The 55818-nt window shown below is 73.9% G+C and carries 55 protein-coding genes (2 of these 55 only partly in view); 27 read left to right on the forward strand and 28 right to left on the reverse strand.

From position 1 onward, the window contains the following. The 5 genes from IE244_RS19610 to IE244_RS19625 all read right to left on the reverse strand — a co-directional run. Positions 1–93: the 5' end (the start) of an electron transfer flavoprotein subunit alpha/FixB family protein gene (locus IE244_RS19610; RefSeq protein ID WP_191874846.1), read on the reverse strand. 870 nt of this gene lie to the left of the window's left edge; 93 of the gene's 963 nt are visible here — the first part of the coding sequence; it begins with the start codon at positions 91–93; its stop codon lies off the left edge, out of view. Between the two features lie 53 nt (positions 94–146). After that, a complete protein-coding gene (locus IE244_RS19615; RefSeq protein WP_031160517.1) occupies positions 147–932 on the reverse strand; it encodes an electron transfer flavoprotein subunit beta/FixA family protein in 786 nt (261 codons plus the stop codon). A gap of 217 nt (positions 933–1149) precedes the next feature. Beyond that, positions 1150–1659 (reverse strand): flavin reductase family protein, encoded by a 510-nt coding sequence (locus IE244_RS19620; protein ID WP_191874847.1) that lies wholly within the window; start codon positions 1657–1659, stop codon positions 1150–1152. 44 nt (positions 1660–1703) lie between these two features. Further along, positions 1704–1784, reverse strand: a complete 81-nt coding sequence (locus tag IE244_RS43180; protein ID WP_373305757.1) for a putative leader peptide — start codon at positions 1782–1784, stop codon at positions 1704–1706. 83 nt (positions 1785–1867) lie between these two features. Then, positions 1868–2281 (reverse strand): TlpA family protein disulfide reductase, encoded by a 414-nt coding sequence (locus tag IE244_RS19625; protein WP_191875006.1) that lies wholly within the window; start codon positions 2279–2281, stop codon positions 1868–1870. A gap of 75 nt (positions 2282–2356) precedes the next feature. Between IE244_RS19625 and IE244_RS19630 the strand changes: the two genes are divergently transcribed. From IE244_RS19630 to IE244_RS19640, 3 genes are all read left to right on the forward strand, one after another. Continuing rightward, positions 2357–2773 (forward strand): DUF4395 domain-containing protein, encoded by a 417-nt coding sequence (locus IE244_RS19630; protein ID WP_191874848.1) that lies wholly within the window; start codon positions 2357–2359, stop codon positions 2771–2773. 190 nt (positions 2774–2963) lie between these two features. Beyond that, entirely contained in the window at positions 2964–3692 is a 729-nt protein-coding gene (locus IE244_RS19635; RefSeq protein ID WP_191874849.1) for a lysophospholipid acyltransferase family protein, read from the forward strand. A 241-nt stretch (positions 3693–3933) separates the two neighbouring features. Then, positions 3934–4986 (forward strand): hypothetical protein, encoded by a 1053-nt coding sequence (locus tag IE244_RS19640; RefSeq protein WP_191874850.1) that lies wholly within the window; start codon positions 3934–3936, stop codon positions 4984–4986. A gap of 71 nt (positions 4987–5057) precedes the next feature. Here IE244_RS19640 and IE244_RS19645 read toward each other — a convergent pair whose 3' ends face one another. The 8 genes from IE244_RS19645 to IE244_RS19680 all read right to left on the reverse strand — a co-directional run bounded on the left by IE244_RS19645 (position 5058) and on the right by IE244_RS19680 (position 13322). Then, positions 5058–6164: a hypothetical protein gene (locus IE244_RS19645; RefSeq protein WP_191874851.1), complete on the reverse strand. Its 1107-nt coding sequence runs from the start codon at positions 6162–6164 to the stop codon at positions 5058–5060. A gap of 357 nt (positions 6165–6521) precedes the next feature. After that, positions 6522–7742 carry a beta-ketoacyl-[acyl-carrier-protein] synthase family protein gene (locus tag IE244_RS19650; protein ID WP_191874852.1) on the reverse strand — a complete coding sequence of 407 codons (1221 nt, stop codon included), beginning with the start codon at positions 7740–7742 and terminating at the stop codon, positions 6522–6524. Then, on the reverse strand, positions 7739–7993 hold the full coding sequence (locus IE244_RS19655) for an acyl carrier protein (protein ID WP_191874853.1): 255 nt from the start codon (positions 7991–7993) through the stop codon (positions 7739–7741). The genes IE244_RS19650 and IE244_RS19655 overlap by 4 nt, the downstream gene beginning before the upstream one ends. 46 nt (positions 7994–8039) lie before the next feature. Beyond that, the gene (locus tag IE244_RS19660) at positions 8040–9050 is read right to left on the reverse strand and encodes a 3-oxoacyl-ACP synthase III family protein (protein WP_191874854.1); all 1011 of its coding nucleotides are present in this window, start codon (positions 9048–9050) and stop codon (positions 8040–8042) included. 333 nt (positions 9051–9383) lie between these two features. Continuing rightward, positions 9384–9977: a transglutaminase-like domain-containing protein gene (locus IE244_RS19665; protein WP_191874855.1), complete on the reverse strand. Its 594-nt coding sequence runs from the start codon at positions 9975–9977 to the stop codon at positions 9384–9386. Positions 9978–10063: 86 nt separating this feature from the next. Beyond that, complete coding sequence (locus IE244_RS19670; RefSeq protein ID WP_191874856.1) at positions 10064–11134, reverse strand: threonine aldolase family protein; 1071 nt, start codon at positions 11132–11134, stop codon at positions 10064–10066. Beyond that, positions 11131–11886, reverse strand: a complete 756-nt coding sequence (locus tag IE244_RS19675; protein ID WP_191874857.1) for an SDR family NAD(P)-dependent oxidoreductase — start codon at positions 11884–11886, stop codon at positions 11131–11133. The genes IE244_RS19670 and IE244_RS19675 overlap by 4 nt, the downstream gene beginning before the upstream one ends. A 38-nt stretch (positions 11887–11924) precedes the next feature. Further along, positions 11925–13322: a DUF6421 family protein gene (locus tag IE244_RS19680; RefSeq protein ID WP_191874858.1), complete on the reverse strand. Its 1398-nt coding sequence runs from the start codon at positions 13320–13322 to the stop codon at positions 11925–11927. Between the two features lie 392 nt (positions 13323–13714). Here IE244_RS19680 and IE244_RS19685 point away from each other — a divergent pair, with 392 nt between their 5' ends. Beyond that, positions 13715–14398 carry a glycerophosphodiester phosphodiesterase gene (locus IE244_RS19685; RefSeq protein ID WP_191874859.1) on the forward strand — a complete coding sequence of 228 codons (684 nt, stop codon included), beginning with the start codon at positions 13715–13717 and terminating at the stop codon, positions 14396–14398. 35 nt (positions 14399–14433) lie between these two features. Here the strand turns inward: IE244_RS19685 and IE244_RS19690 are convergent, their stop codons facing one another. Then, complete coding sequence (locus IE244_RS19690) at positions 14434–14973, reverse strand: GNAT family N-acetyltransferase (RefSeq protein ID WP_191874860.1); 540 nt, start codon at positions 14971–14973, stop codon at positions 14434–14436. A gap of 69 nt (positions 14974–15042) precedes the next feature. On the opposite strand from IE244_RS19690, the gene IE244_RS19695 reads away from it, so the two are divergent. After that, entirely contained in the window at positions 15043–15435 is a 393-nt protein-coding gene (locus IE244_RS19695) for a VOC family protein (RefSeq protein WP_031160478.1), read from the forward strand. A 273-nt stretch (positions 15436–15708) separates the two neighbouring features. Here IE244_RS19695 and IE244_RS43185 read toward each other — a convergent pair whose 3' ends face one another. Next, a complete protein-coding gene (locus IE244_RS43185; protein WP_373305755.1) occupies positions 15709–16308 on the reverse strand; it encodes a class I SAM-dependent methyltransferase in 600 nt (199 codons plus the stop codon). A 336-nt stretch (positions 16309–16644) separates the two neighbouring features. On the opposite strand from IE244_RS43185, the gene IE244_RS19705 reads away from it, so the two are divergent. Together IE244_RS19705 and IE244_RS19710 are read left to right on the forward strand one after the other, a co-directional pair. Beyond that, positions 16645–17409 (forward strand): VOC family protein, encoded by a 765-nt coding sequence (locus IE244_RS19705; protein WP_191874861.1) that lies wholly within the window; start codon positions 16645–16647, stop codon positions 17407–17409. 71 nt (positions 17410–17480) lie between these two features. Next, entirely contained in the window at positions 17481–18533 is a 1053-nt protein-coding gene (locus IE244_RS19710; RefSeq protein WP_191874862.1) for an aldo/keto reductase, read from the forward strand. A 10-nt stretch (positions 18534–18543) separates the two neighbouring features. On the opposite strand, the gene IE244_RS19715 is transcribed toward IE244_RS19710, so the two are convergent. Together IE244_RS19715 and IE244_RS19720 are read right to left on the reverse strand one after the other, a co-directional pair. Next, on the reverse strand, positions 18544–19152 hold the full coding sequence (locus IE244_RS19715) for a MarR family winged helix-turn-helix transcriptional regulator (protein ID WP_229854221.1): 609 nt from the start codon (positions 19150–19152) through the stop codon (positions 18544–18546). Beyond that, positions 19149–20870 carry an FUSC family protein gene (locus IE244_RS19720; protein ID WP_191874863.1) on the reverse strand — a complete coding sequence of 574 codons (1722 nt, stop codon included), beginning with the start codon at positions 20868–20870 and terminating at the stop codon, positions 19149–19151. The genes IE244_RS19715 and IE244_RS19720 overlap by 4 nt, the downstream gene beginning before the upstream one ends. A gap of 221 nt (positions 20871–21091) precedes the next feature. Between IE244_RS19720 and IE244_RS19725 the strand changes: the two genes are divergently transcribed. The 5 genes from IE244_RS19725 to IE244_RS19745 all read left to right on the forward strand — a co-directional run bounded on the left by IE244_RS19725 (position 21092) and on the right by IE244_RS19745 (position 25016). After that, complete coding sequence (locus IE244_RS19725) at positions 21092–21649, forward strand: DUF5134 domain-containing protein (RefSeq protein WP_191874864.1); 558 nt, start codon at positions 21092–21094, stop codon at positions 21647–21649. Between the two features lie 126 nt (positions 21650–21775). Next, the gene (locus IE244_RS19730; protein ID WP_191874865.1) at positions 21776–22711 is read left to right on the forward strand and encodes a M56 family metallopeptidase; all 936 of its coding nucleotides are present in this window, start codon (positions 21776–21778) and stop codon (positions 22709–22711) included. A gap of 70 nt (positions 22712–22781) precedes the next feature. Then, the gene (locus tag IE244_RS19735; RefSeq protein WP_191874866.1) at positions 22782–23486 is read left to right on the forward strand and encodes a phosphatase PAP2 family protein; all 705 of its coding nucleotides are present in this window, start codon (positions 22782–22784) and stop codon (positions 23484–23486) included. 10 nt (positions 23487–23496) lie between these two features. Then, complete coding sequence (locus IE244_RS19740) at positions 23497–24186, forward strand: HAD family hydrolase (RefSeq protein ID WP_191874867.1); 690 nt, start codon at positions 23497–23499, stop codon at positions 24184–24186. A 161-nt stretch (positions 24187–24347) separates the two neighbouring features. Beyond that, the gene (locus IE244_RS19745) at positions 24348–25016 is read left to right on the forward strand and encodes a TetR/AcrR family transcriptional regulator (RefSeq protein WP_191874868.1); all 669 of its coding nucleotides are present in this window, start codon (positions 24348–24350) and stop codon (positions 25014–25016) included. Between the two features lie 17 nt (positions 25017–25033). Here the strand turns inward: IE244_RS19745 and IE244_RS19750 are convergent, their stop codons facing one another. Beyond that, on the reverse strand, positions 25034–25843 hold the full coding sequence (locus IE244_RS19750; RefSeq protein ID WP_308436274.1) for a DUF6214 family protein: 810 nt from the start codon (positions 25841–25843) through the stop codon (positions 25034–25036). 113 nt (positions 25844–25956) lie between these two features. Here IE244_RS19750 and IE244_RS19755 point away from each other — a divergent pair, with 113 nt between their 5' ends. Then, on the forward strand, positions 25957–27291 hold the full coding sequence (locus IE244_RS19755; protein ID WP_191874870.1) for an FAD-dependent oxidoreductase: 1335 nt from the start codon (positions 25957–25959) through the stop codon (positions 27289–27291). 124 nt (positions 27292–27415) lie between these two features. Continuing rightward, on the forward strand, positions 27416–28807 hold the full coding sequence (locus IE244_RS19760; protein WP_191874871.1) for a nucleobase:cation symporter-2 family protein: 1392 nt from the start codon (positions 27416–27418) through the stop codon (positions 28805–28807). On the opposite strand, the gene IE244_RS19765 is transcribed toward IE244_RS19760, so the two are convergent. Beyond that, positions 28724–29080, reverse strand: coding sequence for an ArsR/SmtB family transcription factor (locus IE244_RS19765; protein ID WP_229854222.1), 357 nt, complete (start codon positions 29078–29080; stop codon positions 28724–28726). The two genes, IE244_RS19760 and IE244_RS19765, sit on opposite strands and share 84 nt — an antisense overlap. A 130-nt stretch (positions 29081–29210) precedes the next feature. Here IE244_RS19765 and IE244_RS19770 point away from each other — a divergent pair, with 130 nt between their 5' ends. After that, the gene (locus IE244_RS19770; protein WP_191874874.1) at positions 29211–30290 is read left to right on the forward strand and encodes an NADH:flavin oxidoreductase/NADH oxidase; all 1080 of its coding nucleotides are present in this window, start codon (positions 29211–29213) and stop codon (positions 30288–30290) included. 8 nt (positions 30291–30298) lie between these two features. Here the strand turns inward: IE244_RS19770 and IE244_RS19775 are convergent, their stop codons facing one another. The 4 genes from IE244_RS19775 to IE244_RS19790 all read right to left on the reverse strand — a co-directional run bounded on the left by IE244_RS19775 (position 30299) and on the right by IE244_RS19790 (position 36747). Beyond that, entirely contained in the window at positions 30299–34651 is a 4353-nt protein-coding gene (locus tag IE244_RS19775; protein WP_191874875.1) for a cation-translocating P-type ATPase, read from the reverse strand. An 8-nt stretch (positions 34652–34659) separates the two neighbouring features. Next, positions 34660–35268 carry a hypothetical protein gene (locus IE244_RS19780; protein ID WP_191874877.1) on the reverse strand — a complete coding sequence of 203 codons (609 nt, stop codon included), beginning with the start codon at positions 35266–35268 and terminating at the stop codon, positions 34660–34662. 304 nt (positions 35269–35572) lie between these two features. Further along, on the reverse strand, positions 35573–35992 hold the full coding sequence (locus IE244_RS19785) for a DUF6221 family protein (RefSeq protein WP_191874879.1): 420 nt from the start codon (positions 35990–35992) through the stop codon (positions 35573–35575). Next, complete coding sequence (locus IE244_RS19790) at positions 35989–36747, reverse strand: PaaX family transcriptional regulator C-terminal domain-containing protein (protein ID WP_191874880.1); 759 nt, start codon at positions 36745–36747, stop codon at positions 35989–35991. Before IE244_RS19790 ends, IE244_RS19785 begins: the two co-directional genes overlap by 4 nt. A 72-nt stretch (positions 36748–36819) precedes the next feature. Between IE244_RS19790 and IE244_RS19795 the strand changes: the two genes are divergently transcribed. Further along, positions 36820–38499, forward strand: a complete 1680-nt coding sequence (locus tag IE244_RS19795; protein ID WP_191874881.1) for a DNA alkylation response protein — start codon at positions 36820–36822, stop codon at positions 38497–38499. 177 nt (positions 38500–38676) lie between these two features. Further along, positions 38677–40659, forward strand: coding sequence for a HEAT repeat domain-containing protein (locus tag IE244_RS19800; protein ID WP_191874882.1), 1983 nt, complete (start codon positions 38677–38679; stop codon positions 40657–40659). A 101-nt stretch (positions 40660–40760) separates the two neighbouring features. On the opposite strand, the gene IE244_RS19805 is transcribed toward IE244_RS19800, so the two are convergent. Next, entirely contained in the window at positions 40761–41423 is a 663-nt protein-coding gene (locus tag IE244_RS19805) for a DUF4352 domain-containing protein (RefSeq protein WP_191874883.1), read from the reverse strand. 448 nt (positions 41424–41871) lie between these two features. Then, positions 41872–42462: an Rv1733c family protein gene (locus tag IE244_RS19810; RefSeq protein ID WP_191874884.1), complete on the reverse strand. Its 591-nt coding sequence runs from the start codon at positions 42460–42462 to the stop codon at positions 41872–41874. A gap of 288 nt (positions 42463–42750) precedes the next feature. On the opposite strand from IE244_RS19810, the gene IE244_RS19815 reads away from it, so the two are divergent. The 4 genes from IE244_RS19815 (at position 42751) to IE244_RS19830 (ending at position 46724) form a co-directional block, all read left to right on the forward strand. Continuing rightward, the gene (locus IE244_RS19815; RefSeq protein WP_229854223.1) at positions 42751–43839 is read left to right on the forward strand and encodes a WD40/YVTN/BNR-like repeat-containing protein; all 1089 of its coding nucleotides are present in this window, start codon (positions 42751–42753) and stop codon (positions 43837–43839) included. 86 nt (positions 43840–43925) lie between these two features. After that, entirely contained in the window at positions 43926–44603 is a 678-nt protein-coding gene (locus IE244_RS19820) for a uracil-DNA glycosylase (protein WP_191874886.1), read from the forward strand. Then, positions 44600–45586, forward strand: coding sequence for an N-acetylglucosamine kinase (locus tag IE244_RS19825; RefSeq protein ID WP_191874887.1), 987 nt, complete (start codon positions 44600–44602; stop codon positions 45584–45586). Before IE244_RS19820 ends, IE244_RS19825 begins: the two co-directional genes overlap by 4 nt. 211 nt (positions 45587–45797) lie before the next feature. Further along, on the forward strand, positions 45798–46724 hold the full coding sequence (locus IE244_RS19830) for a sirohydrochlorin chelatase (RefSeq protein WP_191874888.1): 927 nt from the start codon (positions 45798–45800) through the stop codon (positions 46722–46724). Between the two features lie 180 nt (positions 46725–46904). On the opposite strand, the gene IE244_RS19835 is transcribed toward IE244_RS19830, so the two are convergent. Together IE244_RS19835 and IE244_RS19840 are read right to left on the reverse strand one after the other, a co-directional pair. Beyond that, the gene (locus tag IE244_RS19835; protein ID WP_191874889.1) at positions 46905–47942 is read right to left on the reverse strand and encodes a lactonase family protein; all 1038 of its coding nucleotides are present in this window, start codon (positions 47940–47942) and stop codon (positions 46905–46907) included. Positions 47943–48221: 279 nt separating this feature from the next. After that, complete coding sequence (locus IE244_RS19840) at positions 48222–49712, reverse strand: FUSC family protein (protein ID WP_191874890.1); 1491 nt, start codon at positions 49710–49712, stop codon at positions 48222–48224. 231 nt (positions 49713–49943) lie between these two features. On the opposite strand from IE244_RS19840, the gene IE244_RS19845 reads away from it, so the two are divergent. From IE244_RS19845 to IE244_RS19855, 3 genes are all read left to right on the forward strand, one after another. After that, entirely contained in the window at positions 49944–50420 is a 477-nt protein-coding gene (locus IE244_RS19845; protein ID WP_191874891.1) for an Lrp/AsnC family transcriptional regulator, read from the forward strand. Positions 50421–50565: 145 nt separating this feature from the next. Continuing rightward, entirely contained in the window at positions 50566–50715 is a 150-nt protein-coding gene (locus IE244_RS19850) for a hypothetical protein (protein ID WP_191874892.1), read from the forward strand. 92 nt (positions 50716–50807) lie between these two features. Beyond that, positions 50808–52271, forward strand: coding sequence for an MFS transporter (locus tag IE244_RS19855; protein ID WP_191874893.1), 1464 nt, complete (start codon positions 50808–50810; stop codon positions 52269–52271). Positions 52272–52678: 407 nt separating this feature from the next. On the opposite strand, the gene IE244_RS19860 is transcribed toward IE244_RS19855, so the two are convergent. Further along, the gene (locus IE244_RS19860) at positions 52679–53449 is read right to left on the reverse strand and encodes a LysR family substrate-binding domain-containing protein (protein WP_191874894.1); all 771 of its coding nucleotides are present in this window, start codon (positions 53447–53449) and stop codon (positions 52679–52681) included. 84 nt (positions 53450–53533) lie between these two features. Here IE244_RS19860 and IE244_RS19865 point away from each other — a divergent pair, with 84 nt between their 5' ends. The 3 genes from IE244_RS19865 to IE244_RS19875 form a co-directional block, all read left to right on the forward strand. Then, positions 53534–53935 (forward strand): DUF5997 family protein, encoded by a 402-nt coding sequence (locus IE244_RS19865; protein WP_191874895.1) that lies wholly within the window; start codon positions 53534–53536, stop codon positions 53933–53935. A 164-nt stretch (positions 53936–54099) separates the two neighbouring features. Continuing rightward, positions 54100–54954 carry a DUF4132 domain-containing protein gene (locus IE244_RS19870; protein ID WP_191874896.1) on the forward strand — a complete coding sequence of 285 codons (855 nt, stop codon included), beginning with the start codon at positions 54100–54102 and terminating at the stop codon, positions 54952–54954. Then, positions 54951–55818 carry the start of a hypothetical protein gene (locus IE244_RS19875; RefSeq protein ID WP_191874897.1) on the forward strand. The gene runs 4142 nt beyond the window's last position, so only the first 868 of its 5010 coding nucleotides appear in the window; the start codon lies at positions 54951–54953; its stop codon lies off the right edge, out of view. The genes IE244_RS19870 and IE244_RS19875 overlap by 4 nt, the downstream gene beginning before the upstream one ends.

Genomic DNA, 55818 nt, shown 5'->3' on the forward strand with positions numbered 1-55818 from the left:
CTCGCCGATACGGCGGGCCAGGGTCAGCAGCTCAAGGGTCGGCTTGCGGACGGCACCGTCCACGTGGTCGACGTAGACGAGGACTTCAGCCATGGGATTGCTCTCCTGCGAAAAGAAGTTGAGGGGCGGTCAGCGACTGCGGGGCCTTAGATGAACTTCTGGCCCGCGAGGAACTCAGCGAGCTGCTTGCCGCCCTCGCCCTCGTCCTTGACGATGGTGCCGGCCGTGCGGGCCGGGCGCTCGTTCGCGGCCTCGACCTTGGTGAACGCGCCGTCCAGGCCGACCTCCTCGGCCTCGATGTCGAGGTCGGACAGGTCCCAGGACTCCACCGGCTTCTTCTTGGCCGCCATGATGCCCTTGAAGGAGGGGTAGCGCGCCTCGCCCGACTGGTCGGTCACGGAGACGATCGCCGGGAGCTGCGCCTCAAGCTGCTCGGAGGCGGCGTCGCCGTCGCGGCGGCCCTTGACCGTGCCGTCCTCGACCGAGACCTCGGAGAGCAGGGTGACCTGCGGGACACCCAGGCGCTCGGCGACCAGCGCCGGGACGACGCCCATGGTGCCGTCGGTGGACGCCATGCCGGAGATGACCAGGTCGTAACCGGCCTTCTCGATCGCCTTGGCCAGCACCAGGGAGGTGCCGATGGCGTCGGTGCCGTGCAGGTCGTCGTCCTCGACGTGGATGGCCTTGTCGGCACCCATCGACAGGGCCTTGCGGAGCGCGTCCTTGGCGTCCTCGGGGCCGACGGTCAGGACGGTGACCTCGGCGTCGTCCGCGTCCTCGGCGATCTGCAGCGCCTGCTCGACCGCGTACTCGTCCAGCTCGGAGAGCAGACCGTCCACGTCGTCGCGGTCGACGGTCAGGTCATCGGCGAAGTGCCGGTCGCCAGTGGCGTCGGGCACGTACTTCACAGTGACAACGATCCTCAAGCTCACGCCGGCTCTCCTACTGCATCGTCATTTCCGGGCTGCCTCTTGCAGGCAGCATAGGCGCCTCAAGCGGCCGATCCCGATCGGGGCGTCCGAGCGCTCCGACCGAAATATTACTCGTCAGTACACCCATTTCGCGCCCGCTAAGCAAGCGCTTTGAACTGTGACCTTCGCAACGCAGCGTAACCGGAACTCGACGGCTTCGCAGGACCAGCGGGCGTGATCAATCCCGCAGGCCGTTGAAGCGGCCCTGGTGGTAGAGGAGGGGCCGGCCGGCGCCGGTGGGGTCGCCCACGACCACCTCGGCCAGCACGATGCGGTGATCCCCGGCGGGCACCCGGCCGACGACCCGGCAGACCAGCCAGGCCAGCACGTCCTCCAGCACCGGTACGCCTTCCGGGCCCTCGCGCCACGCGGTCGGCGCACCGAAGCGGTCGGCACCGCTGCGGGCGAAGGTGGCGGCCAGCTCGCTCTGGTGCTCGCCGAGTATGTGGACGCCTATGTGCTCCGTCCCGGCGATCGCGGGCCAGCTGGAGGCACCCGTGCCGATGCCGAAGGAGACGAGCGGGGGCTCGGCGGAGACGGAGGTGAGGGAGGTGGCGGTGAAACCGACCGGGCCCGCGTCACCACGTGCGGTGATCACCGCCACACCGGCGGCGTGCCGGCGGAAGGTCGAGCGCAACAGGTCGGGGGAAGCGAGCTGAACGGTGCCGAGTTCGGGCGAGGCCGTCATGGAGTTGTCCTTCTGCTGGAGGTCGCGAGCGGGGCCGTCGGTGCTCAACAACGGGGACAGGTGGCGCTCGCGGTGCGGGCGAGGTCGACGTGGACCCGCCCGAAGAGAAGGAGTTCGGTCGGCATAGGGCCAGGCTGACGATCGACAGTGCGCCCAGTCAAGCGCGGCCCGGAATCCGGAAGGGGCCGCGCCACCTCCTGAGGCCCCCTCACACGGCCTCCCCCAGTGCCGCGATGACATCGGCCTTGCGGGGCTGTCCGGTGGCGCGCCGCACCACGCGTCCGCCGGCGTCGAGGACCAGCACGGTCGGCGTCTTCAGGATCTGCAGTTCGCGTACGAGGTCCAGGTGGGCCTCGGCGTCGATCTCGACGTGGGCCACCCCGGGCACCAGGTCCGCGACCTCGCCGAGGATGCGCCGGGTGGCCCGGCAGGGCGCGCAGAAGGCGCTGGAGAACTGCACCAGCGTGGCCCGCTCACCGAGGTCGCCGCCCAGTTCGGCCGCTCCCAGCCGCTTGCCCTCGTCGCGCCCGCGCACCCGTACCCTCCCGCTCCGCCGCCTGTGCAGCACTCCGAAGGCGCTCGCCACGACGAGCACCGCCACGCACACCACCAGTCCGGTCATCATCCGCATCAGCATTCACGAGACTGCAAAGATTCCCGCCTCCCGCGGGACTTTCCGTTGCGGAATCCTTGATTCATGGACATCGACGTGAGGGGGCCGCGCTTCGGCGCGGCCGTGACGACGGCCGTACTGGCCGTGGCCCTGAGCCTGCAGAACACCTGGGTGCTGGGCTGGCAGACGCTCGTGTTCGCGCTCGGCGCCGCCGCGGGCGTGCACCGTTCGCCGTACGGCTGGGCGTTCCGCACGGCGGTACGGCCGCGGCTCGGGCCGCCGACGCAGTTCGAGGCGCCGGAGCCCCCGCGGTTCGCCCAGGCGGTGGGTCTGGTGTTCGCCGGGCTCGGACTGGCCGGCTTCACGGTGGGACCGCAGTGGCTGGGGCTGGCCGCGACCGGGGCGGCGCTCGCCGCCGCGTTCCTGAACGCGGCGTTCGGATACTGCCTGGGGTGCGAGATGTTCCTGCTTCTGAAGAGGGCCACGGTACGAGCGGAGTAAAAGGGGATTAAAGAACCGAGGTGGGGTGTGGGCCGACGTGACGAGGATCTCGCCGCCGCGGGGCACCAGGACTGGCTACCCGTCCGTTCTTCGGGCACGATCTGCGAGACGCCGTAAACCTACGGCTGCGTAACTTTCCCGCCGGGAGCCCCCCCTTTCCCGAGCAGAGCAGAAAGGGCCCACCCCGCCCATGGCAGAGCTGGTCTACCGTCCCGTCATCGGTCTCGCCAAGACGTTGTTCAAGGTCTGGGACCTGAAGATCGACTGCCAGGGGTCGGAGAACATCCCGCGCTCGGGCGGCGCCGTGCTCGTGAGCAATCACATCAGCTATCTGGACTTCATCTTCAACGGCCTGGCGGCCCTGCCGCAGAAGCGGCTGGTGCGCTTCATGGCGAAGGAGGCCGTCTTCCGGCACCGCATCTCCGGTCCGCTGATGCGCGGCATGAAGCACATCCCGGTGGACCGCGAGCAGGGGGAGGCGGCCTACGCGCACGCGCTGGACTCGCTGCGCTCCGGTGAGGTGATCGGGGTCTTCCCGGAGGCCACCATTTCGCAGTCGTTCACGCTGAAGAGCTTCAAGTCCGGTGCGGCCCGCCTCGCGCAGGACGCCGGCGTCCCGCTGATCCCGATGGCCGTGTGGGGCACCCAGCGGCTGTGGACGAAGGGCCAGGCCCGCAACTTCAAGCGCGACCACCTGCCCGTCACCATCCGCGTCGGCGAGGCGGTCGAGGCGCCCCGCGACCAGTACGCGGGCGCCATCACCCGGCGGCTGCGCGAGGCCGTCCAGGAGCTGCTGGAGGCCGCGCAGCGCGCCTACCCGGCCCGTCCCAAGGGCACCGAGGACTCCTGGTGGCTGCCCGCTCACCTGGGCGGCACGGCACCGACGGTGGAGCAGCTGCGGACGGCCGAGGCCCACTGACCTGCGGAACCTCGACCGGGGGGCTTGAGGGGTTCAGCAGTGCGGCCGGCTTCGGGCCGGTGGGGGCTGACTGCGCCCACGCGGCGGAGCCGTACGTCAGGTACAGCCCCGCGCCCCGGGGAGTGGCAGCGCCGTCCGCTCCGCGGCGCCCGCTTCGAGCGGAGGGCACAGCAGCCCGGCACCCGGAGACCCGCGGCGGCGTCCCGGCCGATAGGGTTCGCGATCGTGACGGGAGAGCCGGGTGGCTCTCGTGTACCGACCGCTGTACGGGGGCTCGACGATGCGGCGCTGGTGGAAGGTGACGTTGGCGGCTGCGGCCGTGCTGGCCCTGGCCGGCTGGATCACCGCACCGTACGTGCGGGACTGGTGGCTGGTGCGCAGCGCCTGCGACGGCGCGCTGCCCTCCGGACCGGTGCGCGAACTCGCGGCAGGTGGCGGTCACTTCACGAAGGCGGACACGACGGCTCATCCCCGTCTCGGCGACTACGGCTGCATCCTGCGCTTCGAGGGCCAGGGCAGCGGCACGCTGGTGGTGCGGATGACCGCCTACACCCAACGGGACGATCAGGACGGCGAGTTCCAGGACGCCTTCCCTCAGGAGGGCTTCTCCTTTCTGCGTCCGATGCCGCAGGGTCTGCCCGGGTTCATCGACGATCTCGGCGACCTCCGGTTCCTGCTGCGCTGCCCGGATCTGGGCCGGGACGCGGCGGGCCGGCCGCGCCGGATGCTGGTGACCGCCGTCCCCGGTCAGGCCACCGCCCGCACGAGCCACGCCGTCTACGAGACGGTCGTCCCGCTGGTCAACTCCGCCTCACGGCACCTGGGATGCGGCGCGAAGCCGCTGACGGTGCCGGAGGGCGCTGCGGCGCCGGCGGATCCACGTGAGCCGCGGCGGGCGGTCGCGGTCACCGCGGCGGGCGGCACGGCCTGCGGCTGGGTGACCCGCGCGCGGATCCCCTCGGCCGCCGAGTGGCAGGTGGAGCCGCTGATGAACGACGCGTCACCCGCGGGGCGTTGCGACCTGGCCAGGCGCGGCGAGGCCGCGCAGACCGGCCAGAGCCTGCTGTTCGCCGCCTGGTACGGCGACTGGAGCAACCGCGTGGTCTCCTTCGACGGCGTGCGCCGCGCGCTGACGGCGACCGCCCGCTGCGACGGCGAGGCCGCCAACTTCGCCGTGAAGGCCTCGAAGGGGATCCCCGGTGTCGGCACGGCGGAGCAGCGCAGGCTGCTGAGGGCCTTCGCCGAGGACCAGGTCCGGCGGCGGGGTTGCTCGGGGCTGCGCCTGACCGGCTGACCACCGCGGCGTGCTCGGCACGACCGTGCCGTGGAGCGCCGGGCCGGGTTGCGTCGTAAGGCGCCGGGCCGTCAGAACGGACCGTTGCGGTACGCCGTCAGATACGCGTCGTCGAGGATCTGCCGGATGGCCGCCGCCCGCCCGGCCGGTGCCTTCCGGGCCTCGGCCCAGGCGTCCACCGCCAGGAACATCTGCCGGCGGCCGTCCATGAGATCGCCCGGTACGGGTCCGCTCACCGCCCGCCCGGCGATGGCGCCCATGGACGGCCGCTCCGTCACCTGGTCCGGGGCCGCCCGGTAGGCGCCCCGGGTGTGCCGGCGCACCGACGCGTCGAAGGCGTCGGGATCGGCGATGTCGCCGTCGCGGGTACCGTCCGCCCTGACGTGCATGAGGGTGCCGATGCGGCGCGCGATGTCCCCGAGGTCGTTGTCGACTCCGAGCGTGGGGGGCGAGGTCCTTTCTCCCGGTTCCTTCTCGGGGTGGTGGTCCGGGTCCGTGCCCTGGCGGGTGAGCCGCTCCAGATAGTGGGCGAGGTAGGCGCGTTCGGCGTCGTAGAGGACGGCGAACGCCTCCGGGTCCCGGGCCAGTCGGGCGAAGAGGGGGCCCGGGTCGGCCGTCAGGGTGCCGGTGCGGTCGAAGCCGAAGTCCGGGTGTGCCTCACCGGGAGCGAGGAAGGGGCCGAAGCGGGACCAGCCGGCCTGGTCGGGGGCGGCATCCGCGCCGGAGGCGGCCGGGGTGGCGGCGTCGGGGTCGTCGAGGCTGAGCAGAGTGGTGTCGACGACGTAACCGGCGAGCACACGGGCCAGACCCGGCTCCGCGCCGGCGGGCACATCGGCCTCGTGGTAGACCGCGCTGATCGCGTAGACGACACGGGCCTGGGCCGTGGTGTGCGGCTTCCGGCCGTCTGCGCCGGTGGCGGCCGTCATCACCTGGCCGAGCGCACGACCGCCGTCGCCGCACAGGGTGCCGGACGGCAGGAGCGCGCGTACGGCGTCGTAGCGGGACATGTCGTCGTGGGGGTCGAGAACGCGGGTCGCCGACGCCGGGGTCTTCGCCAACTTCCTTGTCGCAGCGGGCAGTTCCTCGCACGAACGGCCCCCGAGGACGAGCGGCACGGCGACGGCGCCCGCGAGCAGGGCCAGCGCCACGGCCGAGGCGAGCACCCGGTGCTCACGCACCCGACCGAACCGCCCACCGGAGCCGCCGCTCGCCGTACCCCCGGTACCTCGCGTTTGCGGACCGGCGGGGCCTTCCGGTTCGACGGAGGCCGGCTGCCCAGCAGACCCCCGGCTCCCTCCGGCGAATTCCCGGCCGCTCCCGGCGAGTTCCCGCCCCCGCTCGGCGGATTCCCCGGTGCGGCCTGCCGAAGTCCGTTGCCCGCCTGAGCCCTCGCCACCGGCTTCGCTCGGCGTGCCGGACGGCGTCGGTGCCGGCGTCTCCTTCGGGCCGGCGCTGTCCTCGTCTCCCGCTTCCCCGTTGCCCATGGCCGGGAGGTTAGCGAGTGCGACCGAGGCGGCGGCGGGCGGGGTGCCTGCTCAGCAAGAAGTGAGGACGAGGACGACGTTGTGGCCGCCGAAGCCGAAGGAGTGGCTCACCGCCGTGCGCACGTCCTGGCGGCGGGGGTGTTTGGTGACGCAGTCGATGTCGAACTCGGGCGCCGGCGCCTGGAGGTTCGCGACCGGGGGGACCCGCCGGTGCTGGAGGGTGAGGACCGTCAGCGCCGCCTCGATCGCCCCGGCCGCGCCGAGGGTGTGCCCGAGCACACCCTTGGCCGCGGTGACGCTCGGGCGGTGCGGCAGCACCCGGGCGATCAGCGCCGCCTCGGCGGCGTCGTTGAGCGGAGTCGAGGTGCCGTGCGCGTTGACGTGGTCCACGTCCTCAGGGGCCAGACCGGCCTCGGCGAGCGCCGTGCGCAGGGCGGCCTCGGCACCGTGGGCGCCCTCGGGCAGTGCCGTCGGGTGGTGGGCGTCGGACGTGCTGCCGCACCCGGCGAGCAGGGCGCGGGGGCGCGCGCCGCGGGCGGTGGCGTCGGCGGTGCGCTCCAGGACGAGGATCCCGGCGCCCTCCGCCATGACGAAGCCGTCCCGGTCGGCGGCGAACGGGCGGGAGGCCGCGGCCCGGTCGGCCCGTTCGGAGAGTGCGCCCATGCGCCAGAAGCCGATGGTGCACACGCGGCTGACCGCGGCTTCCACACCTCCCGTGACCGCGATGTCGCAGCGGCCGGCGGCGAGCAGGTCCCGGGCCGTGGCGATGGCACTGGCGCCGGAGGCGCAGGCCGTGGCGGGGCTGAGGCTGGGCCCGCGCGCCTGGAGGTCGATGGAGACCTCGCCCGTGCCGAGGTTCGGGATGATCATCGGAATGGCGAGGGGTGACGTCAGGTCGGCTCCGCGCTGTTCGAGACGTGCGTACTGCTCCTCCAGCTTCTCCAGTCCGCCCATGCCGCAGCCGATGACGGTGGCGACCCTGGCCCCGTCCCAGCCGACGGGGTCGAGCCCGGCGTCGCGGACCGCCTCCCGGGCCGCGAGCACGGCGAGCTTGGCGAAACGGCCCATGCGCCAGGCCTTGCGCCCGATCCGGCGGTCCAGGTCCCGCTCCGCGAGCGGGACCCGGCAGGAGAAGTCGACGGGCAGTCCGGCGAGGACGGGGTCCGGGGCGGCGGTGGCCCGACCCGCGCACACGCCGGTCCATGTGTCGTCGACGCCGATCCCGGCGGGTGTGACCAGTCCCAGGCCCGTCACGGCGATCGAGGCGCTCACGGAGCCGTCACCGTGTCCGAGGCGCGCAGTGTGTCGACGTACTCGGTGACTTCGGCGAGCGTGGTGGTCCGGGTGGCGTGCTCGGCCTCGATCTTCACACCGAGCCTCTCGTCCAGGATCAGCGCGAACTCGGCCAGTGCGAGGGAGTCCGGTTCGAGCTGCTCCAGAGTGGCCTCGGGGCCGAGTTCGGCTTCCGGAACGAGGAAGCTGCCGGTCAGCACGGAGCGGATGATGTCGTAGGTGTCGGTCATGGCCTTTTCCTCAGGGGCGCGACGGTCGGGACTGCACTGATGTCTGTCAGGGGCTCCACTCCAGGAGGACCAGCCCGCCGGAGGCGCCGCTGGCCAGCCCGAACAGGGCGACCAGGTCGCCCGGGCGCAACCGCCCCCGCCGCGCGGCTTGCGCGAGCTGCAGGGGAAGGCCGGCGGTGGCGACGTTGCCGTAGGCCGTGAAGACGGGTACGGCCTTGTCCTCGGGCACGTCGAGGGAGTCGAGGATGGTGCGGGTGAAGGCGACGGACGGCTGGTGCACGCACACGAGGTCCAGGTCTTCCGGCTTGCGGCCGGCCGCGTGCAGCGCCTCGAACGCGCGGGCCTCCAGGCCGGGGAAGGAGGCGGCGAGGGCCGCGGAGTCAAACCGGACGGCGGGGGCGGGGGCCGACGGCCCGAAGTACGGGTTGGCGACGGTCGCGGCCGGCCAGCTCGACGAGTTGGCGCAGAACACGGCGGCACGGATGCCCGGCCGGTCGCTCGCCTCCACGAGCAGGGCGGCTCCGAGATCGCCCAGCGTCAACGCGGGCAGCAGCAGGGCCAGTTCACCGCGGTCACGCACCGGCAGCGCGGACAGCCGGCTGCCGAGCTCGCCCGTGGTCACGAGCACGCGTGTGTAACGGCCCGCCCGGATCAGGGCGTCGGCGATCTCCAGGGCGTTCAGGACCCCGTTGCAGGCGTTCTGTACGTCGAAGACGGGGGCGGTGACGCCGAGTTTGTACGCCACGACATGGGCGGTGGCCGGCTCCTCGACGTCCTCGCTCACGGACGCGTAGATCAGCAGGTCGACGGCGTCGGGGCCCAGGCCGGCCTGATCCAGGGCACGGCGGCCGGCCGCGACCGCCAGATCGGAGGGCCAGCTGCCGGGCGGTGCGACGCGGCGTTCCTCGAAGCCGTACATCTGCCGCAGAATTCCGGGCATGAGCCGTACGCCGGGGTTCCGGGAGCGGACCTCGTCCTCGATCTCCGTGCCGGTCTGACGGTCGGCGGGCACGTGGACGGCGACGCGACGGATCGTGCTGCAGCGGGGCTTGGTCATGGAAGTCGTGTCGTCTCCGCGGCGGGCCGCACTCGTCGTCGGGTGCCGCCGGTCGGCGGCTCGGGTCGGTGACTCGTGCAGTGAGGCGGCTCGGGCCAGTGAAGTGACAAGAGGTGCCGCACCGCAATCGGATACCGGTCCGTGTGCACCCATTGGAGTGATCATGGTCCGGGGCTTCATACCGTGGGGTTACGCGCGGCACGAGGAGGATCTCCCGGGCCCGACAATGCTCCGCTGTCGTCGGCCGACGCCGGCTTCCCGCACACCGGCTACGACGGTGCCCCGCACCGGTTCCGCCCCCGCGGACTCGCCGCGCGCGTGGCGCCCGCCGCCTCACGGCGCGCCGGGAAGCGTCTTCCACAGGGAGGGGCGGTCGGGGGCAGCCTTCAGCGCGTCGAGGACGGCCGGGTGCGGTGCGGCGTACAGGAGCGGATGGTCCAGCTCACCCGACGCGGGGTCGGGGATCCAGGCCAGGCGCTCGCCGTCGAGGGAGAACCGGGCGTCGACTCCGGGTTTGTTCCCACGGGGGTCCTGCCGGTGCCAGGCGCCGTGGAAGCGGACGGCGACCAGACCGTGCAGGACATGACCGCTGCCGTCGTCGTGCGTCAGGCGTTGGTAGCACAGGGCCGTGGGGATGTCCTCGGCACGCAGCAGGGCCGCGAGGGCGTGGGACTTGGCGTGGCAGATGCCGGTGCCCAGCCGCAGGACGTCGGAGGCGCGCCAGGTGACGCGGAGATCGCCGGAGTCCTGGGAGTGCGGGATGGTGTCCCGGACGAATTCATAGGCGGCTCGTGCATAGGCATACGAGTCGGCCGCGCCTGCGGCCAGCCGCCCGGCCGTCTCCCGGACCACGGGATGGTGATGGTCGATGACCTCGTCGGCGGCCAAATACGCGGACAGGTCGGCGGTGTTCTGGATCAGCTTCATGCCCGCAGAGCATAGGAATGCGACCACTCGACAGTCAATGACTTTTCAAGTGATCGCATACCTATGCATCGCTGGCGACGATCGTGCTAGCGGGCCATCTCCTCCTTGAGGGCGGCCACGAAGCTGTCGACGTCCTCCTCCGTGGTGTCGAAGGAGCACATCCAGCGCACGACCCCGGCGGCCTCGTCCCAGAAGTAGAACCGGAAGCGCTTCTGCAGGCGCTCGGACACGTCGTTCGGGAGCTTCGCGAAGACGCCGTTGGCCTGCACCGGGTAGAGGATCTCCACGCCGTGCACCGCGCGCACGCCCTCGGCGAGCCGTTGCGCCATCTCGTTGCCGTGCCGGGCGTTGCGCAGCCACAGGTCCTTCGCCAGCAGCGCCTCCAGCTGCACCGACACGAAGCGCATCTTGGAGGCCAGCTGCATCGACATCTTCCGCAGGTGCTTCATCTGCCGCACCGCGTCCTGGTTGATGACCACGACCGCCTCACCGAAGACGGCGCCGTTCTTGGTCCCGCCCAGCGAGAGGATGTCGACGCCGGCCGCGTTGGTGAACGTCCGCATGGGCACGTCCAGCGAGGCGGCCGCGTTGGCTATCCGGGAGCCGTCCAGGTGCACCTTCATGCCGCGGGCGTGGGCGTGCTCGCAGATCGCGCGGATCTCCTCAGGCGTGTACAGGGTCCCCAGCTCGGTGCTCTGGGTGATCGACACCACCTGGGGCATGGCGCGGTGCTCGTCCTCCCAGCCCCACGCCTGCCGGTCGATCAGCTCGGGGGTGAGCTTGCCGTCGGGCGTGGGGACGGTCAGCAGCTTCAGGCCGCCCATCCGCTCGGGCGCGCCACCCTCGTCGACGTTGATGTGCGCGCTCTCGGCGCAGATCACCGCACCCCAGCGGTCGGTGACGGCCTGGAGCGCCACCACGTTCGCACCGGTGCCGTTGAAGACCGGGAAGGCCTCCGCGGTGGCGCCGAAGTGGCCGCGGATGATCCGCTGGAGGTTCTCGGTGTACTCGTCCTCGCCGTACGCCACCTGATGGCCGCCGTTGGCCAGGGCCAGGGCGGCCATCACCTCCGGGTGGGCTCCGGCGTAGTTGTCACTGGCGAAACCGCGGACCTGCGGGTCGTGGTGGCGACGCGCGTCGGTCTTGGGAGGGTTCACGGCTTCTCGGTCAGCCACAGACGGTTTCCGTTCACTTCGGCGGCGGACTTGCTCCAGACGCCTTCGATGGCCTCGGCCAGGTCCTTGACGTCCGTGAAGCCCGCGAACTTCGCGTTGGGGCGCTCGGCGCGCATCGCGTCGTGCACCAACGCCTTCACCACCAGGATCGTAGCCGCGGACGTCGGCCCCTCGGGGCCCCCCGCCTTGCGGAAGAAGTCCCCCATGGCGAGCGTCCACGCCTCGGCGGCGGCCTTGGCCGCGGAGTACGCCGCGTTGCCGGCGGTGGGCTTGGAGGCACCGGCCGCGCTGATCAGGACGTACCGGCCACGCTCGCTGCGCTGCAGCGCCTCGTGGAAGGCCAGGGAGGTGTGCTGGACGGTCTTGACGAGCAGCAGCTCCAGGAAGTCCCAGTCGTCGAGGCTGGTCTTGGTGAAGGTCTCGCTGCCGCGCCAGCCGCCGACCAGGTGCACCAGGCCGTCGACGCGCCCGAAGTCCTTCTCGATGTGGGTGGCCCAGTCCCGGGTGGACTGCAGGTCGAGCAGGTCCACCGTGTCACCGGTGACGGTGGCGCCACCGGACGCGTACCGGGCCGCGTCCACGGCCTCGGACAGCCGCTGCGGGTCGTTGTCCGCGCCCACGACGGTCGCCCCGGCCTCGGCCAGGCGCATCAGGGTGGCACGCCCGGCGGGTCCGCCCGCGCCGGCCACCGCGATCACCGCACCGCTGAGCGGCCCGTTCGCCCCGTTCCCCATGATCTTCCCCTCTGAAGCAGTGTTCTGGACGCGGTCGCTCACGCGGCGACCGGCTCGGCGCTGTCCGCCGTGATGCCCTTGGTGGAGGCGATCACATTCTTCAGCTTCTTGGACAGGGCCTCGTAGAACATGCTCAGCGGAAACTCGTCCGCGAGCACGTCGTCCACGAGCTTGCGCGGCGGCTGGGTCAGGTCCAGGGCGTCCGGGCCCTTGGCCCACTTGGAACCGGGGTGCGGGGCGAGGTAGGTGCGCACCAGTTCGTAGCCGGCGAACCAGTGCACCAGCTTCGGGCGGTCGATGCCGTCCTTGTACAGCTTCTCGATCTCGGCGCACAGCTCGTTGGTGACCTGCGGGGCGCGCTCCCAGTCGATGGAGAGCTTGTTGTCGGTCCAGCGGATGACGTCGTGCTTGTGCAGGTAGGCGAAGAGCAGCTGGCCGCCGACGCCGTCGTAGTTGCGCACGCGGTCACCGGTGACCGGGAAGCGGAACATGCGGTCGAAGAGCACCGCGTACTGCACGTCACGGGCCTGCGGGACGCCGTCCGCCTGGAGCTTGACGGCCTCCTTGAAGGCGGTCAGGTCGCAGCGCAGCTCCTCCAGGCCGTACATCCAGAACGGCTGGCGCTGCTTGATCATGAACGGGTCGAACGGCAGGTCGCCGTGGCTGTGGGTGCGGTCGTGGACCATGTCCCACAGCACGAAGGCCTCTTCGCAGCGCTTCTGGTCGTGGACCATCGCGGCGATGTCCTCGGGCAGCTCAAGGCCCAGGATGCCGACCGCCGCGTCGGTGACCCGGCGGAAGCGCGCGGCCTCGCGGTCACAGAAGATGCCACCCCAGGAGAAACGTTCCGGCGCCTCGCGTACGGCGATGGTCTCCGGGAAGAGGACGGCCGAGTTGGTGTCGTAGCCGGCGGTGAAGTCCTCGAAGGTGATGCCGCAGAACAGCGGGTTGTCGTAGCGCGTGCGCTCCAGCTCGGCCAGCCAGTCGGGCCAGACCATGCGCAGCACGACCGCCTCCAGGTTGCGGTCCGGGTTGCCGTTCTGCGTGTACATCGGGAAGACGACCAGGTGCTGCAGGCCGTCCGCGCGCTGCGCGGCGGGCTGGAAGGCCAGCAGGGAGTCCAGGAAGTCCGGCACCTGGAAGCCGCCCTCGGCCCAGCGGTGCAGGTCCTTCACGAGGGCCTGGTGGTAGGCCTCGTCGTGCGGGAGCAGCGGGGACAGCTCTTCGACCGCGTCGACGACACGCCGTACGGCGGCCTCGGCGTCGGCCGCGGCCGGGGCACCCTCGGCGTCGAAGTCGATCGATCCGTCCTTGGACTGCCATGGCCGGATCTGCTCCACGGCATCCTTGAGCACGGGCCAGGCCGGATGCTCCACCACCCTGGTCAGCGAAGAAACCTGTCCCTTCGCACCCGCCTGCACAAGAATTTCCGTCATGTCCCATCCTCCACGGGAGAAGCTCGCGTAAGGACACCGTATGCATACCCCGTTTCAGCCAGCAAGAGGCAAGCTCAGGAAATTATTCTGTCCACCGCCTTGGTCACCGATATTTTTCCTGCCGTAAACCGTGACGGCGCTCACTTCCATCACCTCGGCCCGACGCTCGCCAGCACGCCGCGGAGCTGTCAAGCGTGCGGGGACTCGCCCACGACAGGGTGACGGCGGGGGCGCATACCGGCCAGCAGACGCCCGCCACACACCCGGATGCCTCGTGCACGTGCGGGTTCATCGCCGGGCCCGGCCATTAGGCTGCGACTCTGCCCGCGCGGACGACGGCGTCCGCCCGTCCCGCGCGCGCCGAGCCGCCGTCGACGGAAGCGAGTTGAACCTTGAACTTCCTTACCATCGGTCACCGCGGGGTCATGGGTGTCGAGCCCGAGAACACCCTTCGTTCCTTCGTCGCCGCGCAGGACGCCGGCCTCGACCTGATCGAACTCGATCTGCACCTGAGCAAGGACGGCGCCCTCGTCGTCATGCACGACGCGGAGGTGGACCGTACGACCGACGGCACCGGAGCGATCGCCGACAAGACCCTGGCCGAGCTGCGGTCCCTGGACGCGGGTCGCGGCGAGCGGGTGCCGGTGTTCGAGGAGGTGCTGGACGCGGTGCGGACACCGCTGCAGGCGGAGATCAAGGATGTGGCGGCGGCCCGGGCCCTCGCGGCGGTGATGCGCGAGCGCGACCTGGTCGGGCGCGTGGAGGTGTCCTCCTTCCACGACGACGCGGTCGCCGAGATCACGCGGCTGGTGCCGGGGGTGCGCACGGCGCTGGTCGCCAGCCGCTACGGCACGGACGTGGTGGAGCGGGCGGTCGCCGTGGGCGCGGCGACCGTCTGCCTCAACATCCGCCGGCTGACCCTGGAGGTCGTCGAGCACGCGCGCGCGTCCGGGCTGCGGATCATCGGCTGGGTCGTCAACACCCAGGACCATCTCCGGCTGGTACGCGCCCTGGAGCTGGACGGCGCGACGACCGACTTCCCGCAGATCAAACGCACCGGGCGCTTCACCGCGTAGGGGTCGCGCGGCGCGCTGGGGTCAACCCGGGACCCTCACGCGAGCTTCTTGACCAGCAGCTCGAACTGCAGGTCGGGGCGCTGCGGGATGCCGAAGCGCTCGTCGCCGTACGGGAACGGGCTCATCTTTCCCGTACGGCGGTAGCCGCGGCGCTCGTACCAGGCGATCAGGTCGTCCCGCACGGAGATCACCGTCATGTGCATCTCGGTGACGCCCCAGGTCTCGCGGGCCCGGCGCTCCGCCTCCGTCATGACCGTCTTGCCGAGGCCCTCGCCCTGCAGGCCGGGACTGACCGCGAACATGCCGAAGTAGGCGTGCTCGCCGCGGTGTTCCAGCTGGCAGCAGGCGACGATCCGGCCGTCCTGCTCCACCGTCAGCAGCCGGCTGTCGGGCGACTTGATGACCTCCAGCACGCCCTCCGGGTCCGTCCGCTGTCCCTCCAGGATGTCCGCCTCGGTGGTCCACCCGGCCCGGCTGGCGTCCCCGCGGTAGGCCGACTCGATCAGCGTGACCAGCGCGTCGACGTCGGCGTCGGTGGCGTCGCGGAAGGTGGGTCCGGTGGAGGCGGTGTCCATGGGCGGCCTTTCGGTCTCGGGCGTGGCAGAGCCAGGGTCGAGGGTAACCCTGCCCTAGGCTGCGCCTGCATGGTGCACGTACTCAGCAGCCGGACCCTGCTCACCCCCACCGACCCCGAGCGCTCCAGGGCCTTCTACGGCGGGCAGCTGGGGCTCGCCGTCTACCGCGAGTTCGGTACGGGCCCCGAGCGCGGGACGGTCTACTTCCTCGGCGGCGGCTTCCTGGAGGTCTCGGGCAGGTCCGAGACGCCCCCGTCGCCCGCGGTCCGGCTGTGGTTGCAGGTGGACGACGTGACGGCCGCGCACGAGGAGTTGCGGGCGAAGGGCGTCCCGGTCGTCCGGCCGCCCGTGAAGGAGCCGTGGGGCCTGGTCGAGATGTGGATCGCCGACCCGGACGGCACCCGCATCGCGCTGGTGGAGGTCCCCGCGGACCATCCGCTGCGGTACCGGCCGGGGACCTAGGGGTGCCGTTCGGATCAGGCCGGCCGTGACGAACAGTACGGACTGGCAGACCTGGTGACACCGGAACGATCCAGACGACACCCCCTGGCGGCCCGCCCCGTCCGGGTCTGGTCCCGGTGGTGAGCAGGTGGCCGCTGACGCCGCGCAGCGAGGGCACGGACTCGGTCCGCCGCAACGCCCCCAGGACCGGCGTCCGGCGCGGCGGGTCGAGCCAGGACGCGATGTCGCCCGTCAGCCAGGCCGCGCCTTCGAGGCCGTACCGCGCGTGCGGTGTCAGGCCGGCGTCCGCGAACTCGGCGGGGACGTCCTTTGGCGCGGGGAAGTACGCCGTGGTGGACATCGCCTTGCTCCCGGGGCGGATCGAGCGGGCGGTGGGAGAGCCGGCCGGCCTGATGACCGGGCTGTCGGCGCCCGGGCGGGCACGTCCGGCGGGATCGGGGCGGGCGCGTCCGACCAGGGCGGGGCGGGCACCTCGGGCCGGGCCGCGGCGGGCGCCTCCGGGGCGCGGCCGGGCCGCAGCCGCCCGTCCCCGGCCGCGGCGTCGACGTACATGCCCCTGGCGAGGGTGTCGTGCAGTCCCGCGCACCGGTTGATCGCGGCGACGACGAGACCTGCGGGCCGTGCCACCCGCCGTGCCTGGGCGAGGGCCCGGACCCGGTCGGCACGCTCCGGCAGGTGGTGGAGCGGCCCGAGGAGCAGTACGACGTCCACGGACGCGTCCGGCACGTCCAGGGCGTGGGCGCCGCCGTGGCGGGCCCGCGCGCCCGGCAGCGGTGCCGCCCGTGCGACGTGCCCGGGTACCCGGTCGAGGAGTTCCACGTCGTGGCCGCCGGCGGCGAGCCACTCGGCGTGCGCGCCGCTGCCGCCGCCCACGCCGAGGATCCGGGCCGGAGCGGGCGGCAGGATCCTGCGCAGGACGTCCTGGGTGCGCCAGCACTCCGGCGGCCGGCGCCCGCGCGCAGCCGGGCGTCCTCCCGGTCACGTCCGTGGTACTCGGCGGTCTCCCCGGCCGACGAGGGTGCCGTGGTGTCCACGGGCTCCAGGGCCGGATCCCTTGTGCACCGCGTTCCCCTCCGGCAAGTGATGTCCCGCGCCCGCGGGGCCGTCCCGGATAGCCGGGGCGGGAAGCCGGGGTTAGCGTGCGGGAGAGGCCTCTGTGCGGGGCGGCAGTCCGCCCCGGCCGGGAGGAACCGTCATGAAGGAACCGCCATGAAGTTCGACAAGCCGGTGACCGGCGGACCGTGCTGGACCGAGCTGGGGACCAGTGATCTGGAGGGCGCCAAGCGGTTCTACACCGAGCTGTTCGGGTGGCGGCCGCAGACCGATCCCCGCCAGGAGGCGGGCGGATACACGGTGGCGCACCTGGGGGACGCGGCGGTCGCCGCGCTCACCCCGCTGTACCAGGAGTCCCAGCCGGTGGCGTGGAACGTCTCCTTCGCGGTGGCCGACGCGGACGCCGCCGTGCGACGCGTGGAGGAGGCCGGCGGGACGGTGGTCCTCGGCCCGATGGACGTGTTCGACGTGGGCCGGTTCGCGGTGGCCCTCGATCCGACGGGCGCGGTGTTCCAGCTGTGGCAGGCGCGGTCCTTCCCGGGCGCCGGGCTGTTCGACGCGCCCGGCACGCTCGGCTGGGTGGAGCTGGCGACCCGGCACACCGAGCGGGCCCGGGACTTCTACACCACGGTGTTCGGCTGGAGCGTCAACGCCTCGCCGTGGTACACGCAGTGGGGAGTCGACGGCGAGGACTTCGGCGGTATGGCGGACATGGGCGACCGGTTCCCGCCCGAGGTGGCGCCGCACTGGCTGCCGTACTTCGCGGTGGAGGACGTGGACGCGACGGCCGGGATCGCGGAGCGGGCGGGCGGTGCCGTCGTGCTGGCGCCCGTCTCGGTGCCGGACGGCCCGCGCATCGCGGTGCTGCGGGATCCGCAGGGCGCGGCGTTCGGCGTGCACCGGGCCGGTGCGGAGGGCTGAGCGGACGCTTGCCTTGGAGAGCACTCCAGCTCCTAGCGTCGCAGACACCACCTGCCGAAAGGGAAGCACACGTGCGGTACACACTGTTCGGACGGACCGGTCTGCGCGTCAGCGAGCTGGCGCTCGGCACGATGACCTTCGGGGACGACGTGGACTGGGGTGCCGACAAGGCGACCAGCGCCCGGATCCTCGACACCTACGCCGACGCGGGCGGCAACGTCGTCGACACCGCGAACAACTACACCTCGGGCAGTTCCGAGCGGATCCTCGGCGAACTGCTGTCCGGGCGCCGCGACCGGTTCGTGCTGGCGAGCAAGTACACCTGCGGCACCCGCGACGGCGACCCCAACGCCGCGGGCAACCACCGCAAGAACCTGGTGCGGTCGGTCGAGGAGAGCCTGCGGCGGCTGCGCACCGACCGGCTCGACGTGCTGTGGGTGCACGCCCGGGACAACTTCACGCCGGTGGAGGAGGTGATGCGTGCCCTGGACGACGCCGTGCGGGCCGGCAAGGTGCTCTACGTGGGCGTGTCGGACTGGCCGGCCTGGGAGATCGCCCAGGCCAACACCCTTGCCGAAATGCGGGGTTGGACGAGCTTCGCCGGTTCGCAGCTGCGGTACAGCCTGCTGGAGCGCACGCCGGAGCGGGAACTGCTCCCCCAGGCCCGGGCGTTCGATCTCGCCGTGTTCGCCTGGGCTCCGCTGGCGGCGGGCAGGCTCACGGGGAAGTACCGGCGCGGGGAGCGGGGCCGGCTGGACGTGCTGGGAGAGCGGCCGAAGGCGTGGGAGGAGGATGTCATCGGTGTGGTCCTGGACGTCGCCGAGCAGGGCGGCTGGAGCCCGGCGCAGGTGGCTCTGGCCTGGCTGCTGGGCCGTCCCGGGAACGTCGTACCGATCATCTCCGCCACCAGGCCGGAGCAGTTGGCGGACAACCTCGCGAGCACCGGGGTGCGGCTGGACGAGGAAGCGGTGAAGCGGCTGGACGAGGTGAGCGCGGTCCCGCTGGGCTTCCCGCACGACTTCCTGCGCGAGCCGCCCGTCACGCGCAACGTGTACGGCGACCGCTGGCCGGACATCGAGGACCGCCGGTCCACCCACCGTCGTACGGCGCACGACGTGCTGTAGGCGCGCGCTCCTAGGCGCGCAGTGCGCCCATGTGGCCTTCCAGGCGGCTGAGCAACTCGGCGAGCAGGCCGGCGAGTTCTCCCTGACCGTCGGGGGTCAGCACCGACAGTACGGCGGTCTCGTAGGCGAGTTGGTCCGGGAGGATGCCGTCGACCAGGTCGCGGCCGGCGTCGGTGAGACGGAGGTGGGCGACGCGGCGGTCGCGGGTGTCGCCTCGCCGCTCGACCAGACCGCGCTCGGTCAGCTGCTTGACCCGCTTGGTGACGGCGGCCCCGGAGGAGAAGGTCTCCCGGGCCAGCTCCCCTGGGGTCAGCTCGTGTCCGGTGCGGCGCAGCGCCCCCAGCAGGTCGAACTCGGGACGGCTGAGCTCGGCCCGGCGCAGCGGCGCGTCCTCCGCCTGCTGGAGCAACGCGGCGCAGCGGTTGATCCGGCCGATGACCTCCATGGGCCCGGTGTCCAGCTCGGGGTGAACGGCCTGCCACTGCCGGACCACGGTGGCGACGGTGTCATGACGGCCGGCGGTGCGGGTGCCCGCGCCGGGGGCGGTGTCCGTGCCGCCGGCGGTGTCCGTGCCGGCCGTGTCCTGCGCCGGCGTCCGTGCGCCGTTCGTCGCCGTCATGGCCGTATGTCCTCCGTCGTCCTGCCCTGGTCCCGGTCCCTGCCGTCGTCCTGATGCCGGCCCGGGGCCTGAGCCTGGTCATGGTTCCACGGTACGAGCCCCTGGCGTCGTACCGTCGCCGCGAGCGTACGGTGTCCGGACCGCTCGGCGAGTACGACCCGCTCCTCGGGCAGGGCGCGCTGCCACCACTCGCCGGACGCGGCGTCGGCCGTGGCGCGCAGATCGACGAGGGCCGCGGCGAGGGTGCGGCGGGCGGACTCCAGGGCACCGGGTGCCGGGTGCGGCTCGGCCAGCAGCCGGGCGGCGTTCTCGCGGGCGCGTTCCGCGGTGGTCGACGCGTGTTCGAGGCGGTCGCCCGCGCGCCGGTTGGTGACGGCGACGGCCGCGACGAAGCCGGCCAGCGCGCCGACGAGGGTGTCCGCGACCCGCTCGGTGATCAGCTCGGCCGGGTCCTGGGCGCGGGCGAACTCGGTGACGAGCAGGGCCATCGGGGTGACGCAGACGGTGCCCAGCCAGTAGTTGCGGCCGATCAGCGCCTCCGCGCCGAAGTTGAGGGCCAGGGTGCACAGCACCAGGACGGCCGGGTGGAGATGGGCGAGCGGGACGAGCGCGGCGAAGAGGAACACGCCGACGACGTTGCCGACCACGCGCTGGATGGCGCGGCTCCAGGTGAGCGTGACGTTGGCCTGGTGGAGGGAGGCCGCGGTGACCAGCGCCCAGTAGGGACGCCCGACCCCGAGCGCGAGGGAGGCGTAGCCGGCCAGGGCGCAGCCGGTCGCGGTGCGCACCGCGAGGGGGGTGAGGGGGGTGAGGGGGGCCAGGCGGTGCCGCAACGGCCTTCGGGGCAGGTCGAGTTCGGCGTCCACGCCGAGGAGTTCACCGGCGGCCTCGGCCGTGGCGCCGACGCGCGGGATCCGGCCGGTGCCGCGCAGCGCGCGGGCCCATGCGCGCAGCCGTGCGGGATCGGTGTCGGCGGGGGCGGCGAGGGCGACCTCGGCGCGGACGAGGAGCCGTTCCAGGGCGCGCCGGGTGCGGTCGGGCCGGGCGCCCGCGGCGAGCAGCGACTGCCAGGCGGCGTGGACCGCGGCGGCGGCCGAGGCCCGGGCCCGGGCATGACCGTCGCCGGTGCCGCGCGTGTCGGCGTATCCGGCGGCGGCGTTCAGGGCCTGGGCGGTGGCGCGGCGCTCGGGGCCGTGCGGGCGGAGCAGTCCGGGCGCCATGCCCACCAGCCAGGCCCAGACGCCGGCCGTCAGGGCCAGCCCGAGGTGGGCGGGCACCTGGGCGAGGGTCTGCGGCGCGAACAGCGAGGCGGAGCTGATGAAGGTCAGCACGACGTGGGCGGGCGGTCCGAGGCGGGTGGCGTCGCACGCGGCCTTCTGGACGGCCGCCATCACGGCGCCGACGGTGACCAGCACGACGGGATCGGCGGTGAGCGACGCGGCGAGCAGGGCGACGGCCAGGCCGCCGACCATGCCGAGCACGACCCCCGCGAGAACGCGGGCGCGGGCGGCGTAGGGCCGGTTGTGGCCGTAGAGCGCGCACAGCGATCCGGCCATCGTGTACATCGCGAGGTCGAGGCGGCCGAGGGCCAGCAGGATCAGGTTGGGCGGGGCGACCGCGGCGACCACGCTCAGCGCGGGCTTGAACCAGATGTCGGAGGGCCGCCCGAGGCGGAGCACTCCGGCGAGGGGAAGTCGATGGAGGGTCGCGCTGCTCATGGCATTCAATTTAACATGTGTTTTACTCGTAAAATTTCCCGGGCTCTCGCCGGCTCCTTCGCCGACTCCATCGCCGGATTCTTCGCCCGGCTTCTTCCGGGAGGCGCGTTCACCTGCCGTGCTCCGCCGAGTGCTCCCCGTGTACACCCTTGCGCTCGCGTGCGCTCCGCATGACGTGGGCATCGCATCCCTCGAACCCACCGTCGAGCGGGGAGGTGCGCGTGCACGGACCGGTGTCGGCAGCGTGGCTGCTGGTCGCGCTGTGCGCCGCGACCGGCGTCTACTGCCTGCTGCGGATGCGCAGCGGTGTCGAGGAGCAGCGCCGGTCCGCGGGGGGCGAGGCACTCATGGGCTTCGGCATGGCCGTGATGGCCGTACCGGCGGCGGTGTTCACCCCGCCGCGGTGGGCGTGGCCGCTGTACGCAGCCGTGTTCGGCGCGGCGGCGGTGCGCGCACTGTGGGCCGCGCGCACCGCCCCGCATCATCTGCACCACCTCGTGGGCGCGGCGGCGATGGTCTACATGGCGGTGGTGATGGCCTTGGCTCCGCCGGAGGCGCACCACGCACACGGCGGCACCGGGGTGCCGTTGCTGACCGGCGCGCTGCTCGCGTACTTCACGGCGTACGTGCTGCTCGCCGGCGCCCGCCTGGTGCCGGCCGCCGCCGTGGTGGCCGGGGGCGGCGGCGGCCCGGCCCGCTGGGGGGACCGGCCGGAGCTGGCGCGGGCCTGCCGGCTGTCCATGGGGATCGGGATGGTCACCATGCTGCTCGCCATGTGAGCGGGCCCCGCGGGCGGGTACGGCGCTCCTGGGGAGGTGAGCGAGCGTCCGGGCGTGCGTTGTCTGCGTCACTTCGACGCCGCGGACCGTACCCGTGAGCGGTCTCGCGCTCATAGGGTGCTGACCATGATGGTCCCCGTGACCCTGCTGCTGCTCGGCGCCCTGACCGCCGTCGTCGCCCCGCGGCTGCTCGCCCGGGCCGACTGGCCGGACCGTGAGCCGGTCGTCGCCCTCTGGGTGTGGCAGTGCGTCGTGGCGGCCGTCCTGCTGTGCTGTCTGCTGTCGATGACGCTCAGCGCGTCGGCGGCCTGGCAGGCGGTGCGCGGGCAGGTGTTCGGCCGGGCGCCGCGTGCCGTCGTGGACGCCTACGCCCTGGGCACGGCAGGCCCGTGGGCGGCGGCCACCGCCGTCCTGCTCGCCGCGGGCGGCTTCTGGAGCCTCGCGATGCTGGTCCGCGAGGTCGTACTGGCCCGCGCCCCGCGGCGCGCGCGCCGGGCCGAACTCTTCGTACGGGCCCCGCTGTTGCCGGGCGAGGAGCCGGCGAGCGGCCGGCTCGTGGTGCTGGAGGGCGAGCGGCCCGACGCCTGGTGGCTGCCCGGTACGGCACCCCGGCTGGTCATCACGACGGCCGCGCTGCGCCGCCTGAAGGGGCGTCAACTGGACGCGCTCCTCGCCCATGAGCAGGGCCATGCGCAGGCCCGCCACGACTGGCTGCTGCACTGTTCGGCGGCGCTGGCGGCGGGATTCCCGCAGGTGCCGGTGTTCGCCGCGTTCCGCGACGAGATGCACCGACTGGTCGAGCTCGCCGCCGACGACATGGCCTCCCGGCGCTTCGGCCGGCTGACGACTGCGCTGGCGCTGGTCGAACTCAACGAGGAGCGGGGCGTGTTCGGGCCCTGCCCCACCCCGCAGGCCCATGTGCCGCAGCGTGTGCACCGACTGCTGACTCCCCCGGACCGGCTCCCCGCACTGCGCCGGCTGCGCCTGACCGCGGTCGCGGCGCTGGTGCCGGTGATCCCGGTGCTGGTGGCCCTGGTGCCCGGCCTGCGGGCCCTGGGCTGAGCCCGCCGGCACGCTCGGCCGCACCGGGCGGCTGGTGGCCCCGCGGCGCCCGATCGACAAGGATCGCGGTATGCGTCACGGCCCCGCCCCGCCCCGGCCCCGCCCACGGCACCTGCGCACCGCCGCCCTCCTCGCCGCCGCCCTCGGCGTGTGCTGCGGGCTGCTGACGATCCTGGTCGCCGTCCACTGGCACCCGCTGCTCGCCGCGGACGGCGACTTGTCCCGTACGACCCACCGCTGGGCGGTCCGCGACCGTGCCGTCACGCAGGTCTTCCGGGTGCTGACGGACTGGGTCTGGGGCCCGCTGACGATGCGCCTGGTGTGCGCGGCCGCCGCGGTGTGGCTGGTGTGGCGGTACGCCGCCTGGTGGACGGCGCTGTGGCTGGCGGCCACCGTGGCCCTGGCGGCGATCGTGCAGCAGACGGTCAAGGACGCCGTCGGCCGGCCGCGTCCGGTGTGGCCGGATCCCGTCGACTCCGCCCACTACGCGGCCTTCCCTTCCGGCCACGCCATGACGGCCACCGTGGCCTGCGGACTGCTGCTGTGGCTGCCGCACCGCTTCGGCGGGGGCCGCGTCCGCCGGCGTACGGCTCTGACGGCGGCCGTGGTCTCGGTGCTGGGCGTGGGCGTCACCCGTGTGTGGCTGGGCGTCCACTGGCCGTCGGACGTGCTCGGCGGCTGGCTGTTCGGGGCATTGGTGGTGGCACTCGCCGTGGTGGTGCACGAGTGGCCACGACGACGGCGTCCCTGCACACCTGCAGGCGGACCTCGATAGGGTCGGTCGCATGACTGGCGTATTGTTCGATTTCTCCGGGACGCTGTTCCGCATCGAGTCCACCGAGTCCTGGCTGCGCGCGGTGCTGGCCGAGACGGGACACACCCTGCCCGAGCCGGAACTGCTGGACGCAGCACGGGCCTTGGAGGAGGCCGGTGCGCTCGCGGGCGGCGCGGACCCGGTGGAGCTTCCGGAGGAACTGGCCGAGGTCTGGGCGGTGCGGGACGAGAGCGCGGAGCTGCACCGGGCCGCCTACACGGGCCTGTCCCGGCGGGTGACGCTGCCCGACCCCGGGCTGCACGACGCGCTCTACGCCCGCCACATGACCCCCGCGGCATGGGCCCCGTACCCGGACGCCGCCGAGGTGCTGCGCTCACTGCGCGAACGCGGGATCCGTGTCGGCGTGGTCAGCAACGTCGGCTGGGATCTGCGCCCGGTGTTCCGCGCGCACGGGCTCGACCCGTATGTGGACGCCTATGTGCTGTCGTACGAGCACGGCGTGCAGAAGCCGGACCCGCGGCTGTTCTCGGTCGCCTGTGCGGCGCTGGGTGCCGATCCGCGGGAGGTGCTGATGGTCGGCGACAGCAGGGAGGCGGACGGCGGAGCGGCCACGCTCGGCTGCCGGGTGCACTTCGTCGACCACCTGCCCGTGACGGACCGGCCGGGCGCGCTGCTCCCGGTGCTGGACCTGGTGGGCTGAGGCCCGGGGAGGAAGCGGCCGACTCGTTGCCGGGCCGGCCGCCTGAGACGATCCCCCGCGTCGCCCCAGGCGGACGGCAGCCCTGGGCAGGGCCCGCGCATGGCGGTGCCCCCTGCGATGAGTATAGTTGGCTGGCAGCCAGTCAACGCAGGAGTTACAGGATGTCCCCGCGCAGCGCCTCGGTCAATGAAGAGTTGCGGCGACGTTCCCGGGAGCGGCTGTTGCAGGCCGCCGTGGAACTGGTCGACGAGCGTGGTTTCGAGGCCACCACACTGGGCGACATCGCGGACCGGGCCGGTTCGGCACGCGGACTGGTGTCGTACTACTTCCCCGGCAAGCGCCAGTTGGTGCAGTCCGCCGTGCACCGGCTCATGCACCGCACGCTGGAGGAGGCACTGGAGCGGGAGCCGCGCACCGAGGACGGCCGGGAACGGCTCGCCCGGGCGATCGACGCGATCCTGGGACTGGCCCGCGACCGGCCCGTGCTGATGCGCCAGCACATGGCGGGACTGCTGCAGGCGGAGGGGTTCGTGCAGTGCCCCGAGCAGCGCCGGCTGTCGGAGCTGCTCAGCGACACCGTCGCCCGGTACGGCTCCGAGGACGTCGCCGCCGACTATCCGATGCTGCGGGCCCTGTTGATGGGCGCGGTGTACGCGGTGCTGGTCCCGGGGGTGCCGATGCCCGTGCCGGCGCTGCGGGCCGAACTGTTCCAGCGGTACGGCCTCGACTGGGACTCGGGGGTACCGCCGGACAGCGTGGCGGACGAGGAGACGCGGGAGCAGGACCTGTCCCGGTTCTTCGCCACGGAGGAGCGCCCGAGCCACCCCTGAGCAGGCGGCAACGCGTCTCAGTGGCGGCGCACGTGGCGGGGCGTCAGGTAGCCCGCGTCCCGCGCCTGGGCGATCAGTCGGAGGGAGCGGCGACGGCTGTGTCCGGTCGCGCTCATCACGGCGAGCACCGGATCGAAGCCCTGCTTCTGGGCGGCGCGGTACTCCTGCGCGACCAGCCGCCGGCCCGCGTTGCCCCGCGGCCAGACCGGCCGGGCGCGGCGCGGCCCCGCGTCGCCCGGCGCGTTCTCCGACTTGCCGTCGGTCTGCGGTGCGCACACCGCGCTGTCGGCTTCCCGTGCTCGGACCGCGCTGCCGGCTTCCCGTGCACGCACCGCGCCGGCGGCCACCGGCTCACAGCGCGTGTCGGCGGCTCCCGCCTCGGACCCCGCGCCGACGGCTCCCGGCTCGCACCCCCGCACCTGGTCAGCGTCCTTTGGTGCGGAGGCCGCGGGGCGGTCTTCCGGTTCCTGACGCTCCTTCGGCCGCCGGCCGGCGTCACCCTCGTACGACCGCTCCGCCGGCACCCCGCACGACGCGAACAGGGGGCCCTCGATCCAGTCCGCGAGCACCGTCAGGTCGGCGAGGGACAGGGCCGGTTGGGCGCTGACGTCCTCGATGGAGACGCGTCCGTCGCGCAGGACGGCGAGGGCGTCGACCCGGGCGCCGTCGGGGAAGGCCAGCAGGACCTGGTACCAGGAGGTGGTGCCGCCGTGCTCCCGCACCTTCCACGCGGGCCACACGGACACCGCGCCGTCCTCCGCGTTCCGATCAGAAAGATCAAGAAAGGATGCTTCTAGCACACACGCAACGTAACCGCATGATCGCATTCCATACGAACGGACACGCGTCGGCGTCACCCCGCCGGCCCCTGCCGTCACGGGCCGGGGGATGCCATGCTGGAACCGTCCGCACACCCCTCCTTCGGGCAAGGAGTACCGCTGTGCTGCGTGTCGCCGTCGTCGGTTCGGGGCCGAGCGGGTGTTACACCGCGCAGACCCTGGTTCAGCGGGACCCGGGAGTGTGCGTGGACGTCCTGGACCGGCTGCCGTGCCCCTACGGCCTGGTCCGTTACGGGGTCGCTCCGGACCACGAGAAGATCAAGTCCCTGCAGGGCAGCCTCAGAGCGGTGCTGGAGCACGAGCGGGTGCGCTTCCTCGGCGGGGTCCGGGTGGGCGGACCCGGCGGACTGCCGGTGGAACGGCTGCGGGAGCTCTATCACGCGGTCGTGTACTGCGTGGGCGCCGCCACCGACCGCCGGCTCGGGATCCCGGGCGAGGAGTTGCCGGGCAGCTGGTCCGCGACCGACTTCGTGGCCTGGTACAGCGCGCATCCGGACGCGGCCGACGCGGGTTTCCTGCGCGGAGTGCGGTCGGCCGTGGTCATCGGCGTGGGCAATGTGGCGGTGGACGTGACACGGATGCTGGTCCGCGGCGCCGCGGAGCTGCGCCCGACGGACATCCCGCAGGCCGCGCTGGACGCGCTGGCGGCGAGCGGCATCGCCGAGGTGCACATGGTGGGCCGGCGCGGACCCGCACAGGCCCGCTTCACCACCAAGGAGCTGCGCGAGCTGGGAGCGCTGCCCGGTACCGATGTCACCGTCGACCCGGCCGACCTGGCGCTGGATCCGGCCGATCCCACGGCGCTGCCCGCCGTTCAGCGGCGCAATCTGGAGGTGCTGCGTGACTGGGCCGCCCGGCCCCCGGCCGACACCGCCCGCCGCATCGGCCTGCGCTTCTTCCTGCGCCCCGTGGAGCTGCTCGCGGACGGCGGCCGGGTGGGCGCCGTGCGCTTCGAACGGACGGCGCCGGACGGGTACGGCGGGGTGACGGGCACCGGCCGGTTCGAGGACGTGCCCGCCCAGCTGGTGCTGCGCTCGGTGGGCTATCGCGGGGTGCCGCTGGACGGGCTGCCGTTCGACGCGGCGAGCGGAACGGTGCCGAACACGGCGGGGCGTGTCGTACGCGACGGGGTCCCCTGCCCGGCTGAGTACGTGGCGGGATGGATCAAGCGCGGCCCGACGGGTGTCATCGGCACCAACCGGCCCTGCGCCAAGGAGACGGTGACGACCCTGCTCGCGGACGCTCCCGCGCTGCTCGCCAGGCAGCTGCCGGAGGATCCGGTGACGGCGCTGCGCGCGGCCGGTGCCGAGCCCGTGCCCTGGGCGGGATGGCAGGCGATCGAGCGGGCCGAGGCCGCGCTGGGCGCGCGGCTGGGGCGCAGCGTGGTCAAGCTGGCCGACTGGGACGCGCTGCTCACGGCGGCCCGGTCGGCGTAGCGCCACGGCCGGGCCGCCGGGGCATGACACACACCGGCAACAGACCGGAAATCAACAAACTGTTCAAGGCCCTTACGGTCTCGTCCTGTTCGGATGCCCCTCCCCCGCCGCTGACGGAGTCCCCATGACCACGACCGCAGACGTCCACCCCGTCGACGAGATACCACCGGTACGGCAGTTGGCCGCCTTCGGGCTGCAGCACGTGCTCGCGATGTACGCCGGTGCCGTCGCCGTGCCGCTGATCGTGGGCGGCGCGATGCGGCTGTCGCCCGCCGACCTGGCCTATCTCATCACCGCCGACCTGCTGGTGTGCGGGATCGCCACGCTGATCCAGTGCGTCGGCGTCTGGCGGTTCGGGGTCCGGCTGCCGATCATGCAGGGCTGTACGTTCGCGGCCGTGTCGCCGATGGTGCTCATCGGGACGACGGGCGGCGGCCTGCCCGCGGTCTACGGCTCGGTGATCGTCGCAGGCCTGGCGATCATGTTGCTCGCGCCGGTCTTCGGCAGGCTGCTGCGCTTCTTCCCGCCCCTGGTGACCGGCACGGTGATCCTGGTCATCGGGCTCTCGCTGCTGCCGGTCGCGGGCAACTGGGCGGCGGGCGGTGCCGGCACGAAGGATTTCGGCGCGCCGCGGAACCTGGCGCTGGCCGGCTTCGTGCTGCTCGTGGTGCTGGCCGTGCAGCGGTTCGGGCCCGTCTGGCTCGGCCGGGTCGCCGTACTGACCGGCATCGCGGTCGGTCTCGCGGTAGCCGTGCCCTTCCACTTCACCGACTTCAGCGGCGTCGGGCGCGCCGACTGGGTGGGGATCAGCACGCCCTTCCACTTCGGGGCGCCGCGGTTCAAGGTGTCGGCGATCGTGTCCATGCTGGTCGTGGCGCTGGTGACGATGACCGAGACGACGGGTGACCTGATCGCCGTGGGCGAGCTGACCGGACGCGAGGTGCGGCCGCGCACGCTCGCCGACGGGCTGCGGGCGGACGGTCTGTCGACCGTGCTGGGCGGAGTGTTCAACACCTTCCCGTACACCGCGTACGCGCAGAACGTGGGCCTGGTCGGCATGACGCGGGTGCGCAGCCGCTGGGTGGTCGCGACGGCCGGCGGGTTCCTCGTGCTGCTCGGCCTGCTGCCCAAGCTGGGCGCGGTGGTCGCGGCGGTCCCCGCGCCGGTGCTGGGCGGCGCGGGTCTGGTCATGTTCGGCACCGTCGCGGCGAGCGGGCTGCGTACGCTGGCCCGGGTGGACTTCCACGGCAACAGCAATCCGACCGTGGTGGCCGTGTCGGTGGCGATCGGCTTGCTGCCGGTGGGGGTACCGACGGTCTACGAGAAGTTCCCGGACTGGTTCCAGACGGTCATGAACAGCGGGATCAGCGCGGGCTGTCTGTCCGCGATCGTGCTGAACCTGCTTTTCAACCACCGCCCGGCGAAGGCGGGTTCAGCTGCGGTCGCCGAGTCGGCCGGCCTGCCGGTCGGCGGCGGCCAGGAGGCTGTCGAGGAGCCCCGGGAAGAGTCCGTCTAGATCGTCCCGGCGCAGGCCGTTCATCTTGGCGGTGCCCTGGTAGACCTGCCGGATGACCCCGCTCTGGCGCAGCACCCGGAAGTGGTGCGTGGTGGTGGACTTGGTCACCGGCAGATCGAAGTGCGAGCAGCTCAACTCGGCCTCGTCCGCGGCCAGTTCGCGTACGATCCGCAGCCGCATCGGGTCGGAGAGCGCGTGCAGCACGGACTCCAGCCGGATCTCCTCGGGCTCCGGGTGCGGCAGCGCTCGGCCGGTGGTGGCGGTGTCGGTCACGGCGGCTGCCCTTCGTCGCGGATCTCCTCGGCTGCCCCCATGATACGAGAAGCATCGTAGTTTGACACTCATCGTAGTACGAGGTCTATCGTACGAGGCGTCAGCGGTCCCGTGACGAATGGAGTCCGTCGTGAGCGCGCTCTTCGAGCCCATCACGCTGCGTGAAGTGACCATCCCCAACCGGGTGTGGATGCCCCCGATGTGCCAGTACTCGGCCGAGCCGGAGGGTCCGCTCGCGGGCGCTCCGCACGACTGGCACTTCGCGCACTACGCGGCGCGTGCCACGGGCGGCACCGGACTGGTGATCGTGGAGGCCACCGCGGTCTCGCCGGAGGGCCGGATCTCCCCCTACGACCTCGGCCTGTGGAACGACACCCAGGTGGATGCCTTCCGCCGGATCACCCGCTTCCTCACCGCCCAGGGCACGGTGCCGGCGATCCAGCTCGCCCACGGTGGCCGCAAGGCGTCGACGGACCAGCCCTGGAAGGGCGGTGCGCCGGTGGGACCGCAGGAGCGTGGCTGGCAGCCGCTCGCCCCGAGCGCGGTGCCCTTCGACGAGCGCCACCCCGTGCCCACCGAGCTGACCGTGGACCAGATCGAGGAGGTGGTGGGCCAGTTCGCCGGCGCGGCCCGCCGGGCGCTCGCCGCCGGCTTCGAGATCGCCGAGATCCACGGAGCCCACGGCTACCTGATCAACGAGTTCCTGTCCCCGCACTCCAACCACCGCACCGACGCGTACGGCGGCTCGTACGAGAACCGCACGCGGTTCGCCCTCGCGGTCGTGGACGCCGTACGGGAGGTGTGGCCCAAGGACAAGCCGGTGTTCTTCCGCGTCTCGGCCACCGACTGGCTCCAGGACGGCGGCTGGACCACGGAGGACACGGTCCGCTTCGCGCACGACCTGCACGCCCACGGCGTCGACCTGCTCGACGTCTCCACCGGCGGCAACGCCTCCGGCGTGACCATTCCGACCGGCCCCGGGTACCAGGTGCCGTTCGCCGCCCGGGTGAAGGCCGAGGCGCCCCTGCGCGTCGCGGCCGTGGGGCTGATCACCGAGGCCGGACAGGCCGAGAAGATCGTGACGAACGGCGAGGCCGACGCCGTGCTGCTGGGCCGCGAGCTGCTGCGCAACCCGTCCTGGGCCCGGCACGCGGCCCGCGAACTGGGCGGCGAGGTCCACGTGCCCAACCAGTACCACCGGTCGGTCTGAGGTCCCGGTCAGCCCGGCAGCAGCCGGCCGACCGTCTCCTCCAGGCGGGGCAGCACCCGCTGTCCCGCCAGGGCCAGGGCGATCGCCACCAGCACTCCGGCCCAGCCGACCGGGCCGAGCGGGGTGCACCCGACCGCGTGGCTGACACCCGGGGTCTGCACCGCCGCGACCAGCGCCGCGGCGGAGCCCAGGCAGGTGATCTGCACCAGGCGGCTGTCGCGCCGGTCCAGCCACGTCTGCACGAGCTGGGTGCCGACCACCCCGCACAGCGCCATGGTGCCGGAACGGCGCACGGTGCCCGGCGTGAAGCGGCCGATGAGCCAGGCCGTCAGCGCGCCCAGGCAGGTGGTCAGCGCGCGGTGCCGGATCTGCCGCAGCAGGGGCGCCCCGAGCACGGCGGAGGCGTCCTCGGGCGATGCGCTGCGGGCGCGTACGCCGCCCGGCTCCTCGTCCGCCGGCGCCGCGCGCCGGGGACGCGGGAAACCCGGCTCGCCGTCCTTCTCGGTCACCGCCACCGCCATCGACGGGAAGAGGTCGGTGAAGAGGTTCACCATGAGCATCTGCCGGGTGGACAGCGGCGCCCGGCCTGACAGCAGCGTGCCGAGGATGCCGAACCCGACCTCGCCCGCGTTGCCGCCGATCAGGATCGCGATGGCGTCGGCCACGCTGTGCCACAGCGCCCGGCCCTCGCCGACCGCGTCGATCAGGACCGTCAGGTCCTCGTCGGTGAGGACGATGTCGGCGGCGTTGCGCGCGGCGGCCGAGCCGCGCGCGCTGATACCGACGCCGATGTCGGCGGCCCGGATGGCCGCGGCGTCGTTGGCCCCGTCGCCCACCATGCCGACGACCCGGCCGGCGTCCCGCAGCGACTCGACGACCTGGAGCTTCTGCTCGGGCGCCACCCGGGCCACCACGCCCGCGTCCCGCAGGATCCGGGCCCTGGCCGCCCGGTCCGCCGCGGCCAGCTCGTCACCGGTGACCACGACGGTGTCCTCGGGCCAGCCCAGATCGGCGGCGATGGCCCGGGCGGTCTGCGGATGGTCGCCGGTGAGCATGACCGGTCGTACGCCCGCCTTGTTCAGCCCCTCCACCAGCGCCGTGGACGTCTCGCGCGGGACGTCGGACAGGGCCAGCAGGCCGGTGAACTCCAGCTCGCGCAGCGGCTGTTCGAGGACGTCGGCCTCCTCTTCACGCGTGCCGAGGCGGCGTTGGGCCACCGCCAGCACCCGCAGGCCGTCCGCCGCCAGCGCCTGGGCCCCCTCCGAGGCGTGCTCCGGAAGGCCGGCGCAGGCGGGCAGGACGGTCTCCGGGGCGCCTTTGACCACCAGCACGGGAGGGCCGTCCCCGCTGCGGCCGACGGCGGCGGCGTACCCGCGCGCGGCCTCGAAGGGCAGGCCCGCGAGCTGTGTCCAGGCCGGGTCGTCACCGGCCGCGGCCAGCACGGCCTCGTCGGTCGCGTGCACCGGACGGTCGCCTCCGCCGTTGAGCCGCGGACAGGCGTGTGCGGCGGCCCGGACGATACCGGCGGACCCGGTGTCGTCCACCGCGCGGACCGTGCCCTCGGCGTCGCAGGTGCGCACCAGCCGCAGCCGGTTCTCGGTGAGCGTGCCGGTCTTGTCGAAGCAGATGGTGTCCATGCGCCCCAGCGCCTCCAGGGTGCGCGGAGTGCGGACGAGGACGCCGCCGCGGCTCAGCCGGCGGGCCGCGGCCAGCTGCGCGACCGTGGCCACCAGCGGCAGCCCTTCCGGTACGGCGGCAACGGCCACCGCCACGCCACCGCTGACCGCCTCCCGGATGCGGGTGCCGCGCACCAGTGCCAGTCCGGTGACCGCGGCGCCGCCCGCCAGGGTCAACGGCAGGGCCTTGCGGGTGAGTTCCTGCAGCCGGGCCTGGACGCCGCCGGCCGGCGGCACGCGGGCGGCCAGGTGCACGGCGCGGGCGGCCTCCGTGCGCTCACCGATGTCGACCACGACGGCCCGGGCCTGGCCCGCCACCACGGTCGTGCCCTCGAAGACCATGCAGCGCCGGTCGGCGACCGGGGCGTGCGGGGTCGGGTCCGTCTGCTTCTCCACCGGCAGCGACTCTCCGGTCAGCGCCGACTCGTCGACCTCCAGACCGTCCTGCCACATCAGCCGGGCATCGGCGGGCACCACGTCGTCCGCCTTCAGCTGGATCACGTCCCCCGGGTGCAGCTTGCCCGCGTCCACGGTGCGCGTGCCCCCGGCCGGAGCCTCCGCCTCCGGCGGCACGACGCGCGCCTTCTGCTGCTGATCGGCGACCAGTCCGGACAGCGCCCGTTCGGCCCGCAGCCGCTGGATGCCGCCGACCAGGGCGTTCAGGTCGAGGGCGCCGACGACGAGCAGCGCGTCCACGACCGAGCCGAGGAGCGCGGACGCCGCCGACCCGACGGCGAGGACCGGGGTGAGCGGGTCGTGGAGTTCGCCGCGTACGGCCCCGCCGAGCCGGTAGGACCAGCGCACGGGCACGGCGAGCGGATGCCGGGCGGCCCTGGCGACGGCCTTGCGCGCGGGGGCGGTCAGCCCCTCGAACGCGGTGCTCTCGACGGCCGGTTCGCGCTCCAGCCGCTCCCTGGCCTGCTCGGGGTCCAGCTCGTGCCAGTGCACGCGCGGACGCGGGTGCGGGGGGCGGGCCGCCGCCACTCCGAGCGCGGCCCTGATCCCGGAGATGAGGGCCGACGCGGCACCGGCGTCGACGGGGGCGTGCCGCATCCCGGGCAGCGCGGCGAGGCGTCCGTGGCCGCCGCCCGACTCGCCGACGGCCACGAGCAGCCCGGACAGCGCGGCGCCGGAGCGGGCCAGCGTCTGGGCGTGCCGTCCCACCATGCGGGCGGCCGGTATCGCGGTGAGTACGCGCCACACGTCGGGCAGCCCGTGCAGGGCCAGGATGTCCGCGCCCCACACCACCGCGCCGTCGCGGTCGGTCAGGGCGAGGGCGATGTCGGCGGCGCGTAGCCCGGCCAGGACCTCGTGCTCGTCGGCGGAGCGCACCCGGGCGACCGCGAGCACCGCGCCCGCGTCGCCGCGCTCCTGGTACACCACGTCGTCCAGCGGCCGGCGCGCGTCCACGACCTGGTCGGCGAGGCCGGTGAAGTCCTCCAGGGCCGGGTCGTCCACGAGTATCACCCGCAGCCCTGCCCGGCGGGCCGCGTCCAGGACCGGTTCGGCCCACGGGTCGGCCTCACCGTCGTCGGTGCGCAGCACGCTGGGGTGCAGGACGACCGTGCCGGCCATCTCCAGCTGGCGCAGCCGGTCCGGGGAGCGCACCAGTACGCCGGTGCGGGCGAGCGCGGCGCTCAGGACGGCGTGGAAGGCGGCGGGGCCGTAGCGGGCGGCCTTCGGCGAACCGGCGAGGACCGCCTCCGCCGCCTCGCTGCCGTCGTGCTTGACCAGGAGGGTGGCCGCCGCGCCCAGCACGCTGCCCGCGGAGGCGTGGGCGGCGTACTCCTGGGCGGGGGACTCGCGCAGCGGCGGACGAGCGGCGCCGTCGGCCGGGAGGCTGACGCGGCCGGGCGTGCACAACTGGTCGTGCACCGTGTCGAAGGCGGCGGCGCGGGCCACCGTCTCGGCCACCTGGCAGGCCCGCAGGACGCCGTCGAGCACGAGTGAGGTGGGGGTCTGCCCGGCGCCGTGCACAGCGGCGTTCGCGCCGGCCAGCACGAGATCCATGCGTGCGTCGCCCAGCCGGGTGCGCAGCCAGGCGCGAAAGCGGGGGTTCTCCCGCAGCAGCGTCACCACCGCGGTCATCAGGCGGGGGGACGGCGGCAGCCGCAGCGAGTAGGCGGTGAGCGCTGCGCCGATGCCCACCGCGTCGGCGGCGAGCGTGGCCACGGCGGCGCGCACCCCGGCCGGGTCGGCGGGATGTGTGGTCTCCTCCACGTCGTCGGCGGACAGCAGCAGTCCGTGCCGCTCGGCCAGCTCGGCGGCGTGTTCCAGGATCTGGTCGGCGGCCTCCTCGCCGGTCGCCGTCACCACCAGGCGCGCGAGCCCCTGGTCCCAGTAGGCGACGAGCACGTCGGGCCGCTCCGCCAGCGCCTCGGCCACCCGGCGCGCCAGGTGGGCCGTGCCGCCCGCGTGCCGCGCGTGCTCCTGCTCCGCGGGGCGCAGGGCCAGATGGGCACGGGCGCCGGCCCGCCAGTGGTCGTCGGTGCCGGGTACGGCGTTGCGGGCGACCCGGGCCACCCGTACGGCGGCGTCCGCGCCGCGCACTCCGGCGCGGGCCGTTCCCGCGGCGGCACCGGCGGCCGCCCCGACCACCGGCGCGGCCGCCCGCGCCAGCAGTCGTGGTGCGGCGGGCAGCAGCCGTGCGGCGGCCGAGGGCATCGTCAGCAGTCCGGCCACCATGGCCCTCCTCAGAGCGTGGTGCGGTCGGGCCGCGCCGTGGGACCGAGCGGACCGGCGGACGGCTTGCCCGCCGGGTCGCCGGTGCCGCGTGTGGTCCGGGCGCCACCGGTCGGCTTGCTGCTTCCGTGCGTCCGGCCGCCGCCGGACGTCCGCTCACCAGGGGAAACCTCGGCAGCCGTGGCACCGGACCCGCCCGACGCTCCGGTGGCCGCGTCCCAGACGGCGGCGCGGGTGCCGCCGGGCCCGCTCCCCGCTCCGCCGGCCTCCCGTTTCCCGGCGCCGTGGCCGGACCTGAGGGCTGCGGTGCCGAGATCATGAGCGGGCTCGGGACCCTGCCCGGCCCCGCTCACGGCCGGATGCGTGGGCCGGGGCTGGGTGAGCCAGGCCACCGCCGCGCCCGTGACGGCCACCGGCCACTCCACCACGCCCGCCGCACCGAGCACTCCGGCTCCCGCGTACACCGCGATGCGCCGGCCCCGGGGCGACACCGCGCCGACCTTGTCCAGCGTCTCCTCGGCGGCCCTGCTCACCATCCCTGCGCCGGGCACCCTGCGCAGGACCGAGGCCGCGCCGCGCAGCGGCGCCGTGAGGGCCGACGACGACTTCTGCTCAGCCATGACTCTCCTCGGGTGACTTCGCCTTACGTGCCCCACCGAGTGCCCGCCACCGCGCTGGTCATCCCCCGTTTCCGCCCGGAGGGCCCGCTCCCTCCCAGGTAACCCCGCGAACCTCACCCGCGCCACCCGCCGCGCCACGGCCGGCGCGTACGCACGCGGCCAGGAACGCCACGACCTCGTCGTACCCGAGATCCCCCCGAACGACAGAGCGAGCACACGGAACGCGACGCACGGAGCCGGTCGCGCCCCCGCCCACAACCGCCGCACGGCCGACTCACACCCCCCGCACACACGAAACGGCCGGCTACGGACGCCACGCCTCGTCGTACCCGGGATGCCCCGCGAACGGCAGGGCGAGCAGGCGGAGGGTGGCGCAGGGAGCGCGGGGCGGGCCTCCGTCGGCGGCCGTGGCACAGGTGCGGCACCGGCCGTCGTCCGTCGGCCGGTGCTCCGCGAGCAGGGCACGCCCCGCCTCGACGTTCCGCAGGACACGCGCCGGATCATGACGCGCCACATGGGTCAGCAGCCGCACCGGGTCCTCGGCGCCGAACTGCACCAGGGGCGTGTGCGTGGTCCCGCGGTGCCGGGAGGTGAGCACCTGCTCGATGTGGTCCGCCATGACGCCCCAGACGGCGCCTGGCGCAGCGGTGACCGCGTGGCGGGCCACCTGCTCCTCCTCCTGGAACCGGTCCCGCAGGAACCGTTCGAGGGCCCCCGCCGTCATGCGGCACGCTCCCCCGGCCCCACCGAGGCGGCCAGCTCCCGCTGATAGCCGGCGTAGGCCGTGCGCAGGGCCTCCCCCGGCCAGTCGGCGGGCAGGAGCGCGGGCGGCAGGACGGGGTCGGTGAGCAGGTGGCGTACGGCCGCGGCGTAGGCGGTGAGGCGGTCCGCGGGGTGCCGGGCGGCCGCCGTGCCGGCGAGCAGGCTCCGCGCGGTGGCGGACCAGGCGTCCAGCGGCCAGAGCCGGGCGACCAGATCCTGCCCGGGCTCGTCGGGTCGCGCGGTGTACGTGCGGGCCACGGAGTGCAGCAGATCGGGCAGACCGCGCGCGAGGTTGGCCGGGCGCAGCCACACGCCCTCGCGGAGTTCGGCCAGCCGCAGGGCGGTCAGCCGGGTGCGCAGTTCGGCGCGTTCGGCGGGTCCGCGGCCGGTCGCCGTGATCACCACCATCTCCCAGTCGCCCTCCCACGCACGCGTGGCGGGCCGCAGCGCCTCGTCCTGGCGCAGCTGGCGCGCCAGCAGCCGGTCGCTGAGCCGGTAGACGGCATCGGTACGGCGCAGGTCCCCCGCGCTGACCATCCGGCTCAGCGCGGCCCGCAGCGTGGATCCGCCGACGCCGAAGGGCTCCACCAGCCGGACCAGGTCCTTCACCGGCAGCTCCGCCGGGTGTGCGCCGAGGAGCAGGCTCAGTACGACCGAGCGCGCGGACAGCGGTCGCAGGCCTGCCTCCGCCGGCTCGGGCGGGACGTTCATGCGCATGGGCACGTACTGTACGTGCGACCTCCCTGTTGCATCATTGCTGCGGCCGCAGGAAGAGTGCAACATGCTCCCATGGTCTCGATTCCCGCCCAGTCGCCCGCGCCGTCACCGCCGCAGCCGCCGTCCGCCACACACGACGTCACCAACCAGCCCCCGCCGCTGGCCCCGTACGACGCCTCCGACGACCCCGCCCTGCTGGAGGGGCTGCGCAGGGAGGGCGCCGGCTGGGCCGAGGACGGCGTCCGCCGCCTCGGTGCGCGCGCCGGCAGCGCGGAGGCGCAGGAATGGGGCGAACTGGCGAACCGGTACGAGCCGGTGCTGCGCACCCACGACCGTTACGGCCACCGCGTCGACGAGGTCGAGTTCCACCCCAGCTGGCACCACCTGATGCGCACGGCGGTCGCCGAGGGCCTGGCCGGCGCGCCCTGGGCGGACGAGCGGCCCGGCGCCCATGTGGCCCGTACCGCGGGCGGCCTGGTGTGGGGACACACGGAGGCCGGCCACGGCTGCCCGACGTCGATGACGTACGCCGCCGTGCCCGCGCTGCGTGCCCAGCCGGATCTGGCCAAGGTGTACGAGCCGCTGCTCACCAGCCGGGAGTACGACCCCGGGCTGCGCGTGCCGGCCGAGAAGCCGGGGCTGCTCGCCGGGATGGGCATGACCGAGAAGCAGGGCGGGTCGGACGTCCGGACGAACACCACCGCGGCCACGCCCACCGGGGAGCCCGGCGTGTACACGCTGCACGGGCACAAGTGGTTCACGTCGGCGCCGATGTGCGACGTCTTCCTGGTGCTGGCACAGGCTCCGGGCGGGCTGTCCTGCTTCCTGGTGCCGCGCGTGCTGCCCGACGGCAGCCGCAACACCTTCCGCATCCAGCGCCTGAAGGACAAGTTGGGCAACCGGTCCAACGCCTCCTCGGAGCCGGAGTTCGACCGGACGGTGGCCTGGCTGGTCGGTCCGGAGGGGCGGGGCGTGAAGACCATCATCGAGATGGTCAACTGCACCCGGCTGGACTGTGTGATGTCCTCGGCGACCCTGATGCGCAAGACGCTGGTCGAGGCGGGCCACCACGCCCGGTACCGCAGCGCGTTCGGAGCCCGGCTGATCGACCAGCCGCTGATGCGCAACGTCCTGGCCGATCTCGCGCTGGAGTCGGAGGCGGCGACGACGCTCACGCTGCGGCTGGCCGGGGCCGCGGACCGGGCGGTGCGCGGGGACGCCGGGGAGCGCGCCTTCCGGCGGATCGCCACCGCGGTCGGCAAGTACTGGGTCACCAAGCGGGGCCCCGCGTTCACCGCGGAGGCGCTGGAGTGCCTGGGCGGCAACGGCTACGTCGAGGACTCCGGCATGCCCCGGCACTACCGGGAGGCCCCGCTGCTGTCGATCTGGGAGGGTTCGGGCAACGTCAACGCGCTCGACGTGCTGCGCGCCCTCGGCCGGGAACCGGACACGGCCGAGGCCCTGTTCGCCGAACTCGCCCTGGCGCGCGGGGCGGACGCCCGGCTGGACGCGGCCGTCGCCGCGCTCAGGGACCAGTTGGCCGAAACGCAGCAGTCGGGCGCCCGCCGGCTGGTCGAGCGCATGGCGCTCGCCCTCCAGGCCTCGCTGCTGGTCCGGCACGCCCCGCACCCGGTCGCGGACGCCTTCTGCGCGAGCCGGCTGGGCGGCGACTGGGGCCACTCGTTCGGCACGCTGCCCGCCGGGGCCGGACTCGACGCGATCCTGGAGCGGGCCCTGCCCGGCCTGAACTGACGCCTCCCGCCCGGGGGCGCGCGGACCGCCGCGCACCCCCGCCGGGCGGGCGCCGGCCGCTTGCGCCCTGGCCGGTGACAGCCGACGGATCGCACACAGTCAGCGCGCGCTTCCGTACCGTTGTCGGTGCCGTGGTGCACACTCGCGATCAGGTGGCACTCGTCTGGGGAGGACAACGTGTTCACGGGGATCGACGAGGTCGACTGGGCCTCGCTGCGGCATGCGCACGGCACCGCGGAGGACATGCCGGGATGGTTACGGGCCCTGGCGTCCACGGACACCGTCGAGCGGGCGACCGCGCTCGACGGGATGTACGGCGCGCTGCACCACCAGGGATGTGTGTACGACTCGACGCTGGCCTGCGTCCCTTTCCTGCTCTCGCTCGTGGCCCGCGAGGAGCTGCCGGACCGGGACGGCGTCGTGGAACTGCTGGTGGGCATCGGCGCGGAGACCGCGAAGGGGGACCCGCGCGCACGGGAGGCGGTGTGCGCGGGCGCCGAGGTCTTCGTCCGGCTCGCCGGGGACCCGGACCCCGCGGTGCGCCGGGCGGCCGCCGGGGCCCTCGTACACTTCCTGGCCGCGCCCGCGCGGGTCCTGGACCTGTTACGGCAGCGGCTGCGGGCCGAGCGGGACGACCGTGTCCTGCTCGCCCTCACCGAGGCGCTCGGCCTGTTCGTCCGCCGGTACCCCGCGCACGCCGACGCCGCGGTGGACCTCCTGGCCGAGCACAGCGCGCCACCGTACGCCCCGGGGCTGCGGCTCGCCGCGCTCGGCCAGCTCGCGCTCGTCGCGCCCGCCGGGCTCCCCGCCGATGTCGTGCCGACGGCGGTCCGGTTGCTCCGGGAGCGCTCCGCGCACCGTGCCCGGGTCCCGGAGCACTCCGCCGGCGACACTCTCGTCGGACGCTTACGGCGGTTGCGGCCGTCCGACGAGGAGGGCTCCCGGCTGCTGCGCACCCTGCACACCGCGCTCGGCGACCGGGTGGACGACCGGACCGCCCTCCTCGGCGGGCAGTTGAGCAGCCCGGACCCGGTGGACCGGTGCAACGCCGTGTGGATGGCGGCGGCGCTGCTGCGTGGCTGGCGCGGCGACCACAGCGGAACGGTCCGGCTGCTCGGCACCCAACTCACCGCGCAGCAGGACCGGTTACGGGACTCGGCGGTCGTGGTCCTGTCGGAGCTGGGCGCGCTGGCCGCACCCGCCGCGGACGACCTGTACGCACTGGTGTGTGCCCGGCCCGACCTGTGGACGCACCGCTTCGAGCGCGGCAGTCCCACGCTGGGCGGACCGCTCAAGGCCCTGGCGAGGACCGGCGATCCGCGCGCGGTCCCGGCCCTGGCCCACCTGCTGGCCGGCCTGGCCACCCCGGTGGACCTGGGGTTCGAACTGGCCCACCTCGGCGCCGCCGCGGCCCCTCTGGCCCACGCGGTGCGGCACCGGCTGGGCCGGATCCCGCCGGGCTCCCCCTCCGCCGCCCGGCTCGCCGCCCCGCTGCTGGCGGCGGTCGGCGGCCTGGGGGACCAGGAAGCCGTTCCCGAGGTGCTGCGGCTGCTGCAGGGGGCTCCCGACGACCTGGGGGCACGGGACGCGGTCGCGGGCCAGGCCGTCGAGACGCTGGAGGCGCTGGGCGCCGCCGGGCAGGCGACAGTGGTGCTGCGCGCGCTGCTGGGCACCCGGCACGCCGCCGCGGCGGCCGGCGCGCTCTGGTCGGCGCACCAGGACGCCGCCGCCGTACTGCCCGCCCTGCTGCGGGAGTTGACGCACGCCGATCCGGAGCGGCGGTGCCTGGCCGCCAGGCAGCTCGGCAGACTCGGGCCGGCCGCGCGCTCCGCGCTGCCCGCGCTGCGCCGGATGGCCGGCTCGTGGCCGGCGCAGGAGCGGGTCTCGGCCGCCTGCGCGCTGTGGCGCATCGCCGCGGACCCCGAGCCGGTCCTGCCCGTGTTCCGGGCGGCCTGGGCGGACGACCCGCACACCCGCGCGCCGATCGCCCGGTGCCTCACCGCGATGGGCCCGGCCGCCGCCCCGTTACGGCACCTGGTGGCCGCGGAACTGGCCGCCCCGCGCCGCCTTCCGGCTCACCCGGGAATCCGCGGCGGCCAGGGCATACCGGAGGACGAGGCACTGCTGAGGGCGTGCCGGGATTCGCTGGCGGCGATGTAGGGGGCACGTCAGGCACGCGCGCGAGCCGATGAGTCCGGGTACGGCGACCGGCCCGCGGTCGGGAGTGACCACGGGCCGTGGGCCGTGTGGCCGGATGCGGATCAGTGCACGTCCGCGCGGACCGGGTCGCCGAACAGGTCCTCGGTGAAGGTCACGTACCGGGGCGTGAAGGTGCCCTTGCCGGTGACCGTGCCGGAGATGTTCTCGCCCGGAGCGAGATCCACGGTGTCGAGCTGCTTGTCGTCGACGCCCAGTTCGCTCGTGTGCTTCGTGCCGTCGGTGTCGGTCACGGTGAAGTACAGCGGGTTCACGCTGACCTTCTTGGCGCCGTTGTCGCGGATCGTGACGACCACGCTGGTGTAGTCGCCGCCGTCGGCCAGGATGCTCTTCGAGAACGCCGTCTTCTTCGCGGTGATCTGCACCGGCGCCTCCCCGGCCGGCTTCGGGTCGGCCGGGGCGTGGTGCTTCGTGGACGCGGCGGCGGCCGGGGCGCCGTTCCCGGCCGCCTTGCCCTCGCTCTTTCCACCGCCGCCGACCGCGGCGCCGATGACTCCGAGCACGACGACGAACGCGACGACACCGAGACAGCCGAAACCGACGATCTTCCCGGTGCTGCGCCGCTTCGGCGGCTGCGGAGCGCCCCACGGCTGCTGCGGAGGCCAGGGCTGCTGCGGGGCGCCCCCACCCGGTTGCTGGATGCCGGCCCAGCCTGGCTGCTGCGGGGCGCCCCCGTCGGACTGCGGCTGCGGGTACTGCTGGCTCATGTGGCCCCCTGGGCTTGGTGCTGTGCCTTTGCGCGTGTGGGACTGATGAGCGGGCTTGTGAGGTTGCCTCAGGCCGGCCACTTCACCCGATCGTGGCAACGCCTTGGAAACGCTGTGGATTTGACGTCGATTCAGGCACGGTCCGGTCGCGGGACCGGCGGAGCGGCCGATGCCCGGGCGCCAGAGGGCGGGAGTGAACAGCCGGTCCGCGTCGCGGCCGATCGAGGGGGCGGAGCCCGTGCACGCTCAAGCTGGGGGCCGGTCGCCGCCCTTCGCCCTGTGATCGGCATGTGGGACGCGGCGCCGGGCTCGCCCCTCCCCCTCCGGTGCCGTCACCTCTCCGCCGATCCCCAGGCCGGCGCCCCGCTCGGTCCGGTCGGGCGGTTTCGGCCTCCGCAGCACTGCGGCCCCGGCCCGGCCGTACCGGAACCCGGGCCGGGGAGCCAGGTCAGACCGTCCGCCCCCACTGGGGTCCGAGACGCGCCCATTCCGTGTCCCAGGCGTCCATGCGCCGGCGTTCCAGACGGCCGCGCAGGGCGAGGCCACCGACGAAGGGGACGGCCGCGGCGCTCAGGCCCACCAGGCAGCCGATCAGGGTGCCGCGGAAGGCGACCTCGGCGACGGAGGTGGGCCGGCCGACGAGACGGCCCTGCGGGTCGGTCCAGACGGTGACCGGCGTGCCGGCCCTGCTGCCGGGCTCGACCCGGACCTGACCGGTGTGGGCGGAGCGGTCGGCCACCGTCCAGCGCACCTTGGCCCAGACCCGGTCCCCGGAGGAGGCATGGCGGTGCGCGGGCGGGCTTCCCGGTGCCCGGGCCACGACACGGGCCATGACAGGACGCCAGGCCGCCCGTTCCCTGGCCAAGCCGTGCTCCACCGACCGGGCCGCCACAAGTCCGGCCGAGACCCCCGCCAGGACGGTCAGCAGCCAGACACCGAGCACCACCCAGGCCTCCAGTACGTCGGCCCGGCGCTTGAGCGGGTTGCGCCGCCAGCGCCACAGCCACACCTTCGGACCACGGAACGCCTTCAAAGGCATCCTCCTCACGAGCGCACCGACCGGCCGGACCGTCCTCCCATACGCGGGAGATCGCTCCGTTGCTCACGACGAGCCGTTTCCCCGACGGTCGCACGGGACCCCCCGTTCGCGCAGGCACATGCCGCAACGGGCCCCGGCCGCTCTTCGTCACCGGCCGACGGCACCGCTGTGACCTGCGAGAACGTGCTCTCTGGAGCGGAGTGTCAGTGGCGGGGTGCAGACTGGCCGATACCTGATGACTACCTGACTCACGACTACCTGGACAAAGGCGTCCCGGAGGTGATCGGCATGACCGAGGTACTGCTGGCGGTGGGCACGCGCAAAGGTCTTTTCATCGGGCGCCGAAGGAGCGGCGGCGCCTGGGAGTTCGACGACAGTCCGTATTTCAACGCGCAGGCGGTCTACTCGGTCGCGATCGACACCCGGGGGGACCGGCCGCGTGTGCTGGCGGGCGGCGACAGCGCGCACTGGGGCCCGTCGGTCTTCCACTCCGACGACCTCGGCCGCACCTGGACCGAACCGCCGCAGCCGGCCGTCAAGTTCCCCAAGGACACCGGCGCCTCCCTGGAGCGGGTGTGGCAGCTGCACCCGGCCGCCGCCGAACCCGACGTGGTCTACGCGGGCACGGAACCGGCGGCGCTGTACCGCTCGGAGGACCGCGGCGAGAGCTTCGCGCTGGTCCGGCCGCTGTGGGAGCATCCGACCCGCTCTCGGTGGGTACCGGGCGGGGGCGGTGAGGGCCTGCACACGGTGGTCACCGATGCCCGCGACCCGCGCGCGGTGACCGTGGCCGTCTCGACGGCCGGGGTGTTCCGCTCCACCGACGGCGGCACGAGCTGGACGCCGTCCAACTCGGGTGTGTCCGCGGTGTTCCTGCCGGATCCCAACCCGGAGTTCGGCCAGTGCGTGCACAAGATCGCCAAGGACGCGGGCGACCCGGACCGGCTGTACCTGCAGAACCACTGGGGGGTGTACCGAAGCGACGACGCGGGCGGGCACTGGACCGACATCGGCGCGGACCTGCCGTCCACGTTCGGCTTCGCGGTGGCCGCCCATCCCCGCCGCGCCGGCACGGCGTACGTGTTCCCGATCAACGCCGACGCGGACCGCGTGCCCGCCGAGCACCGCTGCCGGGTCTTCCGCACCACCGACGCTGGCCGCGTCTGGGAGCCGCTGTCCAAGGGGCTGCCGGAGGAGGACCACTACGGCACGGTGCTGCGGGACGCCCTGTGCACCGACGACGCCGAGCCGGCGGGGGTGTACTTCGGCAACCGCAACGGCGAGGTGTTCGCCTCGGCCGACGACGGCGACAGCTGGCAGCAACTGGCGGCCCACCTGCCGGACGTGCTGTGCGTACGGGCGGCGGTGATCGGCTGAGACCCGCGGGCGGGCCGCGCGAAGCGTTCGCGCGGGCTTGGCCATCGGTTGATCACCCGCCTGTCCACGGCAGTAGGGTGACGCCCGTGGCACCACGACCCTTGCATGAAATCGTCGAACCGGGCTGGGCGAAGGCCCTGGAACCCGTCGCCGGACGGATCGCCGAGATGGGCGACTTCCTGCGCGCGGAGATCGCCGCGGGACGCACCTACCTGCCGGCCGGACCGAACGTCCTGCGGGCCTTCCAGCAGCCCTTCGACGAGGTGAGGGTCCTGATCGTCGGTCAGGACCCGTATCCCACCCCGGGGCACGCGGTGGGCCTGTCGTTCTCGGTCGCACCCGAGGTACGCCCGCTGCCGCCGAGCCTGATCAACATCTTCCGCGAGCTGAACACCGACCTGGGCGTGCCCCAGCCGTCCAACGGCGACCTCACACCCTGGACCCAGCAGGGCGTCCTGCTGCTCAACAGGGCCCTGACCGTGGCTCCGCGCCGCCCGGGCGCCCACCGCGACAAGGGCTGGGAGGAGGTGACCGAGCAGGCGATGCGGGCCCTCGCGGCGCGCGGCAAGCCACTGGTCTCCATTCTCTGGGGCCGGGAGGCGCGCAATCTGCGTCCCTTGCTGGGCAACCTGCCGGCGGTGGAGTCCGCGCACCCCTCGCCCCGGTCGGCCGACTACGGGTTCTTCGGCTCGCGTCCGTTCAGCCGCGCCAACGACGCGCTGATCCAGCAGGGCGGTCAGCCGGTGGACTGGCGACTTCCATGACCGTCCCGGGCTATCTGGCGGTGGACTCCGGAGGCTCCGGTCTGCGGCTCGCCGTCGGTGTGCCGGGCCGGGCCCCGGCCGCACAGCGGGAGTCACGGGAACCGGTCCGCACGGGTGCGCGGGGCATCGATCCCGCCCATCTGATGGCCCAACTCGTCCCGCTGGCCCGGGCGTCCGCCGCCGAGGCCGGGATCGGCCCGCTGGAGACGGCCGCCGTCGGCGCCGCCGGGTTCGCCACCCTGGGTGACGCCCTGCGTGCCGAACTGCCGGGCGCCCTGGCCCGGGAGCTGGGGGTACGGCAGGCGGTGCTCGCCGCCGACGCCGTCACCGCCTACGTCGGCGCCCTCGGGCCGCGCCCGGGTGCGGTGCTCGCCGCGGGCACCGGGCTGATCGCGGTCGGCACCGACCTCACGGCCTGGCGCCGGGCGGACGGCTGGGGCCATCTGCTCGGGGACTGCGGCAGCGGCGCGTGGATCGGCCGGGCCGGCCTGGAGGCGGCGCTGCGTGCCCACGACGGCCGGGACGGCGGCTCCGCACCCCTGCTGGCCGGTGCAGAGGAGCAGTTCGGGCCGGTACGCGACCTGCCGGGCATGCTCTACCCGCGTTCCGACCGGCCCGCCGTACTCGCCTCCTTCGCGCCCTGGGTGGCCGCCTGCGCCGCGCACGATCCGGTCGCCGCGGACATCCTGCGCGCGGCGGCCCGGCACATGGCCGAGTCCGCCGCGGCCGTGTGCCCGGCGGACGGAACGCCCCACATGGCGCTCACCGGTGGCCTGTTCCGCCTGGGCGATCCGCTTCTGGTCCCGCTGGGCGAGGAACTGGCCGGCAGGCTGCCGCACGCCCGGCAGGTGCCGGCCGAGGGCGATCCGCTGCACGGCTCGGTGAGGATCGCGACCGACCTGGCGGCGGGGCGGTTCACCCTCCCGGGTGAACCGGCCATGCTCTGCGCGGTCCCCGCACAGGGCGATCGAGATCCCCCGTGACGACGGCCGGTTCTCCCGGCGCGCCGTCCCCTTTTCGTCCCCTTGTCGACCCCTGTCACCCCCTTGCCGTCCTTTTGTCGTCCCATGTTCTCGGCACGTGCTCTGAACATGTGTCATCGGCTTGTCACTCATCAGACAAAACCGGACGGATACCGCTCACCTGCACCCTCCCCGAACGAAGGAACCCCCGAAACCAGTAACATGCGGCGCCATGAGCACCCCCACTGGGCCCGAGTCCGGCCTGCCAGTACGAATGCCGCGACCCCGCCAGCCCGGACGGCACCGCCGGCCGGAACCGCTGGTCGCTCCCGAGGGTGCGCCCGCGCTCGCCCTGGCGGTGCCCGGCGCGCCCAGCGCCGCCTCGCGCGCCCTCGCCGAGGAGGTCGTGAGCATCGCCCGCTCCGAGCTGCCCGGCCTGGACGCCCGGATCGGTTACGTGGACGGCGACGACGCCGAGTTCCCCACGCTCCGCTCCGTGCTCACGCGCGCCGCCGAGGAGCGCACGGCCCGTTACGAGCAGGCCGTCGCCGCCGGGGTCGAGGGGATCAAGGAGCCCGACGGCCCGGTCGCGGTCGTCGTCCCGCTGCTGGCCGGTCCGGACAGCGCCCTGCTGCGGCAGATCCGCCAGTCCGTGATGGACAGCCGGGTGGCCGCCGAGCTGACCGATGTGCTCGGCCCGCACCCGCTGCTCGCCGAGGCGCTGCACGTGCGGCTGTCCGAGGCGGGCCTGGCCCGTGCCGACCGCGCGCGCCTGTTCACCGTGGCCACCGCCGCGGACGGCATCATCCTGGCGTCCGTGGGCGGCGAGGAGGCCGTGCAGGCGGCCGGGATCACCGGCATGCTGCTCGCCGCGCGCCTGGCCGTGCCGGTGATGGCGGCGGCCCTGGACCAGGAGGGCTCGATCTCCTCCGTCGCCGAGCAGCTGCGTTCCTCGGGCTCGCAGCAGCTGGCCCTCGCGCCGTACCTGGTCGGTCCGGAGATCGACCCGGCGCTGCTGGCGGCGGCCGCCGCGGAGGCGGGCTGCGCCACGGCCGAGGCGCTCGGCGCCTACCCGGCGATCGGCAAGCTCGCCCTCGCCAAGTACACGACGGCGCTGGGCATCGCCCCGCAGCAGCCCCAGGGCACGCCGGTCCGCTGACCGCATGCCGGCACTCCACGGCACCCGTACGACACAGGGCCCGCTCCGCACCCGGAGCGGGCCCTTCGCCCTGCCCGGGGTGGGTCGGCCGAAGGGTTCCGCGCGGAAGAGGGCCGGGGCGGCAGACGGGTGACGGAAGGCGCGAGGCGGAGGGGGAGCGGCAGGGGGAGGCGGGGCGCCTCAGCCGAAGACGACGCAGGAGGCCGCGGGAACCGCCACCGAACCGTCGTAGCGGGGCAGCCCCGTCGCCTCGTCCACGGCGAACCACGTCACCTCTCCGGAGCGCTCGTTGGCCGCGTAGAGGAAGCCGCGGTGCTCGGCGAGGGCGCGCGGCCAGTGTCCGCCGCACGGCACCGTGCCGGTGAGCCGGAGTGTGTCGCCTTCGACGACGAGGACCGACAGGACGTCCTCCCCGCGGGTCGCGGTCCACACGAACCGGCCGTCGGGCGAGACCACGACGCCGGACGGGTAGGCGTCGCCCGCGGGTGCGCCGGGCAGCACGGGGACCTCGGCCAGCGGCTTGAGGGAGCCGCCCCCGGCGTCCCAGCGGCACACGGTCACCGTGGGGGTGAGTTCGTTGACGACGTAGGCGTGCGCGCCGTCCGGGTGGAAGGCCAGGTGGCGGGGGCCGGAGCCGGGCCGCAGGGCGAACTCGCGGTGCAGGGCCAGAGCGCCGTCCGCGAGGGTGCACACCCGTACCGAGTCGGTGCCGAGGTCGACGCTGACGGCCCACCGGCCGCTCGGGTCGGCCTGCACCTGGTGGGCGTGCGGGCCGCGCTGGCGCCGGTCGTGCGGGCCGGAGCCGGTGTGCTGGAGCCGTCCGGAGGGCTTGCCGGCGAGCGTACCGTCCGGGCGCAGGGGTACGGCGGTGACACTGCCGCAGCCGTAGTTGGCGGTCAGGACGTGCCTGGAGTAGAGGCCGAGGTGGGTCGGTCCGCTGCCGTCGACCGGCACGGGTGATCCGGCGAGTACCGGCCGTTCGCCGGCGACGCGGTAGGCGGCGACGGCTCCCTCGGCCGTCTCGCTGACCGCGTAGAGCGTGTGCCCGTCCGGGGCCAGGACCAGGTAGGACGGATCGGGTACGTCGTTCACGGCGGGGCCGAGGGTGAGGGCGCCGCCGTCCGGCGCGACCTGTGCGGTCACGAGGCCGGGGCCGCCCGCCGCCGTGAACGAGCCGATGAACGCCCGGCGCCTGCCAGGCCTGACGTCCTCTGCCACCGCTGTCCCCTCTCGGTCCCTCGGTCCAGCTCGTCCTGGGCCGACGTTAGCAGCCGGTCGAGGCGGTCTAGACCAAGGGGCGGGGCGGTTCTTCGCGACGCGACCCTCAGGCCGGCTGGCGCGCCCCCGTGACCGGGACCGGGCCACCGTGCGCCGCCGCCCTATGGGACCAGCTCAGGGCGGCACCGCACCCCGTGGGCGACCGGCTCACGCCTCCTCCCGCTGCGGCGCGCGCGCCGACCAGCCAGCCCCACCTACGGCGCGTCGGTCAGCTCTGCCTCACGCCCCCACCAACCGGGAGCCCGACGGCGCGCCCAGCGGCTCGGCCAGGTCGGCGAGGGCGCGTTCCAGGCCGTGCAGGTGGGCGAGGGCCGGTTCGGCGGGCGGCTCGGCCGGGCTGCTGACGGGCTCCAGGCGACCGGCGGTGAGCGCCTCGACGGCGGACTCGACACGCCAGCAGGCCGCGGCCAGCCGGGCGTCGTGGGAGGCCTCGGGATCGGCGGCGACCGCCACCAGGCCACGGACCTCACGGGCGCAGTCGTCGAGGAGCGCGAGGACCCTGCGGGCGCGCCGCTTGCGGGCCGGCATCGGGTTCAGCGGGTGCACCAGCGGAGCCACGGACAGCCGGACGCGGCCGAGGAGCTGCTCCAGCTCGGCGACGCGGGGCGCCGGGTCGGCGGTCGCGGAGCCGGCCAGGCGAGCCGCGGCCTCGGCCGTGCAGGCATGGACGCAGCGCAGAGCGCGCTGGATCCAGGCGTCCGTGATGGCGTGCGTGGTGACCGGCAGGACGAACAGCACGGCGAGCGCGGCGCCGAGCGCGCCCACGCCGGTCTCGGCCAGGCGCAGCGCGAGCAGGCCGGGGCTGAGGACGCCGAGGAGGCCGTAGAGCAGTTCGGCGAGCAGGGTCACCCAGAGCATCATCCAGGTGTAGGAGACGGCGGCCGTGTAGAAGATGCCGAAGACGGCGACCGCGACGAGGACGGCCGTCGGGACCGGCGCGCCGTTCACGGGGACGGCGACGAGGAAGCCCAGGCAGATGCCGATCACCGTGCCGAGGACCCGGCGGAAACCGCGTACCAGCGTCTCGCCGCGCGAGGCGGTGTTGACGAAGATCCACCAGGTGGCGCCGACGGCCCAGTACCAGCGCTGTCCGGACACCAGCTGGCCCAGCACCAGCGCGAAACCCGCGCCCGCGGTCGCCTGGACGGCCTGCCGCGTGGTCACCCGGGCCAGGCCGCGTCCGGCGGACGGGGCGGGTACGGCGGCCGGGGGCAGCCGGCGCTCGTAGCACCACGCCCCGAAACGCACCACGGCCGCGCTGAGCACGGACAGCAGGACGGCGGCGTACAGCTCGGGCAGCTGCGCCGGGGTGGCGTGCAGGAACTGGGCCACGAAGAACGTCATGAACGCGAACACCCCGAGGCTGTGCCCGCGCGGTCCCCACCGGCGCGCGTACACCCCGGCTCCGACGACGGCCAGGAAGGCCAGGTCCCGCGCGACGGGGACGGCGTGCAGCTCGGCCGCCGCGGCGAGCACCGGCACGCCCACGGCGGGCAGCAGCGCGGTGGTGACCGCCTGTCCGCGCACGGTCGCGTCGGCGACGGTGAACAGGGCGAGCAGCGCGGCGAGGCCACCGGTGACCGCGGCCACGACGGAGTGCCCGGCGACGAAGCAGACGACGACCGCGAGGCCGATGCCGAGGACGGCCCGGGCGGCGAAGCGCAGCCGCGCCCGCCCCGGGTCCGGAGCCACGAACATCCTCTTCAGCACTGCTGCCCTCCCCTTGGGAACACCGGCACAGAAAAGGCGCCGCGGAGACCCGCAGCGCCATCGACGGCTCCATGAGAGCATCACCGGGGTCACTGGCTCAAGTGTGGCCCGAATCGCTGAGCCATTGGCACAGCAAGGGGCGCTCCGTCAACCCGGCCGGAATGCCAACGGACCAGGTCGGGCGGCACATGCGGGGGCGCACTCGGTGAGCCATTGGTACAGTCGTCCCTTGTGACCGTGGACGAACTCGACACCCGCATCCTGCGGCTGCTCCTGGAGCAGCCGCGTACCAGCGTGCGCGAGTACGCCCGCGTCCTCGGCGTCGCCCGCGGCACGCTCCAGGCCCGGCTGGACCGCATGGAGCGGGAGGGCGTGATCACCGGTACCGGCCCCTCCCTGTCCCCCGCCGCCCTGGACCATCCGGTGCTGGCGTTCGTGCACATCGAGGTCACCCAGGGCCACCTGGACGACGTGGGCGACGCGCTGGCCGCCGTGCCGGAGATCGTGGAGGCGTTCTCGATCACGGGCGGCGGGGATCTGCTCGCCCGGGTGGTGGGCCGGGACAACGCCCACCTTGAGGACGTCATCCAGAAGCTGATCAGCCTGCCGGGCGTGGTGCGCACCCGCACGGAGGTGGCGCTGCGCGAGCGCGTCCCGTACCGGCTGCTGCCGCTGGTGGAGTCGGTCGGCCGGGCGGTCCGCACCTGAGCGTTGGCGCGCTGGACCGCCTGCGGTCCACCCGCCCGCCGCACCTTCGCCGGTATGACGCTGCCACTGCGGAGCGGTCAGCGGGAGTTCGCCGCGCATCCGGCGCAACCCCGCCCGGTCCGACGGCACCACCTTCCTCGACGCGGTGCGGGCCGGGGCACCCTTCCGGAGCAAGGGTGCGCTGCTCGTCCCTGCCGGGGACGCCGTGGACGCGTGGGTGGCGGAGGGCCCGCCGGAACAGGCGGAGGGCGCGGCGGTGCTGCGGACGGCACGGAAGGCGTCGTACGCGACCTGAGGCGCGGCCCGAGGGCAGCGGACCGGCCGGCGGGGGCGTGCGACCGGATTTCCCGCCGTGCGGGGGACGCGGTGGCTGCATAGCGTGATCTCATGACTACAGACCAGGCCGGCCCCGTCCAGGGCGACCGACGGTGGAAAGCGCTCGCCGTCTGTCTGACCGCGGCCTTCATGTCCTTGCTGGACACGTCGATCGTGAACGTGGCACTCCCCTCGGTGGAGCGTGGGCTCTCCGCCAGCCCGGCCGACCTGTCCTGGGTGGTCTCCGGCTACGCCCTCACCTTCGGTCTGGTCCTGGTCCCGGCGGGGCGGCTCGGCGACATGCGCGGTCAGCGCCAGACGTTCCTGACCGGCATCGCCCTGTTCACGCTCGCCTCGGCGGCCTGCGGGCTGTCCTCCGGGCCGGCCTGGCTGGTGCTGTTCCGGCTGGTCCAGGGAGCGTCGGCCGGCATGCTCGCACCGCAGACCACGGCGCTGATCCAGCAGATGTTCCAGGGCGCGGAAAGGGCCCGCGCCTTCGGCATGATGGGCGCCACCATCGGCCTCTCCACGGCGGTCGGCCCGCTGACGGGCGGCCTGCTGATCCACATGACCGGCGGCGACGACGCCTGGCGCTCGGTGTTCTACGTCAACCTGCCCATCGGAGTGGCCGTCTTCTGCGCGGCGCTGCGGCTGCTGCCCCGCTCCCCCGGCTCACCGGCCCGGCGGGAGTACTTCGACGTCCCCGGCGTCCTGCTGCTCGGCTCGGGTGTGTCCGCCCTGATGCTGCCCCTGGTGCAGGAACAGCAGTGGCACGGGCGGTTGAAGTGGGCCCTGCTTCCGGCCGGCGCCGCGCTGCTGGCCGCGTTCTGGGCGTGGGAGCGGCGTCAGACGCGGCACGACCGGGCTCCCCTGGTCGACCTGCGGCTCTTCGCACTGCGCTCCTTCTCGCTCGGGGCGCTGCTGAGCCTCGTGTACTTCGGCGGCTTCACGACGCTGTTCTTCGTCTACACGCTCTTCCTGCAGAACGGCATGGGCTACAGCGCGCTGGCCGCGGGCCTGTCGTCCATGCCGTTCGCGACGGGCACGGCGGTGGGTGCCGCGGTCGGCGGGCGCCTGGTCGTACGCCTCGGGCGCAAGCTGGTCATCGCCGGTCTGTGCACGGTGACGGTGGGGATTCTCGGCGTCGTCGCCGCCGTGCACGGGGTGCCGGGCCGGGGCGTGGCCTGGGCGGCGGCGCTGCCCCTGCTGCTCGCCGGGATCGGCTCGGGCCTGACCACCTCCCCGAACACCACACTCACCCTGTCCCTCGTGCCCGTGCGGCGGGCCGGAGCCGCGGGCGGTGTGCTGCAGACCGGGCAGCGCATCGGCTCGGCGGCCGGTGTCGCGGTGGTGGGCTCGGTGTTCTTCGCCCACCTGGCCAATCACGGTGACCCGGCCGCCGCGCTGCAGTACGGCCTGCTCACCTGCGTCGGGATCATCCTGCTGGCCCTCTGCCTGGCCTTCGCCGACCTACGGGAACGCCAGGCCCGCCCGCAGCCGGAGCAGCCGAGGCAGACGGCGCGGCAGAAGGCCTAGCCGGGGCTGTGGCCCCGCGCCTGCGGCAACCGTGGTCGTGACTGCGGCTTCATGCTCGTGCCCCTGTGGCCGTGACTGCGGCATCGGCGACCCCGTGGCACGGCTTCGGGTTCGCGACCCCGAGGCCGCCGCTTCGGGCTCGCGGCCTCGTGGCTACGGCTTCGGGCTTGTGGCTCCGTGTGGGGATGGTCCTGGCGGTGGCCCCGGCCATGACCGTGGCGATGGCAGTGGCCGGGGTCGGGCCCGGGCCGGTGAGCGTGGCCGGGAGATGGCGGTGAGCGGGGCGGTACCCGTGGCCGGGGCTGTGGGGGTAGCCGTACGCGAGGTTCTGGGGGCGTAGGAGCCCGTTGGCCGGCCGGCTCCGTTCCGCCGGCCCGCACGCGGCCGCTCGCGGGGCGCTCCCGCCCTCACGACCTCCGGCGCGGCTTGCCCTGCCTGGGTGTCTGCTTGGCTCCCGCCGCCCGGGCGCGTGGCGTGCGGCCGGTGGACTTGGCCGCGGGCTTCTGCCGGGCGGAGCCCGATTCGGCGCGCTTGCGCTTCTGCTCGGGTGCGGGGGCCGCGGGCTTGCCACGGCCCCGGGTGCTGTTGACGGTGCGGCCCCGGACGATCCCGATGAAGTCCTCCACCAGGTCGGTGGTGGCCTCCTCCGGCCAGGACAGCGCGACGCTCGACTGGGGGGCGTCGGTGACCGGGCGGTAGGTGAGGTCCTTGCGGTGGTGGAGGCGGGCCAGGGACTGCGGTACGACCAGGAGGCCCACGTTCGCGGCCACCAGCTCGATCGCGTCCTCGGTCGTCGCGGGGCGCTCGAAGGCGGGCTCGCCGGGCGGTCGGTCCCAGTCGAAGACGTCGTCCAGGGGGTGGAAGAGCACTTCCTCGGCGAGATCGGCCACGGTCACCTCGTCCGCGGCCGTGATCAGGTGGTCCTTGGGGACCACGACCACCGTGGTCTCGGTGTAGAGGGGGATCGCGCTGAAGAACGTACGGTCCACCGGGAGCCGTACGAGGCCCACGTCGGCCTCGCCCGCGCGCAGCACCCCGGGTGCCTCGGCGGCCGGTACCTGGACGAGGGTGAGCGGGACGTCCGGCAGACGCTCGTTCCAGATCCTCACCCATTTGGCGGGCGTCACTCCGGGAACGTATGCGAGCCGGAACGACGGTGATTCCTCCGAGCCTGTCACCAGGCCAGGTTACCGGCCGTGGCCGCAGCCCCCGGCCACCGGCCGTGGTCGGGCCCGCGGCACGCGGCCGATACCCTTGACCTCATGAGTTCGCAGCAGAGCACCCAGACGATGAAGCCCGCGACCGCGGCGAAGAAGCTGGGTGTGTACCTCCCCGCCACCCCCGCCTCGTTCCAGGAGGGCGTCATCTCGCGCGCCGAGCTGAACGAGCTGCAGGCGAACCCGCCGGAGTGGCTGAGCGAGCTGCGGCGCACCGGCCCCCACCCGCGTCCGGTGGTCGCCGCGAAGCTCGGCGTGTCCATCGCCGGCCTCGCCCGCGGCGGGGTCACCGAGCCGCTGACCACCGAGCAGATCGAGGCGCTCAAGCAGGAGCGGCCCGAGTGGCTGGAGAAGGAGCGCGCCACGCAGGTCGAGGTCCGCAAGGAAGGCGCGCGGGTCAAGCAGCTGCAGAAGGAGAAGCAGGAGCGCGCCGCCGGGCGCGACTGACCTTCCCCGGTTCTTTCCCGATTCCCCGGTTCTTTCCCGGACCGGTTGCCACAACCTCATACAGAACGGTTTTTCCACAACGCCCTCCGGCCTGCGGAGGGCGTTGTCAGTGGCCTGCCCTACAGTTCCCGTCACTTGATCGAATGCGGTGCGGGGAGGCACGTATGGGGTGGGTGTCGGCAGGCGACTACGAGGTCGCCCTGGACGGCGGGAAGGTGGTGTGCCGCAACGCGTCCGGGCGACGGCTGAAGTCGGTGCCACCGAAGATCGCCGATGATCCCGCCGTCGTGGGCCTCAGGCAGCTCGTGGAGTGGCTGGAGCGGCACGAGCGGCAGTGCCTGGCCGATGCCGAGCGGTGGATGGTCCGCTCCCTGCCCGTGCCGCTCGCCGTCGTCACGCGCGTGTGGCCCGACCCGGCCTGGCAGGCGGCGCTGCGTGACCTCGTCGTGACCGGAGCCGACGGTCAGGTCGCCGGATTCCTGCGGGACGCCGATCCCGAGCGCGGCCTGGGCCTGGTCGACCTCGACGGCGACACCGTCCGCATCGCCCCCGCCCTCGTGCGCATCCCGCACCCGGTCCTCCTGGAAGACCTGGAGGAGCTGCGGGAGTTCGCCGTCGAACTGGGCGTCGAGCAGCGTGCTCAGCAGCTCTTCCGCGAGGTCTGGCACCGCCCGGCCGCGGTCGACGCCGAGGCGACCGAGGTGGAGGAGTACGCGGGCGGCTCGTTCAAGGAGCTGCGCTTCCTGCACGGCCGGGCCACCCAGCTCGGCTACCGCGTGCGCGGCGGGTATGCCGTGTGTCCGGTCCTGGAGGACGGCCGGGGCGTCGAGGCCCGCGTGTGGGTCGGGGACTACGACGGCTACATGGAGACCGAGACCGGCCCGCTGGCCTGGTCCGACCCCGCGGGGCGGGTGCTGAGGCTCGGTCAGGTCGGGCCGGTGGCCTGGTCGGAGGGCATGCGCATGGCGGCCGCACTGTACGCGGGGCGGGACATCGAGGACGAGGAGCGCGCGGCATGACGTACGACGAGACCACGGCGGCCGCGCTGCTGGACGCCGGCGCCGTCCTGCCCGCGGGCAGCACCGCGCGGGAGGACGCCGACAGCCTCACCGTCCGCACCTACACGCACCCCGCACTCGACGACCGGCGGGTGGTCCGGCTGGTGCCGGGCACGCTGGGCGAGGCGGAGGACCTGGCCCTGGAGTTCCTGGGCCTCGCCCGCGAGCCGGAGGCCCCGGTGATCGGGCAGGTGCGCCGGGAGACGCTGGGCTTCCCGGCCTGGGCCCTGGTCAACGACCCGGCGAACGGCCATCACGCCCTCGCCCTGGTGAAGGACGTCGAGCGGCTCGCCCGGCAGGCCAAGTCCCGCCCGGGCGCCGCCAAGGAGGGCTTCGAGGCGCTCGGCGAGCGGCTGGGCCGGGCGGTGCCGCACTTCCTGCCGACGTTCTACGAACAGGCCGCGCGGGTCTTCCTGGAGCACGAGAACACCACGTACGCCGCCGCGTTCTTCGGCAAGGCCCGTGAGGCCGAGCGGGTGCACGCGCTCGCGGTGGACGAGGAGCGCCAGCGCGCCGTGTTCCTGGAGTTCGCCTTCGCCGGGGCACTGACCGTGAAGGCGCTCAAGGAGCACGTGCGGGACCTCGCCGGGCGGCTCGAACCGGCCGCGGCCTGGGCCCAGTTCCGGCAGCTGACGGTGGAGCGCTGTGCGGCCGGGATGCCGCCGTACGCCTCGCTGCCGCAGGACGCGCGCGGGCTGCTCAAGGCGGCGGGCCTACCACGGGTCACGGAGGAGTGCGCGCTGGTCGCCGACCTCCTCGCCTCCCCCGCGGCGGTCCGCGCGCCCCGGTCCTTCTGGACCGCCTACCGCTCGGTGCTGGTCGTCC

Source organism: Streptomyces filipinensis (genome assembly GCF_014649495.1).
Lineage (GTDB): Bacteria > Actinomycetota > Actinomycetes > Streptomycetales > Streptomycetaceae > Streptomyces > Streptomyces filipinensis.

Bases quoted from the DNA above. Each gene is read 5' to 3' on its own strand.
- IE244_RS19620 (WP_191874847.1), bottom strand. From the start codon at position 1,659: ATGACGGCCTCGCCCGAACTCGGCACCGTTCAGCTCGCTTCCCCCGAC.
- IE244_RS43180 (WP_373305757.1), bottom strand. From the start codon at position 1,784: ATGCCGACCGAACTCCTTCTCTTCGGGCGGGTCCACGTCGACCTCGCC.
- IE244_RS19625 (WP_191875006.1), bottom strand. From the start codon at position 2,281: ATGACCGGACTGGTGGTGTGCGTGGCGGTGCTCGTCGTGGCGAGCGCC.
- IE244_RS19630 (WP_191874848.1), top strand. From the start codon at position 2,357: ATGGACATCGACGTGAGGGGGCCGCGCTTCGGCGCGGCCGTGACGACG.
- IE244_RS19635 (WP_191874849.1), top strand. From the start codon at position 2,964: ATGGCAGAGCTGGTCTACCGTCCCGTCATCGGTCTCGCCAAGACGTTG.
- IE244_RS19655 (WP_191874853.1), bottom strand. From the start codon at position 7,993: ATGACCGACACCTACGACATCATCCGCTCCGTGCTGACCGGCAGCTTC.
- IE244_RS19660 (WP_191874854.1), bottom strand. From the start codon at position 9,050: ATGACCAAGCCCCGCTGCAGCACGATCCGTCGCGTCGCCGTCCACGTG.
- IE244_RS19665 (WP_191874855.1), bottom strand. From the start codon at position 9,977: ATGAAGCTGATCCAGAACACCGCCGACCTGTCCGCGTATTTGGCCGCC.
- IE244_RS19675 (WP_191874857.1), bottom strand. From the start codon at position 11,886: ATGGGGAACGGGGCGAACGGGCCGCTCAGCGGTGCGGTGATCGCGGTG.
- IE244_RS19680 (WP_191874858.1), bottom strand. From the start codon at position 13,322: ATGACGGAAATTCTTGTGCAGGCGGGTGCGAAGGGACAGGTTTCTTCG.
- IE244_RS19690 (WP_191874860.1), bottom strand. From the start codon at position 14,973: ATGGACACCGCCTCCACCGGACCCACCTTCCGCGACGCCACCGACGCC.
- IE244_RS19695 (WP_031160478.1), top strand. From the start codon at position 15,043: ATGGTGCACGTACTCAGCAGCCGGACCCTGCTCACCCCCACCGACCCC.
- IE244_RS19705 (WP_191874861.1), top strand. From the start codon at position 16,645: ATGAAGTTCGACAAGCCGGTGACCGGCGGACCGTGCTGGACCGAGCTG.
- IE244_RS19715 (WP_229854221.1), bottom strand. From the start codon at position 19,152: ATGACGGCGACGAACGGCGCACGGACGCCGGCGCAGGACACGGCCGGC.
- IE244_RS19720 (WP_191874863.1), bottom strand. From the start codon at position 20,870: ATGAGCAGCGCGACCCTCCATCGACTTCCCCTCGCCGGAGTGCTCCGC.
- IE244_RS19730 (WP_191874865.1), top strand. From the start codon at position 21,776: ATGATGGTCCCCGTGACCCTGCTGCTGCTCGGCGCCCTGACCGCCGTC.
- IE244_RS19735 (WP_191874866.1), top strand. From the start codon at position 22,782: ATGCGTCACGGCCCCGCCCCGCCCCGGCCCCGCCCACGGCACCTGCGC.
- IE244_RS19740 (WP_191874867.1), top strand. From the start codon at position 23,497: ATGACTGGCGTATTGTTCGATTTCTCCGGGACGCTGTTCCGCATCGAG.
- IE244_RS19745 (WP_191874868.1), top strand. From the start codon at position 24,348: ATGTCCCCGCGCAGCGCCTCGGTCAATGAAGAGTTGCGGCGACGTTCC.
- IE244_RS19750 (WP_308436274.1), bottom strand. From the start codon at position 25,843: ATGCGATCATGCGGTTACGTTGCGTGTGTGCTAGAAGCATCCTTTCTT.
- IE244_RS19760 (WP_191874871.1), top strand. From the start codon at position 27,416: ATGACCACGACCGCAGACGTCCACCCCGTCGACGAGATACCACCGGTA.
- IE244_RS19775 (WP_191874875.1), bottom strand. From the start codon at position 34,651: ATGGTGGCCGGACTGCTGACGATGCCCTCGGCCGCCGCACGGCTGCTG.
- IE244_RS19780 (WP_191874877.1), bottom strand. From the start codon at position 35,268: ATGGCTGAGCAGAAGTCGTCGTCGGCCCTCACGGCGCCGCTGCGCGGC.
- IE244_RS19785 (WP_191874879.1), bottom strand. From the start codon at position 35,992: ATGACGGCGGGGGCCCTCGAACGGTTCCTGCGGGACCGGTTCCAGGAG.
- IE244_RS19790 (WP_191874880.1), bottom strand. From the start codon at position 36,747: ATGCGCATGAACGTCCCGCCCGAGCCGGCGGAGGCAGGCCTGCGACCG.
- IE244_RS19795 (WP_191874881.1), top strand. From the start codon at position 36,820: ATGGTCTCGATTCCCGCCCAGTCGCCCGCGCCGTCACCGCCGCAGCCG.
- IE244_RS19805 (WP_191874883.1), bottom strand. From the start codon at position 41,423: ATGAGCCAGCAGTACCCGCAGCCGCAGTCCGACGGGGGCGCCCCGCAG.
- IE244_RS19810 (WP_191874884.1), bottom strand. From the start codon at position 42,462: ATGCCTTTGAAGGCGTTCCGTGGTCCGAAGGTGTGGCTGTGGCGCTGG.
- IE244_RS19815 (WP_229854223.1), top strand. From the start codon at position 42,751: ATGACCGAGGTACTGCTGGCGGTGGGCACGCGCAAAGGTCTTTTCATC.
- IE244_RS19825 (WP_191874887.1), top strand. From the start codon at position 44,600: ATGACCGTCCCGGGCTATCTGGCGGTGGACTCCGGAGGCTCCGGTCTG.
- IE244_RS19830 (WP_191874888.1), top strand. From the start codon at position 45,798: ATGAGCACCCCCACTGGGCCCGAGTCCGGCCTGCCAGTACGAATGCCG.
- IE244_RS19855 (WP_191874893.1), top strand. From the start codon at position 50,808: ATGACTACAGACCAGGCCGGCCCCGTCCAGGGCGACCGACGGTGGAAA.
- IE244_RS19865 (WP_191874895.1), top strand. From the start codon at position 53,534: ATGAGTTCGCAGCAGAGCACCCAGACGATGAAGCCCGCGACCGCGGCG.
- IE244_RS19870 (WP_191874896.1), top strand. From the start codon at position 54,100: ATGGGGTGGGTGTCGGCAGGCGACTACGAGGTCGCCCTGGACGGCGGG.